The organism is Chryseobacillus diguaensis, from assembly GCF_049220665.1.
GTDB lineage: Bacteria > Bacillota > Bacilli > Bacillales > Bacillaceae > Metabacillus_B.
This window is the reverse complement of sequence record NZ_JBMKNV010000011.1, coordinates 57,672-115,342: the sequence shown is the minus strand read 5'-3', so window position 1 is coordinate 115,342 and position 57,671 is coordinate 57,672. Positions and strand designations below refer to the sequence as shown.

The 57,671-nt window shown below is 39.4% G+C and carries 50 protein-coding genes and 2 pseudogenes (1 of these 52 only partly in view); 38 read left to right on the top strand and 14 right to left on the bottom strand.

What is annotated here, in order from left to right:
• Positions 1 to 425 precede the first annotated feature (425 nt).
• Genes ACOT8F_RS16190 through ACOT8F_RS16180 form a run of 3 tightly spaced genes read left to right on the top strand, consistent with a single transcriptional unit; the run spans position 426 to position 4,078 of the window.
• Positions 426 to 1,556 (top strand): aromatic ring-hydroxylating oxygenase subunit alpha, encoded by a 1,131-nt coding sequence (locus tag ACOT8F_RS16190; RefSeq protein ID WP_421652962.1) that lies wholly within the window; start codon positions 426 to 428, stop codon positions 1,554 to 1,556.
• The gene (locus ACOT8F_RS16185) at positions 1,531 to 2,955 is read left to right on the top strand and encodes an aldehyde dehydrogenase family protein (protein WP_421652961.1); all 1,425 of its coding nucleotides are present in this window, start codon (positions 1,531 to 1,533) and stop codon (positions 2,953 to 2,955) included. The genes ACOT8F_RS16190 and ACOT8F_RS16185 overlap by 26 nt, the downstream gene beginning before the upstream one ends.
• A 25-nt stretch (positions 2,956 to 2,980) precedes the next feature.
• Positions 2,981 to 4,078, top strand: coding sequence for a tartrate dehydrogenase (locus ACOT8F_RS16180; RefSeq protein ID WP_421652960.1), 1,098 nt, complete (start codon positions 2,981 to 2,983; stop codon positions 4,076 to 4,078).
• A gap of 102 nt (positions 4,079 to 4,180) precedes the next feature.
• Here the strand turns inward: ACOT8F_RS16180 and ACOT8F_RS16175 are convergent, their stop codons facing one another.
• Positions 4,181 to 5,560 (bottom strand): sigma-54 interaction domain-containing protein, encoded by a 1,380-nt coding sequence (locus ACOT8F_RS16175; protein WP_421652959.1) that lies wholly within the window; start codon positions 5,558 to 5,560, stop codon positions 4,181 to 4,183.
• Between the two features lie 129 nt (positions 5,561 to 5,689).
• Here ACOT8F_RS16175 and ACOT8F_RS16170 point away from each other — a divergent pair, with 129 nt between their 5' ends.
• From ACOT8F_RS16170 to ACOT8F_RS16145, 6 genes are all read left to right on the top strand, one after another.
• Positions 5,690 to 5,878, top strand: coding sequence for a DUF3311 domain-containing protein (locus ACOT8F_RS16170; RefSeq protein ID WP_421652958.1), 189 nt, complete (start codon positions 5,690 to 5,692; stop codon positions 5,876 to 5,878).
• Complete coding sequence (locus ACOT8F_RS16165; RefSeq protein ID WP_421652957.1) at positions 5,875 to 7,344, top strand: sodium:solute symporter family protein; 1,470 nt, start codon at positions 5,875 to 5,877, stop codon at positions 7,342 to 7,344. The genes ACOT8F_RS16170 and ACOT8F_RS16165 overlap by 4 nt, the downstream gene beginning before the upstream one ends.
• Before the next feature lie 10 nt (positions 7,345 to 7,354).
• The gene (locus ACOT8F_RS16160) at positions 7,355 to 7,945 is read left to right on the top strand and encodes a GDSL-type esterase/lipase family protein (RefSeq protein ID WP_421652956.1); all 591 of its coding nucleotides are present in this window, start codon (positions 7,355 to 7,357) and stop codon (positions 7,943 to 7,945) included.
• Positions 7,946 to 8,835: 890 nt separating this feature from the next.
• Entirely contained in the window at positions 8,836 to 9,819 is a 984-nt protein-coding gene (locus ACOT8F_RS16155; protein WP_421652955.1) for a tRNA dihydrouridine synthase, read from the top strand.
• A 659-nt stretch (positions 9,820 to 10,478) separates the two neighbouring features.
• A complete protein-coding gene (locus ACOT8F_RS16150) occupies positions 10,479 to 11,549 on the top strand; it encodes a polysaccharide deacetylase family protein (protein WP_421652954.1) in 1,071 nt (356 codons plus the stop codon).
• Between the two features lie 1,048 nt (positions 11,550 to 12,597).
• On the top strand, positions 12,598 to 14,439 hold the full coding sequence (locus ACOT8F_RS16145; RefSeq protein WP_421652953.1) for a PDDEXK-like family protein: 1,842 nt from the start codon (positions 12,598 to 12,600) through the stop codon (positions 14,437 to 14,439).
• A 1,095-nt stretch (positions 14,440 to 15,534) separates the two neighbouring features.
• Here ACOT8F_RS16145 and ACOT8F_RS16140 read toward each other — a convergent pair.
• Positions 15,535 to 16,773 carry a glycosyltransferase gene (locus ACOT8F_RS16140; protein ID WP_421652979.1) on the bottom strand — a complete coding sequence of 413 codons (1,239 nt, stop codon included), beginning with the start codon at positions 16,771 to 16,773 and terminating at the stop codon, positions 15,535 to 15,537.
• 523 nt (positions 16,774 to 17,296) lie between these two features.
• Here ACOT8F_RS16140 and ACOT8F_RS16135 point away from each other — a divergent pair.
• The 3 genes from ACOT8F_RS16135 (at position 17,297) to ACOT8F_RS16125 (ending at position 18,777) form a co-directional block, all read left to right on the top strand.
• Positions 17,297 to 17,743, top strand: coding sequence for an SRPBCC family protein (locus ACOT8F_RS16135; protein ID WP_421652952.1), 447 nt, complete (start codon positions 17,297 to 17,299; stop codon positions 17,741 to 17,743).
• A 6-nt stretch (positions 17,744 to 17,749) separates the two neighbouring features.
• Positions 17,750 to 18,073 carry an ArsR/SmtB family transcription factor gene (locus ACOT8F_RS16130; RefSeq protein ID WP_421652951.1) on the top strand — a complete coding sequence of 108 codons (324 nt, stop codon included), beginning with the start codon at positions 17,750 to 17,752 and terminating at the stop codon, positions 18,071 to 18,073.
• Between the two features lie 332 nt (positions 18,074 to 18,405).
• Positions 18,406 to 18,777, top strand: a complete 372-nt coding sequence (locus ACOT8F_RS16125; RefSeq protein WP_421652950.1) for an iron chaperone — start codon at positions 18,406 to 18,408, stop codon at positions 18,775 to 18,777.
• Between the two features lie 170 nt (positions 18,778 to 18,947).
• Here ACOT8F_RS16125 and ACOT8F_RS16120 read toward each other — a convergent pair whose 3' ends face one another.
• On the bottom strand, positions 18,948 to 19,382 hold the full coding sequence (locus ACOT8F_RS16120; RefSeq protein WP_421652949.1) for a MurR/RpiR family transcriptional regulator: 435 nt from the start codon (positions 19,380 to 19,382) through the stop codon (positions 18,948 to 18,950).
• Between the two features lie 402 nt (positions 19,383 to 19,784).
• Here ACOT8F_RS16120 and ACOT8F_RS16115 point away from each other — a divergent pair, with 402 nt between their 5' ends.
• From ACOT8F_RS16115 to ACOT8F_RS16100, 4 genes are all read left to right on the top strand, one after another.
• The gene (locus tag ACOT8F_RS16115; RefSeq protein WP_421652948.1) at positions 19,785 to 20,636 is read left to right on the top strand and encodes a phosphate ABC transporter substrate-binding protein; all 852 of its coding nucleotides are present in this window, start codon (positions 19,785 to 19,787) and stop codon (positions 20,634 to 20,636) included.
• A 327-nt stretch (positions 20,637 to 20,963) separates the two neighbouring features.
• Complete coding sequence (locus tag ACOT8F_RS16110) at positions 20,964 to 22,898, top strand: esterase-like activity of phytase family protein (protein ID WP_421652947.1); 1,935 nt, start codon at positions 20,964 to 20,966, stop codon at positions 22,896 to 22,898.
• Positions 22,899 to 23,889: 991 nt separating this feature from the next.
• The gene (locus ACOT8F_RS16105) at positions 23,890 to 24,159 is read left to right on the top strand and encodes a hypothetical protein (protein WP_421652946.1); all 270 of its coding nucleotides are present in this window, start codon (positions 23,890 to 23,892) and stop codon (positions 24,157 to 24,159) included.
• Between the two features lie 637 nt (positions 24,160 to 24,796).
• Positions 24,797 to 25,084, top strand: a complete 288-nt coding sequence (locus ACOT8F_RS16100; protein ID WP_421652945.1) for a hypothetical protein — start codon at positions 24,797 to 24,799, stop codon at positions 25,082 to 25,084.
• A gap of 237 nt (positions 25,085 to 25,321) precedes the next feature.
• Here the strand turns inward: ACOT8F_RS16100 and ACOT8F_RS16095 are convergent, their stop codons facing one another.
• Positions 25,322 to 25,498, bottom strand: coding sequence for a hypothetical protein (locus tag ACOT8F_RS16095; RefSeq protein WP_421652978.1), 177 nt, complete (start codon positions 25,496 to 25,498; stop codon positions 25,322 to 25,324).
• A 541-nt stretch (positions 25,499 to 26,039) separates the two neighbouring features.
• Complete coding sequence (locus tag ACOT8F_RS16090; protein ID WP_421652944.1) at positions 26,040 to 26,489, bottom strand: Rrf2 family transcriptional regulator; 450 nt, start codon at positions 26,487 to 26,489, stop codon at positions 26,040 to 26,042.
• A 134-nt stretch (positions 26,490 to 26,623) separates the two neighbouring features.
• On the opposite strand from ACOT8F_RS16090, the gene ACOT8F_RS16085 reads away from it, so the two are divergent.
• Entirely contained in the window at positions 26,624 to 27,484 is an 861-nt protein-coding gene (locus ACOT8F_RS16085; RefSeq protein WP_421652943.1) for an SDR family oxidoreductase, read from the top strand.
• Between the two features lie 209 nt (positions 27,485 to 27,693).
• On the top strand, positions 27,694 to 28,086 hold the full coding sequence (locus tag ACOT8F_RS16080) for a C40 family peptidase (RefSeq protein WP_421652942.1): 393 nt from the start codon (positions 27,694 to 27,696) through the stop codon (positions 28,084 to 28,086).
• Here the strand turns inward: ACOT8F_RS16080 and ACOT8F_RS16075 are convergent.
• The gene (locus ACOT8F_RS16075; RefSeq protein ID WP_421652941.1) at positions 28,083 to 28,637 is read right to left on the bottom strand and encodes an ImmA/IrrE family metallo-endopeptidase; all 555 of its coding nucleotides are present in this window, start codon (positions 28,635 to 28,637) and stop codon (positions 28,083 to 28,085) included. The two genes, ACOT8F_RS16080 and ACOT8F_RS16075, sit on opposite strands and share 4 nt — an antisense overlap.
• Before the next feature lie 220 nt (positions 28,638 to 28,857).
• On the opposite strand from ACOT8F_RS16075, the gene ACOT8F_RS16070 reads away from it, so the two are divergent.
• The gene (locus ACOT8F_RS16070) at positions 28,858 to 29,376 is read left to right on the top strand and encodes a GNAT family N-acetyltransferase (protein WP_421652940.1); all 519 of its coding nucleotides are present in this window, start codon (positions 28,858 to 28,860) and stop codon (positions 29,374 to 29,376) included.
• A 27-nt stretch (positions 29,377 to 29,403) separates the two neighbouring features.
• Here the strand turns inward: ACOT8F_RS16070 and ACOT8F_RS16065 are convergent, their stop codons facing one another.
• Positions 29,404 to 30,348: a S8 family peptidase gene (locus tag ACOT8F_RS16065; protein WP_421652939.1), complete on the bottom strand. Its 945-nt coding sequence runs from the start codon at positions 30,346 to 30,348 to the stop codon at positions 29,404 to 29,406.
• Positions 30,349 to 30,583: 235 nt separating this feature from the next.
• Here ACOT8F_RS16065 and ACOT8F_RS16060 point away from each other — a divergent pair, with 235 nt between their 5' ends.
• Together ACOT8F_RS16060 and ACOT8F_RS16055 are read left to right on the top strand one after the other, a co-directional pair.
• On the top strand, positions 30,584 to 31,405 hold the full coding sequence (locus ACOT8F_RS16060) for a Cof-type HAD-IIB family hydrolase (RefSeq protein ID WP_421652938.1): 822 nt from the start codon (positions 30,584 to 30,586) through the stop codon (positions 31,403 to 31,405).
• A gap of 200 nt (positions 31,406 to 31,605) precedes the next feature.
• Positions 31,606 to 32,936 (top strand): IS3 family transposase gene (locus ACOT8F_RS16055; protein WP_421652937.1). Its coding sequence is split into 2 segments (ribosomal slippage): positions 31,606 to 32,017 and positions 32,017 to 32,936, totalling 1,332 coding nucleotides; the frame shifts between segments, so codons are not numbered across the junction.
• 59 nt (positions 32,937 to 32,995) lie between these two features.
• Here the strand turns inward: ACOT8F_RS16055 and ACOT8F_RS16050 are convergent.
• Positions 32,996 to 33,457: pseudogene (locus ACOT8F_RS16050) on the bottom strand (DUF3916 domain-containing protein).
• Positions 33,458 to 33,656: 199 nt separating this feature from the next.
• On the opposite strand from ACOT8F_RS16050, the gene ACOT8F_RS16045 reads away from it, so the two are divergent.
• Positions 33,657 to 33,947, top strand: a complete 291-nt coding sequence (locus ACOT8F_RS16045) for a glycine zipper domain-containing protein (protein WP_421652936.1) — start codon at positions 33,657 to 33,659, stop codon at positions 33,945 to 33,947.
• A gap of 76 nt (positions 33,948 to 34,023) precedes the next feature.
• On the opposite strand, the gene ACOT8F_RS16040 is transcribed toward ACOT8F_RS16045, so the two are convergent.
• The gene (locus ACOT8F_RS16040) at positions 34,024 to 34,461 is read right to left on the bottom strand and encodes a hypothetical protein (RefSeq protein ID WP_421652935.1); all 438 of its coding nucleotides are present in this window, start codon (positions 34,459 to 34,461) and stop codon (positions 34,024 to 34,026) included.
• 177 nt (positions 34,462 to 34,638) lie between these two features.
• Between ACOT8F_RS16040 and ACOT8F_RS16035 the strand changes: the two genes are divergently transcribed.
• The 5 genes from ACOT8F_RS16035 to ACOT8F_RS16015 all read left to right on the top strand — a co-directional run bounded on the left by ACOT8F_RS16035 (position 34,639) and on the right by ACOT8F_RS16015 (position 40,547).
• Entirely contained in the window at positions 34,639 to 38,820 is a 4,182-nt protein-coding gene (locus tag ACOT8F_RS16035) for a cation-translocating P-type ATPase (protein WP_421652934.1), read from the top strand.
• 39 nt (positions 38,821 to 38,859) lie between these two features.
• On the top strand, positions 38,860 to 39,117 hold the full coding sequence (locus ACOT8F_RS16030) for a hypothetical protein (protein ID WP_421652933.1): 258 nt from the start codon (positions 38,860 to 38,862) through the stop codon (positions 39,115 to 39,117).
• Positions 39,118 to 39,145: 28 nt separating this feature from the next.
• On the top strand, positions 39,146 to 39,385 hold the full coding sequence (locus ACOT8F_RS16025) for a hypothetical protein (protein WP_421652932.1): 240 nt from the start codon (positions 39,146 to 39,148) through the stop codon (positions 39,383 to 39,385).
• A 299-nt stretch (positions 39,386 to 39,684) separates the two neighbouring features.
• Positions 39,685 to 40,011 (top strand): hypothetical protein, encoded by a 327-nt coding sequence (locus ACOT8F_RS16020; protein ID WP_421652931.1) that lies wholly within the window; start codon positions 39,685 to 39,687, stop codon positions 40,009 to 40,011.
• Positions 40,012 to 40,022: 11 nt separating this feature from the next.
• Positions 40,023 to 40,547 carry a YehS family protein gene (locus tag ACOT8F_RS16015; protein ID WP_421652930.1) on the top strand — a complete coding sequence of 175 codons (525 nt, stop codon included), beginning with the start codon at positions 40,023 to 40,025 and terminating at the stop codon, positions 40,545 to 40,547.
• 523 nt (positions 40,548 to 41,070) lie between these two features.
• On the opposite strand, the gene bglA is transcribed toward ACOT8F_RS16015, so the two are convergent.
• The gene (gene bglA, locus ACOT8F_RS16010; RefSeq protein ID WP_421652929.1) at positions 41,071 to 42,510 is read right to left on the bottom strand and encodes a 6-phospho-beta-glucosidase BglA; all 1,440 of its coding nucleotides are present in this window, start codon (positions 42,508 to 42,510) and stop codon (positions 41,071 to 41,073) included.
• A 149-nt stretch (positions 42,511 to 42,659) separates the two neighbouring features.
• Here bglA and ACOT8F_RS16005 point away from each other — a divergent pair, with 149 nt between their 5' ends.
• Positions 42,660 to 43,364, top strand: a complete 705-nt coding sequence (locus tag ACOT8F_RS16005; protein ID WP_421652928.1) for a GntR family transcriptional regulator — start codon at positions 42,660 to 42,662, stop codon at positions 43,362 to 43,364.
• 364 nt (positions 43,365 to 43,728) lie between these two features.
• Here ACOT8F_RS16005 and ACOT8F_RS16000 read toward each other — a convergent pair whose 3' ends face one another.
• Positions 43,729 to 44,085, bottom strand: coding sequence for a L,D-transpeptidase (locus ACOT8F_RS16000; protein WP_421652927.1), 357 nt, complete (start codon positions 44,083 to 44,085; stop codon positions 43,729 to 43,731).
• A gap of 215 nt (positions 44,086 to 44,300) precedes the next feature.
• Between ACOT8F_RS16000 and ACOT8F_RS15995 the strand changes: the two are divergent.
• The 6 genes and pseudogenes from ACOT8F_RS15995 to ACOT8F_RS15970 form a co-directional block, all read left to right on the top strand.
• Positions 44,301 to 44,500, top strand: a pseudogene (locus ACOT8F_RS15995) (hypothetical protein); the annotation flags it as partial.
• A gap of 367 nt (positions 44,501 to 44,867) precedes the next feature.
• Complete coding sequence (locus ACOT8F_RS15990) at positions 44,868 to 45,659, top strand: DeoR/GlpR family DNA-binding transcription regulator (RefSeq protein ID WP_421652977.1); 792 nt, start codon at positions 44,868 to 44,870, stop codon at positions 45,657 to 45,659.
• On the top strand, positions 45,634 to 46,959 hold the full coding sequence (locus ACOT8F_RS15985; protein ID WP_421652926.1) for a four-carbon acid sugar kinase family protein: 1,326 nt from the start codon (positions 45,634 to 45,636) through the stop codon (positions 46,957 to 46,959). The genes ACOT8F_RS15990 and ACOT8F_RS15985 overlap by 26 nt, the downstream gene beginning before the upstream one ends.
• Complete coding sequence (pdxA, locus tag ACOT8F_RS15980) at positions 46,943 to 47,965, top strand: 4-hydroxythreonine-4-phosphate dehydrogenase PdxA (RefSeq protein ID WP_421652925.1); 1,023 nt, start codon at positions 46,943 to 46,945, stop codon at positions 47,963 to 47,965. The genes ACOT8F_RS15985 and pdxA overlap by 17 nt, the downstream gene beginning before the upstream one ends.
• Positions 47,966 to 48,139: 174 nt before the next feature.
• The gene (locus ACOT8F_RS15975; protein WP_421652924.1) at positions 48,140 to 49,399 is read left to right on the top strand and encodes an MFS transporter; all 1,260 of its coding nucleotides are present in this window, start codon (positions 48,140 to 48,142) and stop codon (positions 49,397 to 49,399) included.
• Between the two features lie 144 nt (positions 49,400 to 49,543).
• Complete coding sequence (locus ACOT8F_RS15970; protein ID WP_421652976.1) at positions 49,544 to 50,686, top strand: glycerate kinase family protein; 1,143 nt, start codon at positions 49,544 to 49,546, stop codon at positions 50,684 to 50,686.
• A gap of 671 nt (positions 50,687 to 51,357) precedes the next feature.
• Here the strand turns inward: ACOT8F_RS15970 and ACOT8F_RS15965 are convergent.
• Complete coding sequence (locus tag ACOT8F_RS15965; RefSeq protein ID WP_421652923.1) at positions 51,358 to 52,032, bottom strand: SGNH/GDSL hydrolase family protein; 675 nt, start codon at positions 52,030 to 52,032, stop codon at positions 51,358 to 51,360.
• A 561-nt stretch (positions 52,033 to 52,593) separates the two neighbouring features.
• On the opposite strand from ACOT8F_RS15965, the gene ACOT8F_RS15960 reads away from it, so the two are divergent.
• On the top strand, positions 52,594 to 53,598 hold the full coding sequence (locus ACOT8F_RS15960; RefSeq protein ID WP_421652922.1) for a ketoacyl-ACP synthase III: 1,005 nt from the start codon (positions 52,594 to 52,596) through the stop codon (positions 53,596 to 53,598).
• Between the two features lie 100 nt (positions 53,599 to 53,698).
• Here the strand turns inward: ACOT8F_RS15960 and ACOT8F_RS15955 are convergent, their stop codons facing one another.
• Complete coding sequence (locus tag ACOT8F_RS15955; protein WP_421652921.1) at positions 53,699 to 54,376, bottom strand: zinc-binding dehydrogenase; 678 nt, start codon at positions 54,374 to 54,376, stop codon at positions 53,699 to 53,701.
• Between the two features lies 1 nt (position 54,377).
• Entirely contained in the window at positions 54,378 to 54,713 is a 336-nt protein-coding gene (locus tag ACOT8F_RS15950) for an alcohol dehydrogenase catalytic domain-containing protein (protein WP_421652920.1), read from the bottom strand.
• A 215-nt stretch (positions 54,714 to 54,928) separates the two neighbouring features.
• On the opposite strand from ACOT8F_RS15950, the gene ACOT8F_RS15945 reads away from it, so the two are divergent.
• The 3 genes in view from ACOT8F_RS15945 to ACOT8F_RS15935 are tightly spaced (at most 4 nt apart) and all read left to right on the top strand, a layout consistent with a single transcriptional unit that may run on beyond the window.
• Positions 54,929 to 56,164 carry an FG-GAP repeat domain-containing protein gene (locus ACOT8F_RS15945; protein WP_421652919.1) on the top strand — a complete coding sequence of 412 codons (1,236 nt, stop codon included), beginning with the start codon at positions 54,929 to 54,931 and terminating at the stop codon, positions 56,162 to 56,164.
• A gap of 4 nt (positions 56,165 to 56,168) precedes the next feature.
• Complete coding sequence (locus tag ACOT8F_RS15940; protein ID WP_421652918.1) at positions 56,169 to 56,873, top strand: response regulator transcription factor; 705 nt, start codon at positions 56,169 to 56,171, stop codon at positions 56,871 to 56,873.
• A protein-coding gene (locus ACOT8F_RS15935) for a sensor histidine kinase (protein ID WP_421652917.1) crosses the window boundary here: on the top strand, positions 56,863 to 57,671 show its 5' portion. Its footprint extends 580 nt past the window's final position; 809 of the gene's 1,389 nt are visible here — the first part of the coding sequence; its start codon is at positions 56,863 to 56,865; the stop codon falls past the right edge of the window. Before ACOT8F_RS15940 ends, ACOT8F_RS15935 begins: the two co-directional genes overlap by 11 nt.

Sequence of the window (57,671 nt, the reverse complement as noted above, 5' to 3'; positions counted from 1 at the left end):
TATAAAAACAGAACGCTTAGATATTAAAATCCAAGCGTTTTATTTTGCTATTTGTACTGTTATTTATGGTGCTACTGTGATTTAGTATGTTATTTCACATGTTTTTTTACATTTTCTCTACGGTATCTGAACTACTTATTTGCACAGGAATCGGCTTTTTTGATGTATGTTTAATAAAATCCCCTTCATTCTCAGGCTTCTTCTTCTCATGCCTAATAAACCAAACTACTGTTTGGTAATCCTTTTTCTATTTTTGGACCTCCTGAGTTCATTACAATTCTATTTGAGTCAGAAGTAACTCACTTTCACTAAGGCAATGCAGTCGTAATGCAATGATTACCGTCTAATGCAGCCCTTATAAGTTGGCACGAATTTTGCATTAATAAGAGTAGGCAAGAATGATAATAAGAAAGGGGCTACAAAACGTGTCTACTTATAATAAAGTACAAAACACAACGAATCAAATTTTTGAAAGAACGCTTACCTATGATTTATACACAGATCCCAATGTTTTAAAGCAGGAACAGGAGGAAATATTTTCAAATACTTGGCAATTAGTGGGGCATGTTAGCCAATTAGAGAAAATAGGGGATTTTTTCACAGTGGATGTAGCTGGTGAACCGATTCTTGTTACACGTGATAAAAATGGTATTATTCAAGCATTTTATAATGTCTGTCCTCACCGTGCGACAAAATTAGAGAAAAATGAAAGCGGTAATAAAAAAATCTTGCAATGCGGGTACCATGGGTGGACATTCCATTTGGATGGAAAATTAAATAAAGCTCCCAATTTTAAAGGTGAAGACTTTGCATGCGTTTCAAATGCCTGCTTGCGTGCAGTCAGAATGGAAATTGCCGAATCATTTATATTTGTGAATTTAGATGATGATGCAGCACCTCTCATTGAAACCTATGGAGATTTTTTTGAAAAACTAAGTAAATTCCCTTTTTTAAAAGAGTTAAAAAGAACTCACAGCAAAACAAGAGTAATTAAAGCGAATTGGAAAGCGTTTATTGATAATTACTTAGAGTGTGATCATTGTCACGTCGCACATCCGAGCTTTGTTGCGACACTTGATATGAACGATTACCAAATTATTACTTGCCAAAATTATTCTGTTCAAGGGTCTATAGTAAAAGCCGACAAAAAAATGGGTTCATTGGATTTTAATGAAGTAGAAATGCAAGGCGGCACTTTTTATTGGTTATGGCCAAATCTAATGATGACGATTTATCCAGGTCCTGGAAACATAGCTACCATCCAAATGATTCCAATCGACCAAGATACTACACTTGGTATTTATACGTATTACTTCCGAGATGAGAATTTAACACAAGAAGAAAAAGATTTAGTTGCATTTGCAGAAGTAGTCCGTAATGAAGATGTTGAACTAGTTGAATTGGAACAAATTGGATTCCGTTCTCGTGCTTTCAATAAAGGTTTTTACTCATCTTCTGAACTAGCAATTGTCCAATTTCATGAATCCGTGCTGAAGGTACTGCAAAAGAATGACGGTGTACGAGGTGAGTATGGTGAAAAAGCATTTATGGATTAACGGGAAAGAAGTTCAAACAGAAGACTATTCACCCTTATATTCTCCTTATACAAGAGAAGCAATCGCTGAAATTGCAGTTGCAAGTAAAGAACAAACACAGCAAGCGATTAAAGCTTCTTTTGATTCAAAAGATGGATTTGCGAAAATGCCGGCTTTTGAGAGAGCCCAAATTCTCGAAAATGCAGTGACGCTGTTAAGAAAACATTTTGACGAAGCAGCGGAGATCATTACCAATGAAACGTCTAAACCAATTACCTTTTCAAAAGGTGAAGTGAGTCGTACGATTGAAACCTATAAATTTGCAGCCGAAGAAGCAAAAAGAATTCATGGGGAAACCATTCCGTTCGATGCAGCTTCAGGTGGAGTCGGGCGTGTTGGTTATACGGTACGAAACCCAATCGGTGTCATTGGGGCAATTACACCATTTAATTTCCCTATGAATCTAGTTGCCCATAAAGTTGGGCCTGCTCTTGCCTCAGGGAATGCTGCAGTTCTAAAACCGGCATCTCAAACACCGCTTTCTGCATTATTTATTGCAAAACTATTCCAGCAGGCTGGTTTACCAGATGGTGTTTTAAATGTCGTAACAGGACCTGGCCGAACAGTAGGTGATGCGCTTGTTGAAGATGAACGCGTCAATATGATTACGTTTACTGGAAGTACTAGCGTTGGAATCAATATTCGGAATAAAGCGAAGTTGAAGAAAACTACACTAGAGCTTGGTTCAAATGCAGCGCTCATTATCGATCAAAATGTAAATATTGAAAAAATCATAGACCGCTGTGTAATGGGTGCTTTTTCAAATCAAGGCCAAGTTTGTATATCGCTGCAGCGAATCTATGTCCATGAAGCCATTCATGAGGAATTCACTGAAAAGTTCGTAGAAGCAACGAAAAAATTGAAATTAGGTGATCCTTTTGACCCTGAAACGTACATCTCAGCATTAATATCGCCTGATGATTTAGATCGTTCATTAAATTGGATTGAAGAAGCAAAACAAAATAATGCTCGTATATTAACTGGCGGAAAAGCGAGCCGAAATATCCTTGAGCCAACAATTATTCAAGATGCTGCAGCAGAACTGAAAGTATCATGCCAAGAAGTATTCTCTCCCATTGTAACGATTAACAAAGTGTTTTCTATTGAGGAAGCCATTTCTCATGTAAATCATTCGCGCTTCGGATTACAGGCAGGAATTTATACGGAGAGTGTAACGAATGCTTTACTCGCTTCCAATAAGCTGCATGTAGGGGCCGTCATTATTAACGATATCCCCACTTTCAGAGTAGATCATATGCCATATGGTGGTGTGAAAGAAAGCGGTACTGGAAGAGAAGGGATTAGATTTGCAGTAGAAGAAATGACCGAATTGAAACTGATTGTCTGGAATCAAAACTGAGGCTACTTAAGGGAAGAGGTTGCATATGAAAACACACAAAATCGCAGTCATAGCTGGAGATGGTATTGGCCCTGAAGTTATAAATGAAGGCATAAAAGTCTTAAATGTCATCGCAACCCTCGACCAAACGTTCCATTTTGACTTCACTTTTTTTCCTTGGGGTTGTGAGTATTATATTCAAAAAGGAAGAATGATTGATGAGGATGGTATTGAGCGTTTGAAAGAATTTGCTGCCATTTATTTAGGTGCAGTAGGATTTCCTGGAGTACCTGATCATATCTCGCTTTGGGAACTGCTTTTAACCATTCGTAAAAGCTTTGATCAATACGTGAACATCCGACCGGTTACTCTTTTAAAGGGCGCGCCTTGTCCACTTGCCGGCGTAAGACAAGAAGAGATTGATATGTTGTTTATTCGAGAGAATACAGAAGGTGAATATGCCGGAGCGGGTGATTGGCTATATAAAGGAAAAAAAGAGGAAGTCGTATTGCAAAATAGTGTTTTTTCTCGTAAAGGAACAGAACGTATCATACGCTATGCGTTTGAAACTGCTTTAAAGCAAGGGAAAACATTAACAAGTATTAGCAAAGGAAATGCCTTAAATTATTCAATGGTATTTTGGGATCAAGTTTTTCAAGAAGTCAGTAAAGAATACCCAACTGTAAAAACGTATTCCTACTTGGTGGATGCAGCAGCTATGCTCATGATCAAAGACCCAAAGCGATTTGAAGTTGTGGTCACGTCCAATTTATTTGGAGATATCTTAACTGATTTAGGAGCGGCGATCGCAGGTGGATTAGGACTTGCAGCAGGAGCCAATTTAAATCCGGAGAGAAAATTCCCTTCCATGTTCGAACCTATACATGGTTCTGCACCAGACATTGCAGGTAGACAGATAGCCAATCCGCTTGCAGCCATTTGGTCTGCAAGTCAATTGCTTGATTACGTTGGTTACGAAAGGTACGGTAAATTGCTGCTAGATGTAATGGAACAATTATTAATCGAAAAACAAGTTTTAACACCTGATTTGGGAGGCTCATCCACAACATCCGAAGTAGGAAACCGAATCGTTGAGCTCCTAACGATTCGGTTAAAATCAGAACATCTCGAAAGAATCAATTAAACAGGCGAAAAGAATGGATAAATGCCCTTAAAACGAACAGGGAAATACAGAACAAAATGATCATTTATTCTGTATTTCCTGCTCAATTTATAAACTCCTGCCTTATTCATTCGATAGAACGTTTACACAGTATTTACGGATCAATTTAACGGCTTTCGTCTGACTGATGGAAAGATCTTTCGCTACCTTTCGAGAACTTTTATGTTTACTGTAAGAATCAATAATTAGTTTCCTCTCAGTCTCTTCTAATATAGTGGGCAATGAATCATCTGCTTGCCTTGAATGAATCGTCTTTTTTACAGGTAATAATTGGGGCGGCAAATCATCTAATTGAATCATCGATTCACTTGTAATCACAAGCCGTTCCATTATATTTTCAAGTTGTCTGATATTGCCAGGCCAATGATAGGTTGTAAAGACATCTAGGACACTTGGAGAGATCGAACGATTGACTTGATATTTATGATTAAATTTCGTTAAAAAATAATCAGTTAATAACGGGATATCATTTTTGCGATTTCGAAGCGGGGGTATTTGAATATCAATTACATTGAGACGGTAATAAAGATCTTCTCGAAATTGTTTCGTATTTACCATTTCAAGCAAATTACGATTCGATGCCGCAATAATTCGCACATCTACTTTTTTCTGTTCACGGCCGCCTACTGGAAAAAAGCTGTGATCTTGTAATACTTGCAGTAATTTGGTTTGAAATTTTAAGGAGATTTCCCCAATCTCATCTAGAAAAATGGTTCCTTTATTTGCTGTTTCAAGCAGCCCGATTTTTCCGTTTTTCAATGCACCGGTAAAGGCACCATTTGAATAGCCGAATAATTCTGATTCCAATAAGTCTTCAGGGATTGCCGCACAATTAATGGCGAGAAACGGGCCATTTTTCCGGTTGCTTAAATCATGGATGTACTTTGCGAGAACGCCCTTTCCAGTCCCAGATTCACCTTGAATCAAGATATTTGTGTCTACGGGTGCAACTTTTTTACAAAATTCAATAATGGCAGACATTTGATCATCGATGGTTAAAAAACTTTTCGGCAGGATCTGTGCATTATGCGAAATCTTTTTCTCTTGAGTGCTCTGCTGGAAGATAGAAATATAATTTTTCTCACGTGCTGTAATAAAAATAAAATCCATTTGTCCATTTACCGGATTAAAAATAGGTATGGCAGTAGTAATTAATTCTTTCCCAGTATGTGTCGTTTGACTAAGGGTAACGGTGTTTTTTTTCTCTAGAACCAGTGGTATAACAGAAGGAGTCCAGTATCCTTTCTCTAGAAAATAATCATTGTGCTTTCCGATTACCTCTTTCTGCCGTAAACCATAATGTTGTTCACACATTTTATTCACGTAAATGATTTCTAAATCCATATTTAAAATATAAATTTCATCAGAAGAATAATTAAGGATATTTAAAAGTACTTCCTTATCAAATTCTAATATTTCCGCATGTTTAGAATTACTTTTCATTTTTTATTCCCCTTTTTTAAAAGCGCTTACAATTGCGTCTCTAATTCTAAAACGATTTTACCAAAATGCGTGCTTTAATTACAGAATATTAAAAATAAATTGCTTACTCAAGCAATGGGAGGATGTTGGATGAAATTTTTCGCGATTTTTTTAACCATTTTTGCGTTCATTGGTTCATTAACTGTTGTGAATCGTGTTGAACCCTATGTATTAGGCCTGCCATTTGTTGTGTTTTGGTCAGCAAGCTGGCTTGTGATTACTTCTATTTGCTTATTTACTAGTAATATCATTTTGGAAAAAAAGGAGGGGAAAAAATGAGCATTATTATTATTGCCGTAACCTTTTTCTTAGCGTTATTTTTAGGAATTCGTGCACGCAAAGGCCGCAACGTACAATTGGAATCATGGGTTGTTGGGAATCGTAATTTTGGAAATATCGTTATGTTTGTGTTAATGGCTGGTGAAATGTTTACAACGTTTATTTTTCTTGGTGCAAGTGGTGCTTCTTACTCCATGGGCGGCCCGGTAATTTATATCTTTTGTGCCGTTACTTATATCATCCCGTTTTGGATTCTGCCTCATATTTGGCGTTATTCCAAAGAACACAAGTTATTAACTCAGCCAGATTTTTTTATTAAAAAATACGATAGTAAACTGTTAGGTCTCTTTGTAGCCATTGTTGGGGTTGTTTCGATTATACCTTACATGGTTCTTCAATTAAATGGTATCAAAATTATTGTTTCGGAAGCTTCATATGGTGCCATTTCACCAAATTTAGCTGTCTGGATTGGAGTCATAGTTGTAACAATCTTCGTTTATATCTCAGGGATTCATGGTTCCGCATTCACAGCGATCTTAAAAGATATTTTAATGCTGGTTACTATTTTATTCTTGGGGATCTATTTGCCATTTCATTACTTTGGCGGAATTGAGCCAATGTTTAAAACACTCGATGCAGCAAAGCCTGGCTTTTTATTGCTGCCGAAATCCGGTTATAGTATTTCATGGTATGTATCTGTTTGTTTAATTGTTGCTCTTGGCCAATATATGTGGCCGCATGTTTTCGGCGCAAGCTTATCTTCTAAAGATGCAAGAACATTACGTCAAAACGCAGCTTTGATTCCACTGTATCAAATTCTCATGGTTTTCATCTTATTCATTGGGTTTACAGCAGTTTTACAAATGCCAAAAATTGAGGGTGGACGTACCGATTTAGTATTGTTTGAAATTGCGAAGGAATCACTTCCACCGTGGTTTATTGGGGTAATTGGTTCGGCTGGATTACTTGCTGCCCTTGTCCCAAGTTCACTATTATTATTAACCGCTTCAACACTGCTTTCAAAAAATATTTACAAAGTGTTCAAACCGGCTACAAGCGAAGCAAAGCTCACTGGACTTACTCGCATATTTGTTCCAGTGATTGCCTTAATCGCATTACTTTTTACATTCTACGGTGGAAAAACAATGTTATCGCTTCTTTTAATGTCCTATAGTTTTGTTTTACAATTGTTCCCAGCTTTAATCGTTACGTTCTTCAGACGAAATCCAGTAACAAAAATTGGAGCAGGAGCAGGTATTCTTTCGGGAATAGTAACCGTTGCTTACGTTACCATTAAAAATACAACTTTCGGTTCATTATTCCCGTATGCACCACAAGTTTTGAAAGATCTTGATCCAGGATTTCTTGCGTTCACCATCAATTTTATCTTTATGTTTACCGTAAGCGGCATTTCTCATATTCTATCCAGCAAACCAAGTATAGGGCAGAAAGTAGTCAAGCAATGATGGTAATGATATGAAAATTGTATGTATTGGTGATAGTTTAACAGATGGCTTCGGTGTACCGAAAGTGAACGCGTGGCCAAATGTCCTTCAAAATGAATTGGCTGTCGAAATCAATAACAAAGGAATATCTGGTGATACTAGTTCTGGTATGCTAGCCCGTTTTTATCATGATGTACTAACCAATATTCCAACACACGTCATTATCTGTGCTGGTGGAAATGATTTGTGGTGGAATGTCGAAGTGAATAGTATTCTTGCCAATCTGTATTCAATGGTTAAACAAGCTTACCATCATAAAATCGTACCGATTTTAGCAATTCAGCCGACCATACATGCTGAATTTGTCGATAGAGAAACGGTTTGGGAACCGATTGCTGGATATCAACACCTGCAAGAAAATTCGAATGAATTAGCTAATAAAATAATGAGTATGGCAAAAAACAATCATTTTCATCTGGTTGATTTTCGCGTTCCATTTCTAAATCAACAGAATGAACCGATAGGTAAGTATTATGAAGGAACAGATGGCATTCATCCAAATGAATTAGGGCATATAGCTTTGGCAAAGCAGGCATCTCAAACGATTATTCAGATTAACTAATGATACAAAAGATTGTGGTAAAAATGTAGTGACCAAAGAACTGCAGGATTAGTTCCCTCGGACTTATGTTCGAGGGAACGTTTTGTTAAGGTTGTTGTACTCTTTATGCATAAATAAATACACGAAAATAGAAGGCATATTTATCATAAAGGTGTTAGTTCTTCTAATGAAAGAACATCTTTTAATTTTTTGAATGATGGAAAGTGCATAGTTTTCATCTTCACATTCGTTATTTTATCATTGAGTTGAGTTTTCTTAGTTTGTAGTTATTTGATTTTATTATCTGTTAGTTTGAGGTACTCGACTAATTCTTCTTTTAATATCATCGGTGAACAAATTGACATCGTTTAATTTCTTTTGCTTTAAAGCATCAATTTCTGATTGGATTTTTTCCAGTTCTTTCTGAAATGGATGCTTTTTATTATTGAGTTTTTTAAGAAAATGGTGTGCCGACTTTCGCATATGAGCTTTCAAAAGCAGTAGAAGATGGTTACTTAGTTGATTAACGTACTCGTGAGACGTCATTAAAAATTTTAGATAATGGTATTCATTACGATGAATCTCAACCAATCAGCTTACATAAACCCATCAGCATCTCTTGTGCTACCATATACACTCCGCATTGTGAGTCGATCGCTTGGTTGGAGTTGTTATAATAGAAAAGCAGTTGATATAGAAAAAATCTATACCATCTGCTTTTTTGTTTATAAAAATACCATTCAGGACCGATTTTCGTTAAAATAAACATTGCCCATTTTCACAATAGTTTTTCACAAATTATAAATGTCTAAATGTGCTTGGGTTTGATAATAAGTTATTAAGCATGATATAAGTGTAAAAGAAACATTTTGCTTTTTATTTTTGACAAAAAGTTTAAAGATTTACCCACAGTGAGAGGATTTGAGTTTGAAATGATAGATAATTTTTGGCGTGATTTACCACGGCCATTTTTTGTACTTGCACCAATGGAAGATGTGACAGATGTTGTTTTTCGTCATGTAGTAAGTGAAGCTGGTCGACCGGATGTTTTTTTCACTGAGTTTACAAACTCGGATAGCTATTGTCATCCAGAGGGCATGAAAAGTGTGCGTGGCCGTTTGATGTTCACAGAAGATGAACAGCCAATGGTGGCACATATTTGGGGGGATCATCCCGAATATTTCCGTCAAATGAGTATTGGCATGGCAGAGCTGGGATTTAAAGGCATTGATATTAATATGGGCTGTCCTGTCCCGAACGTGGCATCGAGAGGGAAAGGAAGTGGACTTATTCTGCGTCCAGACGTTGCGGCAGAACTTATTCAAGCAGCAAAAGCGGGCGGACTGCCTGTCAGCGTGAAAACACGGCTTGGCTATGAGGATGTAAATGAGTGGGAGGAGTGGCTAACGCATATTTTAAAACAGGATATTGCGAACCTTTCTATTCATTTACGTACAAGAAAGGAAATGAGCCAAGTAGATGCGCATTGGGAGCTAATTCCGGAAATCAAAAAATTGCGTGACCTTATCGCGCCGAATACGCTGCTAACAATCAATGGAGACATTCCTGACCGTCAAACTGGGCTGCAGCTTGCTGAACAATATGGTATTGATGGCGTTATGATCGGGCGGGGTATTTTTAAAAATCCTTTTGCTTTTGAAAAAGAGCCAAAAGATCATAGCAGTAAAGAATACCTTGATCTTTTAAGACTGCAGCTTGATCTTCAAGATCAATATGCGGAAGCAGTGCCGCGTTCAATCACAGGGCTTCATCGCTTTTTCAAAATTTATGTCAAAGGATTCCCTGGAGCTGCTGAATTAAGAAATCAATTGATGAACACGAAATCAACAGATGAAGTGCGTGCATTGCTTGATAACTTTGGAAAAGAATGTTGATGGGACGGGGACAGTGAAAAGATGTAAATGTTAGAGAAAAAATGAATCACATCACAATTTTTGTTTTGATAAAGTCTGTTTTCTAGAATGTAATAAACCCACAAGCACCTTGTGTTGCCACATACACTCTGCGCATGTGGAGTTTGTAGCATTGCTAAATTAACTTTTATCTAACATGTAATTATAAAGAGAGGAGTGCAAATAGAAAATGGCTTTCTATTCCGAAAGAATCTAGAAGTCGTTTATTAAGTAATGTTTGGTGCGGCAAGTGTTCGAATGTAATCACTATTGCAGGTTTTATAGTAGAAGATGGTGAACATGGTATAGTCTTAAGAGGGAAATGTAAAAATTGCGGTCATGAAGTTGCAAGGGTTGTTGATGGATAATCCTAAACCGGAGTCGAGTGAACAGGCGACTCCGGTTTTTATTGGACTTTTTTATAAGGGGACTTAAAGAGATCCTAAAGGGTAGGTTAGTTCATTAATTTAAAGTTGTTCGTTTCTTCTGAAAAAGATACACAAATAGATCATATCTAAGATGAAAAGCAAATCTTTTGTGGGTAAAAAAACCAAGCCACCCGGACTAAATTGCTCTCATCACCAATACAATAATTGAGCAGGGAAATCCCCCTGAAGAACCATAATCCCGGGAGGAATAAAATGAAATTCATCCGGCTCTCCATATTGGTTATTATCTGCACCTTGCTTATCTCCACATCCCTCAGCAATGTCATTGCAGCTGAGCAAGCTCGAACGATACAGTTGTTCCAGAAATCTTCGCTATACAAATCTAATTCTATAAAATCAGCAAATCTCGGCACTTTGCCGCCTCAGACACTCAAAATCCTCGAAAAAAACAAAGAATACTATAAGGTAAAAACCTCTAAAGGAAACTACTGGGTTCACCCAACAGACTTCAGGGATGAATTCGGAAAACATCGTCTTTATGTAACTAAAATGCTGTCTCTATTCAATGGCAGGTCTTATAAAAATCAGAGAACGGACGTAATTAATCCCCAGTTTGTTACTGTTTTAGAATCAAACAAAGGCTGGCTCAAAGTTAGTTCAGTAAAGGGTACAGGCTGGATCAACCTGGCTGAAAAGCTTAAAGTCGCGTACATTACTTTTGATGATGGACCGAGCAAATATACTTCTCAGATACTGGACATCTTAAAAAGTAAGAAGGCCAAGGCGACGTTTTTTGCAATAGAGCCCAACATTAGAACATACAAGACTAGTATGATAAGAGTGAACAAGGAAGGGCATTATATAGGACTGCATAGTGTTTCTCATAGTGTGAAAAAGTTATATAAAGGCAGCTACAGTAATGTAGCGAAGGAAATGGAAACGACGAGGAAAACATTGAAGTCGGTGGCGGGGGTTAATCATTATTTGGTCCGGGTGCCTTATGGCAGCAAGCCGTATATGACAAAGCCCTTTAGAGATTGGCTGGTGAAGTATCATTTTAAAATGTGGGATTGGACGATTGACAGCAATGACTGGAGATATAGTACCAGCCAATACACTACGATCATTAAGAATGTAAAATCCGCCGTGCCTGCAGTGGAAAGACAAAAAAAGTCCATCATCGTTTTGATGCATGAGCGGCCGCAATCGGTTAGAGCTTTGCCTCAGATAATTGATTATTTGAAGTCGAAGGGGTATGTTTTGGTGCCTTATGATCCGCGTCATCATGTTGTGAGCAACTTTTGGAATGATAGCAGGTTATAGATGAAATTAAAACAGAGAAGAATGAAGAATAAATAAATTTATAGATTCACAACTTGAATTTCAGTTGTGACTTTTTTTTTGGCCATTTTTAAACTGTTAATAATGCTATAGTTTTAATTGCAAGCTGCTATATAAAATACCTGAAATGACTATTTATGGAATAGGAGGATGCTAATGAGTTCTTCTAAGGTTTCTTTTTCTCTGCGGAAAAAGGGATAGAAAAAAATCGCAGGTCATTAATCGTCCAATACTCAAACGCAGATTTAATCAAGCATGGAGACCTTTTCAGCGTATGAAATATGCTATCGCGCAAAAAGATGATGATTTAGCTCGTTCCCATTTTGTCAGCTTTACTTGTATTGCAGACAGTAATACTTATATTGAGTTGCTTGAAGAGGTTATAAAATAATTCCAACACTATCAAATGGTAAAAAAGCTGATAGACGAAAGATCGCTTACAGATATATCTTGTACAAGATTTGAAAAACTGTTGAAGTGTGCATATTGAGGAAAAAAAGGTTAGATACTGGTATCAAATTAAAACTGAATTCTCGGGAAAAGTTGACAGACTGTCAAAGATCATTAGGATTCTTAAAAGCAACTTCCATAACTTTAACGAATTCCAAGTTATGGAAGGAAATAAAAATGTACAGAAAACCATAATCAAAGCTCAGAAAGGCTTTTTTACTCAATATAATGCACGGGAAAGATTACTGGATCTGTATATAGGCTATTGCATGGGGAAAAAATTACTCCTCAAAGTACTGTGGGAGAGTATGGGGTACATAATGAAACAATAAAAAAAGATATCTATACCATCAATAACATCTTAAGCAAATATGATAACGCTGTGACATGGGATGGCTACTATAGGATTAAAACAAGCAGATTCACAAAGAAATAAACGGAGAGATCAGTACCATTTTTGACGCTATTTCTAGCAATAGATACATCTTGCAATTTAGTTCCTTTTTCCAATTCAAAAATTCATGTGAGCGGAAAAAGTTTTGATATATAAATAATTCTAATAGGGGAGATAGAATCTAATATGTTTACGATTGAAAGCATTGCGCAAATTGATCATTCAAAGGAATTTGAAATTTTGAATCAAACATTCCACAAATTTAACCCATTAAAGATATTGAGAGTGGACCAATATGAAATTCGCCATTCAAACGTTCTTGCGTGGCTTATAAATCCTCATGAAAGTCATTTTTTAGGGAATTTTTTTGTGAAAAAACTATTCTCCAAATTGATAACAAAAGTCGAAAATGAAGATAAACTTCAGCGAATTGATTATCTGCCTTTGCTGCATGCTTCATTTTCCGAAGTCAGGGTATTTCGAGAAGTTAAAACGGATAGCAATCGCTATATTGACATATTAGTAGAAATTCCTTCAGAAAAGCTGGTTTTATTAATTGAAAATAAATTCAATGCGGTTGAATCAGAAGGGCAGCTTGAAGATTACTTAAACTTTGCCAGCAATAAATATAATGAAAATGACTATCAAATTGTTCCAATCTTCTTAACGTTAAAGAAAGATATGCCATCTTTTGAAGAGTATTGGGTTTTGGACTACAATGATATATTGGAAATTATTGAAACCTACATTAATTTTAATGGAATTGCCATATCCAGTGGAGTTTATGAATTTCTAAATTACTATATTGAGATTCTTCAAGAAGAGCTTGTGCAGGATGAGGAATTAATTGAACTAGCTTTAGAAGCTTATAAAGCAAACAAGACGTCTATAGAGCTTCTCTATTTTGTTGAGCACGAAGAGCTGCTGCTTAAGCAGCAATATCGTTTTAAAAATGAGAGAGAGCTTCTGGCTGGCTTAAGCGAGGAACAGAAAGAAAGCCTTAAGAAGATTTATTATCAAAAGAAAAAAGCCATCGACTATGTTTTTGAAATTGGGAGCAATGTTTTACGCCAAGCATTTCTCTCTTTTATTAAAAAACAGGAATTTCCTGAAGAAGTATACAAAGCCGACGTACAGTTTCCAAATTTTATATTGCCTGAATGGAAAGAGTTTAGTGAAGTATTGGGGCAGCCGGAACAGGGGTACTGGCTGCAGAATGGTTTAATTATTTGGTTTGAACGGACGTGGGATGAAAAGTTAAAGCTTAATCTCGAAGTGGGACCTATTCCTTTTGAAAATCGGTTTACATTTTTATCCAGTATTGAAGAACAAGAAGTATTTTTCCGCAGATCAGGGAAATTAGAAGGCAAAAAATATACAAAAATTTATACCTGTACTGCTGAAATTAATGATTGGTCCGATAAAGAAAGCATCTTAATGGGCATGGAAAGGCTTTTTAATGACACTGATTTAGAGAAATTATTTAAAAAGATTGCTATAGCTATTGAAGGCATGAAAGAGGAATTCTCAGAAGATAATATCCAGGAAGATACACTGCTTCATGTAAAGAGGAAAGATTATCCTATTCAAGCATTTGAATTATTTGCTCTAGGACAAAATATTAGCTCTGAAGATTATTTTATAAACAGAAGCCGTGCTTCATTTTTACTCCCGATTTTTCGCGAACTGGAAAAAACATACGGAAGTACAGTTCAAAAATGGTGGTGGCATAGCAGTACATTCAACTTTTGGTTTGAACGATTAAAAGACGATAGGCTTAAGCTTACACTTGAATTAGGGCCTCTGAAAGATTATAAGCGATTAGAATTAATCAAAGAAATGGAAGGGGCCGGAGCAGAATTCTCTGAAAAATCAAAGCAACCTAGCTCTAAATTTACACGCCTCTTCTCTAAATCAAAGGTAGTCTCAACATGGGATGACCCAATGGCAGTTTGTGAAGAAATGAAAAAGTTATATAACGATGCTGATAACCAGACTATTCTAGGCATCATTGAGAGTATCAGTTAAGGGAAGAGAATCTTGGTGACAATGAAAAAATTTAGTTATTGAACTTTTAGAATATTTTCATTAGAGAGTGAAGCTTTGCGCTCACTCTTTTTTGTATAAGGCTTCATTGATTTTTGAATTGAATAATAATCATACCAATGGAGAAATTTTGTCATTTATTAAATAAAGAGATATAAAATTAGTTGGTCTCCATAGCAGCAAAAACCAGACTGGATCTCACCAATACAATAATTGAGCAGGGAATATTCCCCCTGAAGAATCATAATGATTATCAGACTGATTGCAGTTTCGAGTACTCTCATAATGATAATAGGCTATATAGTATCTTGTCTTAACCAAACGGCGTAAATAAGGTGAACACCACTACATCACGGCTTATTTTCTTTATCTGCGCTTAGCAGTCTAGTCATGTGGAGTGTATCTCGCAACTCATTTTAAAGAAAGGCAACTAACCCTCCGGGGCGTTGCCTTTTCATGTTTCTTGTAACGGATTAACAAAGCTGTATTGAATATGGACAGCGCCATTGTGATTACAAGTAATCTTCTCAACTAGGGAATGCAGCACCTGTTTTCGGTTTTAAGGGGATGGCTAATATATTCTCTTCTTTTATTTCATTATCCTCAAGTGAGGAAATGGCTAACTCTAAATGAAAAGAGTGCTCGAAGGAGGCAATCACATGCATAGATATTCACTTTCCCTTTCTATCTGGGTAAGTTAAAGCCTTTTCTTTGGTATTTACGGGTTAAAAAATCAGTTTGTTCCGCTTTGAATAATTTGCCGAAAGGGATTATCATCTTAGGAAGAGGCTCTGTATATAAAATAAAATAGATGGAATATCCCACTAACGGCTGCGTTAGTGGAATATGACATTATTAAAAAAAGACGATAACCTAATCAGTTTTTACTAATTCCTACTGCATATAGATTATATAGAAAAAGCAATGGAAACCAATTCCATTGCTTTTTCTATTGCTAATTTAATCTAAAAAGTGTGCGATTTATAAATGCGAATTAGGTTGCGAATTGAGGTTTTGCACCTCTCAACCGAACCCGTTAGTTTTCAAAACCGGCTTTTTAATTGTTGATGAGCTAGACTAGAGCTTAAACAGCTCCTCAAAGGTATTGGATAGGGCGTACCATTGATTTTCTCTTACAGCCTTTAGTTGTTGTATAATGATTTTCGCTGTATGAATATCAGTGTCATGAAGATTTTCTACTGGTTGGCTGTTCTTTAATTTTTCCACTACGTTTAACAACATATCGCAAAGTGTTTGTTTGAACTCTTTATATTCATCTGGGTAAAGGGTAGAAAGTTCATTATATTCGCTAACAACGTAATGGATTTGAGTAAAAGTAAGGGCTGGCTTATGTTCAAGGGCAAGGGCAAATACATCAATATACGGATGTTTTTTCATTAATTTGTATAAGTTACCCATTGCTTCCGGAAAATTGTTTGGGGATGTGGGATGTTCCTGATGATAAGAAAAACATTGCGGATCCAAGATAAAGCGTGCCCCTTCTTTATACAATCGGTAACCCAACTCCCAGTCCTCTGCACCGTATCCTTTGAAGGACTGATCAAAGTATCCTGTTTTTTCTAATTGACTTCGGTGAACCGAAACATTTCCTGTTAAAAATGCAATATAGGGAAGGGTATAATTACTCAGATCGAAACCAAAATCACTTAACCCGGTGTTAAGCATTTGAGTAAAATACCAGTTAGGAAACGAAAGCCTTTTAAAGCTTTTATTGTCAATATTTTTCTTTGTAATTAGGGGATATAGTCTCTTAGAGTTGGAATGATTTTGTTTGAAATTATTATACGAAAACATAAAAAATGAATCGTTTGCTACAAAGTCATTTATATGCGCCCATTGATTGTGATTAAATTCTGAAGTAAGAAAGGTATATATTCCTCGATAGTGCATGGCTCCACAGACAACTGTATTTTTGTCGTTCAGATGATGTTTAAAATGATTCTCCACGAAGTCGGGTTCTATAAGCATTTCAGCATCCAGAAAAATAATGATGTCTCCTTTTGCATGTTTTATACCAAGGTTACGAGCTTTAGACCTTCCGATATTTTCTTTTGGGCGTATATACTTAAACCTAAATAAAGGATTCAATTCCTCTGGTATTAAATGTGTCTTGTCCATCGAGCAATCATCTACTAAAATTACTTCAAATTCAGCAGGGGAAAAGGTTTGTTTTTCCAAACAATACAGCGAAAGAGAAACGTAATCGTATTTATTGTACGAAGGCATAATAATACTTACCTTTATGTCATTTAATAATTGCCTGGGTGTGTCCCTATTGAAATCATAGTTGTTCATTTTGTCCAATTTTTTCCTCCCTGTAATTTTTTACTTTATAAGCTATGTAAAAGTTGATAGGGTGATTGGACAACTTAACCTAGTGGTGTTGCATTTTTATATTTTTTGTTATTTAAGTATCAATTAAAATTCTGGAAGTTAAATCGAATGCAAAAAAAGGAGTCCTATTAGCAAAGTTTTGCTTATAGGACTCCTTTTGAAGATGCATAGATATATTTTTTTATCATCACATCCATTAATCAGTCAAGAAAACAGAATTTCGATCCTAAAAACTTATTAAGAAACAGATTCTATTTTTTCTGATAGACTATTTCTAACTTTTATGTTGTGAATTTTTGGTAAGTCAATGTTCAACCATTGGTTTAATAATTTGTTAAAACAACTAAAATTCTCTCCATCGTTTAAAATAGGAAAATGAGCTCTTCATGAAAACATAATATTCCATAAAATTGACAGGAAACCAAAAGGTTACGTATAATAAATACGAAATCTTTTGGCTACATAAAAGTGAGGGATGGTTAGAATGAACCAAACTGCGCAGCAACAAAATAATATTCCAGATATTCATCAAACCATTATCATTAACGCTCCTATTCAGGAAGTTTGGAAAGTAATCTCCACCTCGGAGGGGATAGCTCAATGGCAAATGCCCAATACCTTAACATCGGAATTAGGAGCCCAGTTTACTTTTACTTCACCGCCTATTCAAGAATGGGATGGGATTATTTATTCTACTCTTGTAGAATATAACCCACCAATCAAACTCAGTTACACTTGGAAAACTAACGTTATTAAAGAAGAATTAATGGTAACGTTTGAGTTGGAAGCAAAAAGTGATCAAACGGTATTGCGTTTATCACATACGGGCTGGTCAAAATGTTCTTCCGATAAGTTATTTGTTCGTAATATGCTTGATAAGGGTTGGGCAGAAAATGGTTTGGAAAATATGAAAAAAATAGTGGAAGGATAAGTAAGTTTGACCAGAACTTCTACTCAAAATGACATCTTTCAAGCAATTGCAGATCCAACCCGTAGGAGAATACTTCAATTGTTAGCTAGACGTGAAATGCCAATTACCTTATTGAGTCAGCATTTTTCAATTAGCCGTCCTGCTGTCACCAAACATCTCAATGTTCTATCGAAAGCTGGGTTAGTGAGTGATTGTAAGATTGGGCGGGAAAGACGATATAAAGTAGAGGCTGAACCTTTACGTGAAATACAACAATGGATAAATCATTTCGAATCCTTATGGATGGACAGTCTAAGTGAATTGAAAGATTATATTGAAAAAAACAATTAAAAATGACGGTGCGATAATCCAGAAAGGACTATCCTACTTTTTTATTTAAATCTTTATTAGGCTTTTATAGATCCAACTGCATCTACAAAAAGCTTTTCTCATTGAACGAAAAGGCAGGTTTGTTCAAAAAGACTAATTTAAAAGCATTTTTTTAAATTGATAAATCCAACGATTCTACGGAATTACAAATGAAGCTGTTAAAGATGCTCCCAGCTGGGGTGAAGTTTGGCCCTTATCGGCTTTGGAAGGGGGATATCAGAATTTAATATCAAGGAATAAGGCTGAGAATTCGAATTTTTGGCGGCAATAGCATAATATCGAAGGAGGAAGACATGGAAGTTTTTGCAAAATATTTAGCAGGTATTGATAACCCCGGCCACCGCGACCGAACAGAGGAAATTTTGGCGTGGGTTGCTAATAAATTCCCAAATTTGGAACCGCAAATCAAGTGGAATACCCCAATGTTTTCCGATCACGGCACATTTATCATCGGCTTTTCCACAGCGAAGCATCATTTGAGCGTTTCACCCGAAGAAGTAGGCATTGCGCACTTTACCGATGACATTGCACAAGCTGGCTACAGCGCTACCAAAGGCTTGTTTCGAATTCCGTGGAATGAGTTGGTAAATTACGAATTGCTTGAGAAAATGATTGAATTTAATATTCAGGATAAAGCAGAATATACGAATTTTTGGCGGAAATAATAGATGTCGCCTTAACAAAAAACGCATGACACGAAAAAATGTCATGCGTTTTCTCAATTAAGTCGCCAACAGCTCAATAGTAGCAATATGCGAACGCCCGTCAAAATACTTCCCCAGCACCAGTCATAATGTTCCGTTAAATTCAATATTAAATCTGATAATGTTTGCTCTCAGTCACTAATTGATTGGAATGAGTTATCTAAATTGATTTTTGATAATAATAGAAAAAGTGTATCATTCACTGAGATGGAAGGAAATCTTGTAAAGCTAAATTCTTTAAAAAACAGTTTCTCATTTGTAATACACGTTAACTGGATACTCGCTAGTTGAGAAAGAGGAGATTTAATATGATTTGTGATTGAGATGGTAGTAGCCTTTCTTTTTTTTGCAATTTCAAAAATATCAAGCAATATCTTCGAGTCGCCGGAGTTTGAAATGCCAATGACGACATCTTCTTCTGTCAATGAATGAGCAAATGAAACTTGCATTTCTGGAATTGTATTACCTGCTGCCACAAATTGAACAAGACTGCACCGACTAATAATATCGAGATACTTTTGAACCTCTTTGGAATGGGAGAAAGGACGCCGTTTGTTTGAGTTCATCGATCTTATCCTAGAAATCTAGGAGCCTCAGCTGGTAGACAAAGTCTCATGTCTACAAGCTTTTTTTATTGTAGAATTAAATTAGATACTGTTTGAGGGGAGAAATTTTAACATGTTGTCAAAGCACGTTCTCCCACAAGGAGAGCGTTTTTTTGTGTAGGAACGAATTTAATGAAAATTCAGTCATAAATTACAAAATATTAATAAGTCTGGTATATTTACTTAATATTTTCTATTTATAGTAAGAATTGCGAATGATATCTTCAATTGAGAGGGAGTTGAAGTGTAGTAGCAAAGAAGAAGTAGATTGTGATTAATTGTAAGGAAACGGAAATCTTGTGAAGAAAGTAGCTATGATTGTTTCCAAAACCAAAAAATCAGAAAAAAACGGAGGAAGAAAAAATGAAATTTTTCAAAAATCTACCGATCGTTATGGCATCTGCTATCCTTCTTGGAACTGCACTTACACAAACTCCAGCTGAAGTAAATGCCGCCCCTTTAACAGGAACAGTTACAGTTTCGGGTTCTAGCGCAATACATCCCCTGACTGTAGAAGCAGGCAAGCAATTTAAGGCAAAAAATCCTGGGGTGACAGTTACTTCAACAGCTACAAACTCTTTGAAAGGTGCTCAGGCAGTTTCTAACGGGACTGTAAAAATCGGGGCATCGGACTGGGACAATAGTAAGTCCGTTCCTGGTTTTACTGCAATCAAAGGATTGGTACCTCATCCGATTGCTGTGATTCCATTTGCAACTATTGCAAATAATAATGTAAAAGTAAGTAATCTGACTACGAAACAACTGCAGGACATCTTCGCAGGAAGAGTGAAAAACTGGAACCAAGTAGGCGGTCAAAATGCGCCAATCGTTGTAATCAATCGTGCTTCAGGTTCAGGTACGCGAGTAAACTTCCAGTCAAAGCTATTAAAAGGTGCTTCCATTGCAAAAATCGGCAAAGAAGTAGCATCAGGTGGCGATATGGCTACAGCGGTAAGCAAAACACCAAATGCGATCGGTTACATTGATCTTGCAAAAGTAACGAGTGCAATGAAAACCGAGAAATATAATGGTGTAGCTCCAACTACCGCAAATGTAATCAACAAAACATATCCTGGTTGGGCTTATGGTTTCTACCTAACAAAAGGGACAGCAACAGGAGCAACAAAGTCATTTATTGATTATGTAAGAAGCTCGCAGTTCCAGACTACTACAGTAAAGAAAATGGGATTCATCCCGCTAACAAGCATGAAGTAATCCCAGTTTAATAATCCTCTACAAATGCGCCGTCTAAGGGCTCATTTGTAGGGGGTTTTTTGTCTATATTCGGTCTTTTTTTGTTATCGCAATCCAAAACTAAAAGCTTATTAAAAGCGCGAAGAAGTAGAACCTTTTATTGGTAAATCTTATAATTGCAAGTCACCAAACTGTTACAGTAGAACATGAAAACTTAGATTATTAGCAGAAAATAAAATTTGAATATTTACATTATTTTAACATTTGACTACAGAAATTAACACACATTAAACAATCAAATTCTATATTTAATATAGTACTAAGTAAATATCATGGAGGTTAAAGAAAATGTTGAAGAAATGGAAGAAAATGAAATCGAAGAAACCCATTCTTGGACTTGCTGTTGGTGTCGTTGCATTGAGCGGTCTACTTGCAACACCGAGTTTTGCAGAAACACCAAAATCTACTTCTTATAAGATTATCAAAAGTACTAAGGTTTCTAATGCAGTGCCAAGCACTGATAAAGAGGCAGAAATGGTAAAGCTATATGAACAGAATGCCTGGAATGCCCGTATGTTCCAGTTATACGATAAGATTCCAATTGGAAAATCAGTCGATGATGAGATAAAATCCGTCCCTCCTATACATACAGGCGATGAATTATATTTAGGCGGATTTTCAGGACTGGTTCATTTGCCAAAAGATCCAGAGAATGTTTTTTATGCCATCACTGACCGAGGACCTAACGGAGATTCTAAATTCGGCAAGTTTTTTTCGGTCCCAACATTTTCTCCTCAGATCGTTAAAATTGAATTGGGCAACGGCGCTGTCCATGTACTGAAGCAGATTCCGCTAAAATTGCCTCAGGGATATACAGATCCGATTACCAAATCCAGAAACATTTCTGGTATTTCTAATTTCCCTGGTGACAATACTAGTAAGCTTGCAGGCTTTGGAACGATGGATGAAATTTCTTACGGTGCTGCCGGCCAGGTCCTTCCCGCTGATCCTTATGGTCTTGATACAGAAGCCATCAGCTATAATCCCAATGATGATACTTTTTGGGTGAGTGAAGAATACAGACCGAGTCTTGTTCAGGTAAAAAGAGACGGTACAATCATTCAGCGGCTTGTTCCAAAAGGGGAAAAAGATTTATTTGCCTCTTCTCCAGCTGTTCCGGTCCATGACACTCTTCCTGCTGTTTTTGCTATGCGCAATCCAAACAAGGGACTGGAAGGAACGACTGTTACACCTAGCGGTAGATATCTGTATACCGCACTACAAGGACCCATCATTAATCCTTACGGTGACGGTTCTGCCCCGCCAAAAGGATCAACGGCCATCCGTGTCCTTCGCTATGATCTAAAACACATGGACAAAGATCCAAAGGAATTTTTATATGTATTGGACGGTAAACACTTGATCTCCGATATTGCTGCTTTAGATGATGATCATGTTCTTTTTGATGAAAGAGACAGCGACTACAGCTATAAAAGTATTTTCAAAGTTGATTTTTCAACAGCGGCCAATCCTACCAATATTTTTGGTCTCCTGGACGGCGAAGGCTTAGACAAAACAGATGTGACGCTTGAAAACACCGTCATGGCTCCCTACGCTCCAGATAAAACCTATACTGTTACGCCAACAGGGGGTAGTACTACGGTAACTGTAAAACCTTTACAAAAAACGCTATTTGTAGATGCCAAAGAGCGCGGATACAATAACTCCAAGCTTGAAGGGATTGCGATGCCAAATGACCATACCCTGGCACTCACAAACGATAATGACTTTGGTGTTCAGGACCCGGACCCAGAACAAGTGTGGCTGTATAATCTGACGGGAACCGCTCAAGAGCATAAGCTGTTTTCCAAGCCAAGTAAAGCCGGCAAGGTTTATGTTACGAGCTCTGAAAACAACCAAGATATCACCATCACAGATGTACTAGGTGAAAACAGTCTGCTTGGCACTATGACATTCCTACTTCCTGAAGGAGTTAAGGCTGCACCCGGAGATGCTGTTATCTACGGAAATGGAGATCCTATTCCATTAACGGCTTCACAGCTTTCCGATACAGCAGGTGGCGGTCAATTCATTACAGTGGATGGGGTCTGCCTTCACAAGGGAGAATCAGTAAAATTGCTGTTGAAAGGTAAAAGTGTTTCGCCACAGACGTTTTCACCAAAGGTTTATGTCGACTCTGACGGTCCTGAGAATGAAAATGGACTGAGCGCAGGCTTTACAGTCCACTCTCACCAGCCTAAGGGTTCAAAGATGAATGATTGAAGAAAGCATATCAATTTGCAAATAAACTTGAAATAATAATTATATAGTTAGTCTGGCACAAAAACTCACAGTTCTTAAATAAAAGATCATACGCCCTGACTCCGTTACTTTTATCTGAGTTCAGGGCGCTGTTTATTATGAAAAGGAACAGTGTAGATATCATTATAGATAAACTTTCCTTCTTTAACTCCCTCGGTTTAATTAGATTATCTCCCGAATACTCGCTTATTCGCAGGATTTCATATCCCTTTAATTAGGTTTTACGTTTAAATGAACGTTATTTAGTGTAGCTTCATACACATAACTGTTTCTTGCAATTTTTTTAATCCTGTCATCATATTTAAGTAAACCTTGAACAAATTATCCTAAATATGAAATTCCTTGTCCTTCCCGTTCTAGTGCTTCTCTTATAGTTCTAAGGGGAACAGCTGCAGACTGTTTTTTTAGGTAGTCTATCGCATTTCGTATTTTTTTGTGGAGTTTTTTATTTCATTAGTTTTTCTATTTCCTGGTCGTGATAACCGGCCGGGGGAGAGATCCTGGCTCTTTTTTATTTTAAGCGAAAATGACACTTATTTGTTATTACCGTGTAATACCATTACTTCTCTTCCCTTCCCTTCTGTTACCGGCAATTACAAATGCCATTGCGATTGTAACTAAAATGCAGGCTATGTCGTACATTTACATGCTCCCTCCAGTTATGATGATTCATGCTCCTTTTGTTGCGTTTTTTTCTCGAACTGTGTATTAGTTTAATCCTTCTGTATAAACTTTAGGCTTTAAGAGAATCCAATATAAACACATTAGGAGGAAGGATTTTTAATGTTCGAGATGACTATAAGCAATAGCGGCATGAGCACTTCGAACAAAATTAAACATTACAGGTATTTTGTTATAGGAGCTATTGTCTTTACTATTTATTTTGTATATTTAGATGGACATATGTTAAAAATACTTTTGTAATTTACTACATAACAAAGGAGTGAAGAAAATGCCACAACGAATTCAGCAAGCTGCCCAACAAGCTCAAGCAGCACTTCAACAAATTCAACAAGTTGCACAGCAATTACAACAAACCGAGCAACAAAACGCTCAACAGTTTCAACAGGCTCAAGCACAAAATGGTACTCAAATGGGAACGCAGGTACAGGACTTTGCTCAAAGAGAACAAAATGCGGCTCAACAGTTGCAACAAATTCAGCAACTTGCTCAACAGTGTGCACAACAATTACAGCAACAACAGCAGCAACAGTCTTACTAAAAACAAGACTTCAAATAATCTAAAAATAAAAACTTCCATTAGATCGATTAATGGAAGTTTTTATTTTATTACACAAACTGCTTGCTGCGATTTTTCTTTATCTGTTTATGAAAAAGGAAGATGAGATAATATTCTTTATTAATGTTAAATCATATGGCGCCTCAGAAATGGCAAACATGAGATACCAAGGCAATTCAAGCGGCTTTAAATAACAGTGCCGGAGCTAAGGTATTTTTTCTTAAGGCAGCTACAAAGTGACTAGCGAACTGAATATGAAAGAACATACAGCGGATTATGGCAAAGGCGCCGGCATCCAAGCTGACGCTGACCTGGAAAGTGTTCTCCATCTGAAAAGCATGACATTGAGATAAGGAATATGCTCGTTGATCACCGGAATACAGCCTTAAAGGGATTCTATTGTCAAAGGGTCAAACTTTGTCACCATCTCAGACAGCAAGCTGCAAAACTTCAAACAGCCAAAAAAGCCATCTCTCTCCCGGCTAATTGTCAGCGCAGTTCGGATTGAAGGCGGAGTCAGAAATGTTAAGATTGATGGCTGCATGTAAAATTGCTTATGCCGAATAAACTGTTACATTTAGAGCAGAATATCTGTAACTAAAATTAGAGGTGTTTTTCTATGGATGGAATGAGAGTACGATTTGAAATAAAGAACCTTAATATTAGAGTTGGGAATGTAACACGGGACAGTCAGAGTTATGTTCTACTCACAGCTTACGATGACAGCAACAATGAGATTGTCTTAGAACTAACGCATGAACAAGCAGGATTTTTAGAGGATCAATTTTATGAAGCAAATTTAAGGTACGAACAGCGTATAGTGCCAGAACAACAGCCTGAACCGAATACATTTTTTAAACAATCATTCACTAATCCTCACGACCAAGGAAATGACCAAATTCGTTAAATTATTGTAAATGATACACCTGGACGGTATCTCTTAGTAGGTTAGCCCCACAATTGGTGGTTTAATCGTTGTTGGATTAGTTGTTACATAGTCGGCAATACCGAGGCTATGCTATATAGAACTTCTTTGATGTTCATATCAATCATCTGATCCCACTCTTGAATTTTTAGTTGATTTAAAGGAGAGTTCGGCATATACCAGCACAATTTACGAGTACGTCAATACGACCGTATTCTTCTATTGTAAACTTTGACAACTTTTGCATATCTTCTGCTGAAATATTAAATTAGTGGCAGCATCGCCGTTATCCGTTTTAATTTCATCTATTATTGTTTTGAGAAGCTCCTCTCTTCTTGCAGCGAATACCACTTCGGTACCATTTTCAGCCAATAGCTTAGCTGTTGATTTACCTATTCCGACAGATGCCCAATGAAATTCATCCGGCTCTCTTTCTTCGTTTTAATCTTTGCATTACTGCTCTCCACCACCCTCACAATGTAAACGCAGCTAATCCAGCTCGAACAATCCAGCTATTCCAAAAAACCACCCTATATAAATCCAATACTACAAACTCAACAAACCTCGGAACATTGCAACCCCAAACGCTCACCATCCTCGGTAAATACAAAGAATACTACAAGGTAAAGACCTCTCACGGAAACTGCTGGATTCACCCAACAGATTTTAAAGATGAATTCGGAAAACATCGCTTGTATGTGAATAAGATGCTGTCTCTGTATACTGGCAAGTCCTTCAAAGATCAAAGATTGATGCATGAGAGGTCAAACGGTTAGAGCTTTACCTCAGATTATTGATTATTTAAAATCGAAGGGGTATGTTTTGGTGCCTTATGATCCAAGTCATCATGTGGTGAGCAATTTTTGGAATGATGGCAGTTATAGATAAATAAAATAATATCCACAAAAAAGACATTCCCCAAAAAGAATGTCTTTTTTCAATCCAGCGTATTTAAATCAAACTTCTCTTTATCACTAATATCCTCAATAACATCCTGCAAAGTCATATTCTCTAAACTCTTCTCCAACGCAAGCTGCGCTGAAGTAAACAGCGGGTTTATCGTATCCTGAATGTTCCTCCCAACAACACAAGCGGGATTTGGATTTTCATGAATACTGAATAATTCTTTTTCCTGGACGACATTGACTGCTTTGTATACGTCAAGAAAGGTTATTTCCGATGGATCCTTGGCGAGATTGGCTCCTGCGATGCCGGGATGGACTTCGACTAGTCCTGCTTTTTTCAGCATTCCCATAATTTTTCTGATGAGGGTTGGGTTGGTGTTGACGCTGCTGGCTAAATACTCAGAGGAATTGATTCCTTCTTTATTGACTTCGATTAACGCTAATATGTGAATGCCGACTGAAAAACGGCTGCTGATGGACATTTCTTTCACCTGCCTGTAAACGCATTATACCTTAAATTCCTATGGGTTGACAAAATCCTAACATGTATTTAAAATGAATACAAGTATCAGAAGTGAATACAGGTTCTAAATCAAATATATGGGGGAATACACAAATGAAAATACTAGTTACGGGTGCAACAGGCAAATTAGGAAGCAAAGTGGTTGAGACGTTGATGAAGACTGTACCAGCAGACCAGCTGGCTGTGAGTGTGCGCAATCCGGAGAAAGCAGAGGGGCTGCGTGCACGCGGAGTTGACGTGCGCAAAGGGGATTTTGACCGTCCTGAAACATTAGATGCAGCGTTTACTGGGATTGATCGCTTATTGATTATTTCCTCAGATGGAGACAATGAAACAAGAAACCGCCAGCATGGCAATGCGGTGGCTGCGGCAGAGCGGACTGGCGTAAAATTCATTGCGTATACAAGCATCACGGATGCACAGGAAAGCCAAAACTTCCTTGCTCCTACCCATAAAGTAACAGAAGATGCCATCATCAAAACAGGCATTCCTTATTCCTTCCTTCGCAACAATTGGTACTTAGAGAATGAAATCTCAAGCATTCAAGGTGTACTGGCAGGTGCCCCGTGGGTGACTTCTGCTGGAGCTGGAAAAGTTGGCTGGGCATTGCAGCAAGACTATGCTGATGCTGCGGCGGCAGTTCTTTCTGGCAGCGGCCATGACAACACCATCTATGAGCTATCAGGCAAACCACTGACACAGGAAGAGATTGCGGCAGCACTTGGTACAGTACTTGGGAAAGAAGTACCTGTCCAACATGTGGATGATGGAGCATACACAGAAATTATGAAAGGTGCGGGGGTACCAGAGTTCCTTCTTCCATTCCTTGTTGAGATCCAAAAAGGAGTCCGTGAAGGCACCCTGGAAATCGAAAGCCATGATTTAGAAAAACTCATTGGCCGTCCAGCAGCGCCAATTACTGAAGCATTATCTCAAGTTGTAAAAACTCTATAATCCTATCAAAACCGGTCTTCTGGGCCGGTTTTTTGCGTGGGAAATCCTTGCTGCTTCATTCGCCCAATCGTTTCATAAGCAGCCCAGTTAACAGAACAGTCAATGAAGTGAATGCTAGTTTCAAAAATACATTTCAGATGCTGAACCTGTCCAATCAAACAGAGTGGTTTTTTCATGAAATATAGGAAAAGCTGAAAAAGAGGGGTAACATGTTAGCCAATCAAATTATTTTGACAGGCCTAAAGTATTTAGGCACTCCTTATGTTTTCGATGCCCCGCCCCATCAAACAAAAGTATTCGACTGCAGCTCCTTCACCCAGTACATCTTTGGAGTCTACGGCATCTCCCTCCCGCGAAATTCCCGCCAGCAATACACAATGGGAATCCCCATTCCTTTTAACAAAATCAGAAAAGGAGATTTGCTCTTTTTCACCACCAAGACCCGAAAAGACCGCCAGCTGCCTTCAAAAATTGGACATGTTGGGGTCTTTCTTGGCAGCGGACATATGCTTCACACGTATCGTGAGGGGAAGAAGGTGATGGTTTCGGAGTTGAATTCGTATTGGAAGTTAGCTTTTGCAGGTGCGAAGCGGGTGATTTAGATGCCTTTCTGCCGCCGGGTGATTTTGCTTTGCCTGGCGGTTTGGCATTGCTTTCTGGTGATGCGGGGGTGAGCAGATGGTGAGACAGGATACATGAGGTTGTTTTGGTCATTGTTATGGGCGGGGGATCGCTTTCCGGTCGAGTGAATGTAGGGGCCGGATGGGTCATCGTGGGTGAGGGCAGCTCGTCCGGGTTCATAGCGTGAGAACAGGACATGTCCTAATTCGTGTGCCAGTGTATAGCGTCCTGCGGCTTTTTCGGTGAGGAGAATCCGTCCGGACAGCTCGTAGTCGGCTGCACTTTGAAAAGAGACAAGCTCTGTTCCGCCAACACCGACGACTTTTTTGCCTTTGCCTGGAGCTAAATAATCTCCGCTTAAGTAAAGAACATAAATTCCCGTTTTATGGCCAGCCATCTTTTTAGCCGTTTGAAACAAAACATCGATTGTAGGATTAATGAAGACATAATCAGAGGAAATCGAGCGGGCATCGATCCGCCTCTTCTCGCTGGTAAAGATCCCTTTCAAATCAAATGTTACGCAGCCCTTCACACGTCATTTGCTTTTTGAATCTCCTGTTTGACCCGCAAGGTATTTCCAGCGTGATCTGCACCATTGACAAAAAAGGCATAGACATCCACTGTATAAGCAGCCAATACGGACAACTCCTTTGCCTGATTTTTCTGCTTGTACAGTTTATGGATGAGGAAAACATTCGGTGTGGGTGGTGTTTCCCTGTGGTACTATTTTCTAAAAGGGGAGGCTGTTGAAAATGGTGACCATTCGAGAGGCATTGGATCACGAAGTTGAGGGAATACGGGAACAGCGGGTGAAGGCGTATGAGGAGCATGCCCCAAGCATTCCGGACGGTCATTGGGATGCGCTGAAGAAAGCGATCTCGTCTGCTTCCGACACAGGACCTGGTGTTGAGCTTTTAGCTGCAGAGCTTGATGGGGAAGTGGTCGGCAGCGTCGCTTTGTATCCAGCAAAGCTGGATGCTTATGATGGGCTCGTGGATTTGATGGATTATCCTGAAATCCGGATGCTGGCCGTTTCAGAACGGGCGCGCCGCAAAGGCGTGGCAGAAGCATTGATCAAGGAATGCGTCCGCCGGACAAAAGCAAAGGGATCCCCTTATATCGGGCTGCATACAGCTGATTTTATGAAAGCTGCTATGAGGCTTTATGAGCGAATGGGCTTTACCCGGTTGCCACAGTTTGACTTTGAGCCTGCTGGGGACGGCATCATTGTAAAAGCCTATAGACTAACGATCGAACAAAGCGAGGAGTGAGATCCCATCTCACTCCCCTTCACGCTTCTAAATAGAAAATCCGCCATTCCCGCCTTTGAGCTTCAGCATGCCATTTCCTTCATCAGTCCGCGGATATCCTAAAGAAACCGTATTCTGAATCAGCAGCCTGTAAATCTCCGGCTCTGACAGCGTCCGCTTCAACTTTTTCTCATATTTACTAATAATCAGGGCAAGTGCACCTGATACATGAGGTGTAGCCATGGAGGTTCCTGACAGGACAGCGTATTTGCTTGGAGGATAAGTGGACAGTATTTTTTCGCCAGGTGCGACTAAATCAATTTCGCTGTTGGAGTCGCTGAATGGAGAGATGCGCTGCTGAAAGCTGACAGAGCCGACTTCGACGACCTCAGGGTATGCCCCTGGATAGCTGTATTCGCTTGTTCGGGCATTGCCGTCCCCATCATTTCCGGCAGCACATACGACAATGATGTTGTTTTGTACGGCGGACTTGATGGCGGCGTGCAATGAAGGATTGGTGTCCGGCCCGCCTAGTGACATGGAAATGACCCGCACTTTTTCTCCTTTTGGTCCGCGCCATCTTGTCGCATATTTGACGGCAGCTGTGATGTTCTCCGTTTTTCCTTCTCCTGAGCCGCTTAATACTTTTAGCACAAGCAATTTAGCTTTTGGGGCAGCTCCTGCTGCGCCCCCGTTATCTCCCGTGCCTGCAATTGTCCCGCAGACATGGGTGCCATGGCCGTGGTTATCCTGGAAATTAGAAGGAATGCCCAGGTAGTCATTCGTGAAATTGCGTCCGCCGATGATTTGGCCTCTTAAATCTGGATGGCTCGTCTGACAGCCGGTGTCAAGGACAGCGACGACCGTACCCTCTCCCTTGAAGCCTTGTTGCCAGTACGACGGTGCCCCGATCATTCTGATTCCCTGCGGAATCCCTGAAATGCTTTCTTTCGTTGCTCCTACACGAAAAGGTGTTAGTTTGACAATGGACAAATCGATGATCTCCCTTCGTCTTTCAACAGCAATACCCCGGTAAACGGGGACTTGGACTTGCTTGCTGTATCCTATGAAGGGAGAGAGGGTTTTGCTATCGTTATCCTGACTATTTGTGCTCAAAGAATAATAGTAAAATAGTTAATTTCTGCAAAATTAAGCACACCCAAGGCGAATCTTGCTCAAATATAGTAAAATGCAGAGGGAAAGTTATTGACGAAAGGAACTAACAAACATGACATACAAAATGATTGTTCTAGATTTAGATGATACGCTGCTGCGTGATGATTTGACGATTTCTCCGGGGACGAAGGAAGCCTTGATGGCGGCTCAGGAAGCAGGAACGAAGGTGGTGCTCGCTTCCGGACGGCCGACAACTGCGATGCTTCCGATTGCTGAGGAGCTGCAATTGAAAGAATACGGCAGCTTTATTCTTTCTTTTAACGGTGGAAAAATTAACAATTGCCAAACAGGCGAAACCTTGTTCAGCTCTACTTTGCCAGCTGAGACGATTCATCACTTATACGATGTCAGCCGCCGGGAAGATGTGTGGATTCATACGTATATCAAAGATACCATTGTGACGGAGGATGCAAATCCGTACACGGATATGGAAGGGAAACTGACTGGCCTGCCAATAGAAGTGGTAAGCAGTTTTAAAGATACTGTCACAGTACCAGTTGTGAAAGCCTTAATGCTTGGAGAACCTGCATATCTTAAAACAGTGGAGGAAAAGCTGCAGAAGGAATTTGCAGGAAGCTTAGCCGTTATGCGTTCAAAACCATACTTCCTGGAGTTTACTGAAGCGGGGGTCACAAAAGGGACAAGCTTAAACTCTCTTATTCAGCAGCTTGGCATCAGCCGTGAGGAAGTCATCGCGGTTGGGGACGGTCATAACGACTTATCCATGATTGAATTTGCAGGCCTTGGAGTTGCGATGGGAAATGCGGCGGATGAAGTCAAGGAGAAAGCGGATTATATTACAGATACGAACATGAACGATGGAGTGGCTAAGGTTGTTGAAGAGTTTATCTTAAAAACAGTAACAGTACAGTAGTGAAAACTTTCACATCAATATCATTTGATCCTTAACAAATTTTTTATATTTAGACCCTGTTAAACAATATTGTAGTTTTTTTAATTAAGAAAAGGGACATACGTATTTAATCTGTACCCTATAGGATAGACACTTTGAAAAAAGGTCTGCCTATAGGGTATTTTTGTATAATAAAGAAAAAAGAAAAACGGGAGAAACCAATGAGTAACAGAGACTTTACAGAAAAAGAGATCAAACTGCTTGAGAAGAACCGTTACACGAACTCCGTAACCCCAAAAGGGATTACATATACAGAGGAGTTTAAATTAAAGTTTGTCTTGGAATATGAGAAGGGGAAACTGGCAAGACACATTTTTGAAGAATGCGGCTTTGACATCTCCATCATCGGAATAAAACGGGTGAAATCCTCTTCTGAACGGTGGAGAAAAGCTTACTATGAACACGGGGAAAGCGGACTGCGAGACTCCAGGACAGACTCTTCGGGCAGACCGCGAATCAAGGAACTGTCCCTTGAAGAGAAGTATGCAAGACTGGAAGCGCAGCATCGTTTGCTTCAGGCGGAAAATGAACTTCTTAAAAAGATTCGATCCGCCGAAAGGGGGCTAAACAGAAAGAACTGAGTCCCGCCCAGAAATTCTGTCTGATTCGGGAAGTGATTGAGAAGTACGGGCTGAAGCAGATGGTCCGGCATTTATGCGAAGTAACTGGAGTGTCCCGCAGCGGTTATTACCGCTACTTTTCTGCACCTGCAGAGGGAAAACGAAACGAACAGGAAGCCAAAGATGAAATATCGAGAGGCATGATCCTAAAAGCCTTTCTCTTTAAGTCCCGCAAGAAAGGGGCCCGCCAGATTAAAATGACGCTTGAGGGACATTTCAAGGTGACCTACAACCTAAAGCGCATCCGCCGGATTATGAAGAAATACGGCATCATCTGCCCGATCCGGAGAGCGAATCCCTATAAACAAATCATGAAAGCGACACAGGAACATCAGGTTGTCCCTAATAAGGTCAATCGGGACTTCAAGCAAGACATCCCGTACAAAGTACTGTTGACTGACATTACCTATTTATACTTCGGAAAAGGCTTAAGGGCTTACCTATCCACGATCATGGATGGGTCTACCAACGAGATTGTAGCTTACCATGTCTCGGACCGAATCACGATGGAACTTGCGACAGATACACTTAAGAAGCTGAAGAAGAAACGGAATTTCCGTCTGGCAAAAGATGCGCTCATTCATTCGGATCAGGGAACCCATTATACGCATCCTGATTTTCAGAAGCTTGTGAAGAAAATGAAGCTGGGCCAGTCAATGTCACGCAGAGGAAACTGTTGGGATAATGCCTTGCAGGAATCTTTCTTTGGCCATCTCAAGGATGAAGCATTGATTAAGTCCTGTACCACCCTCCAAGAACTAAAGAAGGAAATCAAGAAATATATGACCTATTACAATTACCACCGCTACCAGTGGAATCTAAAAAAGATGACCCCTGTTCAATACAGAGATCATCTTCTTAAAACTGCCTAGCCTTTTTTTATCCGTGTCCTTGACAAAGGGTACAGATTAATTTAGATGTCCCTTTAAGTTTATTTTAACTCCCCTATAAACCAAATTTCACCTTCTAATGGTATCCGTCTTCATCAGTAATTACTTCTTTAAAACCTGATTTTCGTGAAGCGTTAGGAACAGATAATCCCCATTCAGTTTGAATGTTACTATCAGCAGATAGATGATGCCACTTTTGATATTCGTCATTCCTGTTAAAGAAATTTTTAAAAGGTCACCTTTAAATACAATAATTTGCGAACCCCACAAATCAGGTAAATCAACTGCAACCACTACTCGATATTTTTCTTTGTCATTTGGCTTCTATCCAATTAGATGTTCAGCTCTATCCAATAGTGTCTGAATGCAGAGGCGTTTTATTTTTTTGGTGTTTTGTCGGAATTTATAAAGTCTTGGGTGCATCTGGTAGATGCAGATGCCAATATCCATTGTAAAATTTCTGTTGGAAACTCCAAAGTGTTTTCTTCAATTCCTTTAATCATATGATAGTCAGTGTTCTTATTGCGAGAGACCGTCAAAAATCTGCATTTTCAAAGGTGTTTGGTCAAGTACGGATTGTAAAAGCACAAAAACTGTTGCAAAGCTGCTTAAATCGTCTCGTAAAAATGAATAAAATATTTTAAAAATGTTTCATATATTATTTATTTTGGTACACAATATCCAAAAAGGAAGGTGTAAATTATGGTAATGGCCAATACAATGTCTGGTGTTTTATCAGGGGGTTTAGCTCAAATACAAGATACATTTTCGTTAGCTAAAGGAGAGCTTTCATGGAAGCAATACAATTTGGCTACAACAAGAAATATTACAGGTGGTTTTGGTTTTGCATTTGGTTTATCTTTTGGGGCAGCTCTAGGTTCAAGTATTCTTCCGGGAGTGGGGACATTTATCGGTTCACTGGTAGGTGGTCTCTTAGGCTGGCAAATTGGGTGCCAAATAGGTTCTCAAATTGGAAGAGTTATTATAAGGTAAAAAATTAAATCAAAATTAATTGAAACTGACTATGGTCAGTTTTTTAAATGCAAAAAAACCCCCCTTGATAGGGGGATTAGTGAAGTTTATTTTCTATTTCACTCATTTTTTGTTTCAGGGAATCGTCATTTATAACATTAAATGGAGAAGAAGAGTCCGTTGAAGCAGATTCTTTTGTATCAGAAAATATGTTACTAAATGCCTCTTTTGCTTGGTTATAAGTTTCTTTGGATTTTTCCATCCCTTGTTCCTTCATTGAAGACATTGCTTCTTTCATATTTGGCAATGCCATTGAGTCTTTTTCATTCTTAGCTTCTTCCATTAAAGTGGTTAGTTTTAAGCGGGCACCAGTTGTTAATTGTTTCATTTGGTCACCAAGTGCTAATGCAGAGCCTACCCCTTTTACCAATAATTTTTTTGTACCCCTTCTTGCTTCCGGAGAGACGGCAAAGATTAATGTTGCAGCCGTAAATAGGATTCCTAAAGGGTTAGAAAGTGAAAAGAATTTTTTCATTTGTTTTTTTACCTCCAAGGTCTTTACAATTACTTAACATTATAACCACAGATAATCAATCTATTCGAAAATCAAAAAGGATTTTTATTGTATAAATCCCTTATAGTTGACCACAATATATTTTATGCAAAATTAAATTTACAATAAATTTACAATAAGGGAGGTACTAGTGCAAATATGGGAATTGAAATGAAAAACAGATATTACCATATACTTCCTGGTCGCCTTCGTATGGAGCTTTATGGTATTTATGATAATCGTGATCGAGCTGAAAAATTTGAGGGAATTTTTTCCACAATAGAAGGAGTTACCTCGGTTAAAACATCTGTTTCAAGAGGATGTATTCTTATCCATTTTATAGAAGGAATCATCTCTATCCATCAACTTCTTCCACTCCTAAAGAAGTTTGAGGAAGTAGCGTGGAAGCTTGATAATGAGAATAAAGCACACAAATGTGACGAGATTGACAATGATGTGAATGAGCAAGTTGCAGTCACCGCAGAAGTAACAAAAGTTTTACCGTTTACATCAGAAATGCCCAAACACCAAAAGCACAATGAGAAAGTACCTTTGTCTTTAACATTGTCAGTAGCTGGTTTGGGTGCATTAGGGCTGAAGCAGCTTTTTTGGGGACGTTCATTATTAGCCCGCCATCCTATCCCTTTTTATTTGAGCAGTGCGTTTGCAGTGGCAACTGGGTTTCCTTTCTTTCGTCGTGGAATTCAGCAGATGCAAAAAAGGCGAGGTGCTTTGGTAGATTTTGTATTAGGTGCTAGTTCACTTGCATTAGCTCTTGTTCGTGAAAATCTTGTTGTTTTAGCCGGACTTTCACTTCTCCAATATTTAAACTGGAAAAGAAGAGATGAGGTCCGTAATAACTGGCTGGATGAGCCCACTGTCTCACCTGACGTTGAAAAGTACACAAAAAGGGCTGGAATGATAGGAATCATAGCTTCTGCAGCAGCATTAGCCATCACTCGAAACCCGCTTGTCGCATTGGGGGTTTTATTAACAGCCAATCCAAGACCTGCTGCCGTTTCATCAGAATATACGTGGAGTCAGGCAGAACTAACGGCACAGAAAGGGGGATGGGTGAGACCTCAAAATGGATCCATGTATCAATTATCCCAAGTTAATACAGTTCTATTTGAGGAAGAATCCATGCTTTATGAAAATAATGGCACTTTGAACAAAAAAGTTGCTGGCTTTATTGAAGCGCTGCCTACGGACACTAACGTGGCTGTTCATCATGGGAAGCTTAATAAAAAAATAGAAGAAATATGCCCATCAGTAAAGGTTATATCTTTAGAAGAAATCAAACATAAGAGGCGGGAAGAAATTTTATTCGTTCATGATGATAAATCCCTCCACACACAAAAATTAATTTCCCTTTATCCAACAATTGAAGTTACCCAATTAAACGAGTTATCTGAAAGTTTGAGAATATCAAAGCAGATAAAGCAGACCATTAAGAAATATGTGAATACGACAAAGGCCTGGAATTTGATTGGAACCGCAATTGCGTTAACTTCTTTTGTATCTGCTCCTTTACTTGCACTTATAGGAGATACCCTAATATTAAGCTTTTTAGTTCACGCTAAGAATAAAAGTGAAAAGATGCTGCCGGCTAAGCAAATCCATGGAATTGCAGACTGGCAGCAACCTGAAATTTCTTGGCATGCATGTACTTCAGAAGAAGTTGTTGAACGATTTGGTTCAAGTCCATTGGCAGGGTTAGATGATAAATCAATAAAGAAATGGACAAAAACTTATGGAAAAAATAAACTTCAAGCAAAACAAGGGGAGCATTGGTTAAAATCCTATATCAGCCAATTTAAAGAATTTGCTATGGCCATATTAGGAATCACTGCGCTTATTAGCATTTTTACAGGCCATTTATTTGACGGTTTTGCAATGGGGACGATTTTATTATTAAATGCTGGGGTCGGAACCTATCAAGAACGAAAAGCAAAGCAGGCAGTTCAGACAATGACAAAATTTGTCCCGCCTATTTGCAGAGTCATCCGAAACGGGGAAACTTATGAAGTATCAGCAGAGGAGCTAGTGCCAGGAGACGTAGTTGAACTTGAAGCTGGAGAACGAGTATCCGCGGATTTACGGATTATTGAGGCCTGGAATTTGGAAGTTGATGAGTCAACATTAACTGGTGAATCACTGCCTGTTCAGAAAATGATTCAGCCAATAGATAAAAATGTTCCTATTACCGATCGTGCCAACATGCTGTATATGGGCACACATGTTACGAGAGGCAAAGGAAGAGCTGTGGTAGTCCAAACAGGAAATCAAACAGAAATTGGTCAACTGTTTATGAAGTTAACAGATCATGAAGAGGAAGTAACGCCTCTGCAAAAGCAAGTTACTCGAATCAGTAAGGCCTTTATGAAAGGTGCTCTTGTGATTGGAGGAATTGTTTTTTTAGCTGGTTTAATACGAGGTATTCCGTTAACAAATATGATGACAACGTCACTTGCTTTAACGGCATCAGCAATACCAGAAGGATTACCGGTTACCATTACAATAGCTCTCACTGCAGGAATTCTTCGAATGGCAAAGAAGGGTTCCTTAACACGAAAGTTATCAGCACTTGAAACACTTGGACGTGTCAATGTCATCTGCTCCGATAAAACTGGAACTTTGACAAAAAATGAAATGACAATTAAAAAAATGGCCACTTTAAGTCAGGAATTTGATGTAACTGGTGACGGATATTGCCCAGAGGGAGAAATAAAGATGGGCAATGGGGATAATAGGTCACATCAAGACTTAGAACAATTGTTGCGTATTGGATTTTTATGTAATAACTCGTCAATTATACAAGAAAATAATCGCTGGATTGTAAAAGGGGATCCTACAGAAGGGGCATTGCTTACTGTTGCAAGAAAATACCCTTCATTAGAAAAAGGACTATCAGAATGGACGAGGGAGTATGAAGTACCTTTTGATTCAGATCGAGGAATGATGACAGTAGCTTGCCGGGAAACAAATGAACATAAGAATTGCTATGTTCTGACTAAGGGTTCGGTTGAAAAGATTATTTCCTGTTGCAAAAATGTGCAAGTGAATGGCAAGAAAGTCCCGTTAACTAAGAAGATGAGAGAATCAATTTTACAGCAAGCCGAAAAATATGCTGACGATTCACTTAGGGTTTTAGGATTTGCCTTTCGTAAGCTGAAACAGGATGAAGAGTGCCAAAATGAGATGGAAAATGACCTCACTTATATTGGAATGGTCGGAATGATCGACCCTCCAAAAGAAGATGTTAAAAACTGCATTCAAGAAGCGAGAGAACTGGGTATTACTCCAATCATGATTACCGGAGACCATCCGATAACTGCTTTAGCCATTGCAAAGCAAATCGGTATTAGTTCTTCATTTGATCAGGTGCTTACAGGTGAACAGCTAAATAAACTAAACGATTCAGAATTTGAGGAAAAGGTGGATGATATCCGAATTTATGCCCGTGTAACTCCAAATCACAAGCTTCGAATCGTATCAATTCTTCAGAAAAAAGGCTATATCGTGGCGATGACAGGTGATGGAGTTAACGACTCGCTGGCCATTAAAAAAGCAGATGTTGGAATAGCAATGGGACGGTCTGGGACCGAATTAACAAAAGAAACATCGGATATTGTGTTAAAGGAAGATCATTTTGGTTCTATTGTTGATGGGGTAAAAGAAGGCAGAACAATAATCGGTAATATCAGAAAAGCACTTGGGTGTTTATTATGCGGTAACTTAGCAGAAATCATTGTCACAAGTACCGCAGTCATTGCAGGTCTCCCGCTTCCAATCGTTCCAATTCAGATTTTGCTTATGAATTTATTAACGGATGCGTTACCAGCAATGGTTCTTGCCGTGAATCCAGGCAACAAAACGAAAGAAAGAAAACGGCAAGAAATTGCGGATAAAGACCTTTATAAACAAGTGGTAATAAGGGGACTTTTATTAGGAGTGGGATCACTAGGATTATTTGTAACAAGCCTTTCATTGGGTGCTCCAATTGCTGTAGCACAGACCACCGCCTTTGCAGCTCTTGTCACAGGGCAGCTTATTCAAACATTTTCATGGAGGCAGGAAGGGCAAACTGAAACAGTAAAAGATTGGACTAAAGATCGTTTCTTAATTGGAGCTTTAGGGGTATCCGCATTAGCGCTACTCTCATCAATTTATATTCCTGGTTTAAGCACACTATTCAAAACAAGTGCTATACCAATGACTAATTGGCTTCCAATCCTTTTAATCGGAGGTACTTCCGCCTTCCTTGCAAAGTCTATTTTTAAAATTATCCAGCCTCAGGAAAAATTGGTGCATCAGGAACAACTTGCTATTACAGGATGAGTTTGAAAAAAAATTTAATTAACGATAAGGAGGCTTATAATGCTTCAAAATAATCTTCATCGAATCATAGTTGGATCTGTAATAGTAGCGGCTGCTTCAACGCTGCTGCCCGTTGCAAGGGATACCTTAAAACCTCTCGTTGGACAAGTGTCACGTCAAATGCGTTTTTTGATCGTTTCTGCAAAAGAAGGAATTGATGACATGATTGCGGAGGCAAAAGTTGAACGTATGAAAAGACATCTGGATCATCAATTTATTATTGACTACAAAGAAGTGGTTGAAGAAATTGCTGAATAATCCTGAATTGAAGAGAGGAGTGGAGCATATGACCGAAAAAGAGCAGCAAATCCTGCAACAATTGAAACAATCATTACTGCATTTAGATGAGGCGTTAAATTTATCTACTCAAATGCTTAAGGAGGATTCAAATAACAAACATGACTTATCCACAATATGGGAGGAATTTTTGAACACGTTCTTAGGGAGAGTCAAGGATAAGGGGAAAGAGAGTAATATAAATTTGATGAAATTGCTTCCATTCCCTAAACTGCCCCGATTTTTTTAACATAAAGCGGTCACTGAATTGTGCAGATTTTTAATAAAGGCTCTTTTCTTAAACTTTGTTGCTTTTTTACTATGAATAGGAGCAACCTTTGCAAAAACACCCTTAATAAAAAAGAAGCAGGAACCTTTAATAATCTGTACCCTATAGGAAAGACATTTTGAAAAAAAGGTCTTCCTATAGGGTATTTTTGTATAATAAAGAAAATCAAAGAAGCAAGCGGCAGCGGGGGAACCGCAAATCTGCCAGTTCCTGATACGACAGGATCTGTTAACTTAAATGCAAGCAGCGGAAAAGTCGCATTGGCTAAAGTCACTGGTTCGGTATCAGGTTCAACGGATTCAAATGTGGTAGATTTTGTTGGCTACGGTTCTGCAAATGATTCAGAAACGGCTCCAGCAGGTACGATTTCCGCTACAATAAGTGCAGAGCGCAAAGACAATAATGGCGGAACAGCTGAAGGGCAAGGGAATGGCTGGGACACAAACAATAACTCAGCCGACTTGGTTGTAACCAGCGGCTTAGATCCTCAGAATTCATCTTTCACATCAGGTTCCCAGCCGCCAGCGGGTACAGATAATGACAATATGGGATTAAGGAATCCAAGCGGTGTGACTTCTTATCAATAGGAGGTACCAAGATGAATATGGATAATAATGATATTTTAATTAGATTACGGTATGCGCTGGATATTAAAAATACAGATATGGTTGAGATCTTTAAACTTGGGGGCATTGAAACAACAAAAGAAGAAGTGTTGAAAATGCTGATTAAGTCAAAGGACCATTATGATGATGAAGCTGGAAATGATGAAGAATTAGAAGAAGAAAATATTAAAATTGATAATTATACGCTAGAGTCATTTTTAAATGGCTTAATTGTATTTGAAAGAGGAAAACAAGAAGTTAAACCAGGGGAGCCTGAAAGACCGGCCATGACCATAAAGAATAATGGCAGTGTTAATAATGTCTTGCTGAAAAAATTAAAAATAGCACTGTCATTAACAAGCGAAGATATGATTGATGTATTAAATGACGCAGGAGTCGTTATTTCAAAAGGAGAATTAGGTGCGTTATTAAGAAAAGAAGGACATAAGAATTATAAAGCGTGCGGTGACCGGTTCGCCAGGAACTTTTTAAAGGGATTGGCTTTGAGATATAGGTAATAAGGAGCCATCAAAGGAAAGATGCGCTGTAAACTCAGCTGCATCTCTTGTGTTTCCTCATACAATGTAGCATGTAGAATGCTGTGATAAGTTAGTTTACAAGTAAAAATATTTTGCGAGGTAGAGCGAAAATCTATAAAATATGCTCACTCTACCATCGCACTAATTTCAAATATTGAAGCTAGTGTGGATAATGGTCCAACAAATTAATGGCTAAAATAAACTCCAAGAGTGAATGAAATGATAAATAAGAACCGGGATGTGAAGTTCAAAACGCTTTGCACCTCGGTTTTCTTTATTTCATTCGAGTATTAGAGGAAAGCAATGAATCCCCAAAGGGCCATTTTTTTGGGGGAAGGATCAGGAAAGAGTTTATTAAATAGTGCCTGTAACTCTATTTTGGAAAATTCCGGGTGGCAGGCACTATTCTAGATCTATTTGGAAAACAATGAAAATTGTCTATTCTGCATAATGAAGCAGGAATCATCTTTTAAAGTTTCTGCTTAATAGTTTAAGTATGAATTCATACTTCCTCGCCATTCGTCTCAATCACTCTCTTATACCACTCAAAAGAATCCTTCTTATAACGCTTCATTGAACCATTGCCTTCATTATCCCGGTCAACATAAATCAATCCATAGCGTTTCTTCATTTCACCAGTCGTAAAGGAAACAATGTCAATAATGCCCCAAGGTGTATAGCCGATTAAATCGACTCCATCATAATTGACTGCTTTTTCAAGTGCTTCGATGTGAGATTTTAAGTATTCAATTCTTGAACTATCATGAATCGATCCGTCTTCCTCCAACGTATCAATAGCACCAAATCCATTTTCCACAATAAATAATGGAATTTGATACCTGTCATAGAAGCGATTCAATGTATACCGCAAGCCGGTTGGATCAATCGTCCAGCCCCAGTCGCTTGCTTTGATGTAGGGATTTTCTGCGCCGTTTGGCAGTCCGCCGTTTAAAATCGATCCGGTGTCTTCGTTCGAAGCATCGCTTTTCACCGTTGTAGACATATAGTAGCTGAATCCGAGATAGTCGACTTTCCCTCTTCGCAGGATTTCTTCGTCGCCTTTTTCAAAAGGGATGCTATAGCCTTCTCTTTCAAATTCTTTTAGTGCATACGATGGATAATAGCCGCGAACCTGTACGTCAGGGAAGAAGTAGCGCAGCCTCATCATTTCTTCAGCTAGCATAATGTCTTCCGGGTTGCAGGAATAAGGGTAGATCGGCACATGAGAAACCATGGCCCCGATCTGGAATTCCGGGTTAATTTCTTTTCCTTTTGCAACAGCGAGGGCACTCGCTAGCAGCTCGTGGTGGCCTGCCTGATACATGATTTCCTTCGCATTTTCGCCTTCCTTTACAGAAACACCAGAGTTCGTCCATAAGAAAATGGGATTGTGAACGTCCATTTTGTTGTTGATTTCGTTAAAGGTCATCCAGTATTTCACTTTGTCCTTGTACCGTTTAAAGCAGACCTCGGCAAACTTCACGAAGTATTCAGCTACTTTTCTGTTGCGGAAGCCGCCGTATTCTCTTGCCAGATGAAGCGGCATCTCAAAGTGGGATAGGGTAATGACGGGTTCAATGCCATGCTTCAGCAGTTCATCAAGCACATTATCATAAAATTTTAAGCCTTCCTCGTTCGGCTCTTCTTCGTTGCCTTTAGGGAAAATACGGCTCCAGCCAATAGAGGTCCGCAGGCATTTTAAGCCCATTTCGCTGAAGAGGGCAATGTCGCTTTTATACTGGTGGTAGAAGTCGATGGCTTCATGGTTCGGATAAAATTCGTTTTCTTCTACTTTATCGGTAATTTTTCTTGGAACACCATGTGCGCCAGCTGTCATAACGTCGACAACACTTGGCCCTTTGCCGCCTTCATTCCAGCCGCCTTCGAATTGGTGCGCTGCAAGGGCGCCGCCCCATAGAAAATCTTTTGGCAGTTTTGCCATTTGCCTTTCCTCCTTTTAATCGGTTTTTGCGTTTGTTTACTCTTACAGTTTAATTGTACTGGTATAATTTATCAATACATATACAATTATATATATAAGGGATATGTTATAATTTTCATAATGAATGAAACGAAGAATGAGGAATGAAGATGTTAAAGTACCAGCAGATTGCAGCTGAAATTGAAAAATATATTGAAGATCACGCGCTCCAGCAAAGGGATAAACTGCCTGTATTAGAAGCGCTAATGGCCCAGTTTGATGTAAGCAAAAGCACAATAACGAAATCTCTTGATTTACTGGAAAGAAAAGGCGTTGTCTATCAGGTGCGGGGAAGCGGCATTTTTGTGAGAAGGCATAAGCGGAAAGGCTATATCAGCCTGCTTTCCAATCAGGGATTTAAAAAGGACCTCGAGAATTCTGCTGTTACCTCCAAAGTGCTTGAACTCGATGTCAGAAAGCCAACGGAAGAAGCAGCGTACAATTTAAATATCGGGTTAGATACTGATGTGTATTATGTGAAAAGAATTCGGTACATAAACGGTAAGGCGCTTTGTGTGGAAGAATCCTATTTTACGAAATCGATCGTTCCTTATTTAAATCGAGAGATCGCAGAAGAATCGATTTTTACGTATATTAAAGAAGGCTTGGGCTTAAAAATCGGTTTTTCGGATCTCTATCTTAAAGTCGGCAAGCTGACAGAGGAAGAAGCGAAGCATTTAGGTTTGAATAGCGGAGATCCGAAGCTGTACGCAGAGAGCATTTTTCACTTAACAAACGGCGAGCCTTTTGACTATTCCCAGATTGCTTATAATTATGAGGATGCGCAATTTTTCCTTCAGTCGAATCATATTTAACGTAATCAAACGGCCTAATTCGCATTAGGCTGTTTGTTCATAAATCGGTAGGCAATGTCCAGCAGGATAAATCAGATCGGGGTTAAAAACAAGGCAATGCGTGTATCAGGTGCAAAGCCGGGAACGACAAGGACAAACACAAAGAAGGCTAGGACCACCCAGTTTAGGTAGGGTGAAAACGTACGGTGGTGTGAGAGGTCTGAGGTTAGTCATCCCCTCCTACTCGATTCCTTCGGCTATTTAGTTTGTACAATTTCACCTTTTACTTCTCAACAATTTTGTAACATGACAATTTGCTTTTTATTATTTATCGATATTCTTTTACCCTTCCAATGTTTTTTGGCAAATGAATGAAATATCGCTATTAAAATATTCTCCATTTGTGAATACGTACAACGGTTCCAATAGGAACCATAGAAGAAAGTTCTAAAACATCATCATTATTCATCCTAATACATCCATGAGACGTGTTCTTGCCGATTGAGGAAGGATCATTTGTTCCATGTATGCCATAAGTGGGTTTATCTAAGCCCATCCACATCGCTCCATATGCTCCACCGGGGTTGGGATCTTTGTTGATTATTTTAAAGGTTCCTTCTGGAGTCGGAGTCAGCATTTTTCCAACAGCAATGGGATAAACTTTTTGTACGAATAATCCAGTGAGGCCGTCAATAAGATATAATTCATGTCTTTTTGTAGATATTTCAATACGTTTCGCCATAAGACCAACTCCATAAATGCTGTTTATACCATTGTATGATGCTAACTAATGAGTTGAATCTTTTTTCACTAATGAATAGTTAATTGAAAAGACAAAAAGTCGATCCTTTGCACAGGAATCGGCTTTTTTGATGTATGTTTAATAAAATCCCTTTCATTCCCAGGCTTCTTCTTCTCATGCCTAATAAACCAAAAAACAAGAGAGAGTGCATCCTAAAAAGCAATCCTGCTATTATTCCCCGGAACCATAGTGTCGAAGAAGCGCTGGAAGCAGCTGTGCAAGGTGATATTAGTGTGATGGAGCGTCTTCTTAAGTTCTTGCCGATCCTTATGCTCATACACCCGAACAGAAAGAGTATGCTGAGCTGCCTGAACCATCTGCAGCATGTGCTTATCAGACTTATTGCGGTACTTGATAAAGTTAGCGAATTTAAAGAATGGGGGCAGATCCAAATGGCTTTGGATCGGCCTATTTATGTTAATCATTCGCGCAGCTTATTGGATTCTTATAGCTCTATATAAATTTAAAAAATCATCTAACCGCATTTAAAACGCCGCATTGGGTCTGAGCTTTCTGATCGATTTGTATGTTCAAAATTAACATTAATAAGGATTCTATTTTATTACTTAACAAAGAACAATCGCTTTTTTTGTTCTAAAAGTTATATTTAAATGAAATTTCAGAAAAAATGTTCATTTATCTTGACAATAATGAAAAAAAATAACATAATTACTCACGTAAGATGATAAAAATGAACAAATTACATTAAAGGATTGATTTAAATTTCACCGAACGAGCGCCGTAAATGGATTGAGGCACAAATCATAACTACTGGAAAGGTAGATATTGAAGACTTATCTGAAACGCTGAATGTGTCGAGTATGACCATTCGACGAGACCTGGTTGAACTTGAAAAGGAAGGAAAAGCCATCCGAACCCACGGTGGTGCAGTTTCTCCAACCTTTCTCATGCAGGAAGCACCCTACGCATCAAAAGAAGGCCGAAATATGGAGCAGAAGCAGGCCATAGCTCAAATGGCGATGACGGTGATTCCTGAGAACGCCACGATTATACTGGATTCCGGCACGACCACATTGGAAGTCGCCAAGTTGCTGAAGGATCGGAAAGACATTACAGTTATTACGAATGACATTAAAATAGCTGCCGAATTGCTGGAAAGTAAATTGAAGGTTATTGTAACTGGCGGCGAATTGCAGAACCATGTAGGTGCTCTGTATGGGGCCCTTACGCAGGAAGTGCTTAAAAATATCCATGTTGATATTTTTTTTCTCGGCACGAATGCCATACACCTTGAATCAGGCGTGACTTCTCCTACCTTTGAGAAATCAGTGATCAAAAAACTCATGATGGAAGCCTCTGAAGCAACCTGGTTACTTGCAGATTCTCAGAAATTCGATAAAAAGGCATTTTCGTCTGTTTGCCAGATTTCCAGTTTAAAAGGTTTAATCACAGATGAAGGTTTGGATAACTCAACCAGAAAAAAATATGAAGAACAGACAATGGTTTTAATTGGAGGCGCAGAGAAGCATGAGGATAGGCATTATCGCGGATGATTTAACTGGTGCGAATGCAACAGGCGTTGGCTTGGCAAAACAAGGTTTTTCAACTGCCACCATCGTACAAAATACATCGTTCCACTTATCTGAAAAATACAATGCGATCTGTATTGATACGGATAGCCGCTATGCACGAAAAGATATTGCAGAAAATCGAGTAAAAGAAGCGCTCCACCATTTAAAACAATGGGGAGCGGATGTGTTCTGCAAGAGGATTGACAGCACCATTAGGGGAAATATAGGTTTTGAACTTGATACAGTTTTAAATGGCCTTGGGGAAGATTCGATTGGAATCGTCGTACCGTCCTTCCCCGCATCAGGAAGAGTCACGGTTGGCGGGTATCTGCTTGTGGAAGGCATCGCTGTACAGGAAACGGATGCAGCACGCGATCCAATCACTCCGATTGAAAAGTCCTTTGTGCCGGCACTTATTGAGAAGCAGAGCCAATATCCTGTTGCGTCTATTAGCCTGGATATCGTCTTGTCAGGTAAAGAGGCCATTCTAAGAAGTGTTAAAAACAAAATTGCTGAAGGAAGTCGAATCATCGTCATCGATGCTGTAAATGATGAACACATTGAAGTGATTGCCAATGCGATGGTGCAAATTCAGGATCGCGTTATTGTTCCTGTTGATCCCGGCCCTTTAACAGCCAATTATGCGAAAGCGTGTATCCAAAAACTATCAAATGACCAGCGAATTATCGCTGCGGTTGGCAGCGCTACATCTTTAACAGGGCAGCAGCTCGATTATTTAATTGCAAAGACAAATTCGAACCCAGTGTATGTTGATCCTTACAAGCTCGCCAGCTACAGTGACTCTTGGCAGAATGAGGTCGACCGCGCAGTGGCAATGGGTCTTGATTTTATAAAAAAGGAAAAGATTTTGATTATTACGACTTATCTTCCGGACCATACCAGGTTGGATTTGAAGGCTCTATCAGAAAACGAGAATGTTATGGAAGATGCTCTAGCAAAGCGGATTACAGATGGTTTGGCAGCAATCACCAGAAAAATTATTCAACGGACTGGGTTTGTCGTCTCAGGCTGCTTTACAAGCGGCGGAGATGTAACCGCTTCCTTCTGCGCTGTAAGTTATGCAGCTGGAATCCAGCTTGAGGATGAGGTGTTCCCATTAGCTGCATACGGGCGTTTTATCGGCGGACACCTCCCCAATTTGCCCGTTGTGACCAAGGGGGGAATGATTGGGGATATAAAAGCGATTTATAGATGTGTGCGATTTTTACAAATGAAAAATACCAATCTTAAAAGGAGTGTTTTAGATGTCAGTGCAAACTAAAAATATTATCGTTATCCCTATGGGGGATCCAGCAGGTATCGGCCCGGAAATTACCGTAAAAGCATTGGATAAGGCGGAAATTTATGATGTTTGTTCGCCCCTTGTTATTGGACATTCAGAAGTATTGAGAAGGGCAATGGAAGTGACCAATACGTCATTGGAAATTCATGAAATTTCCGATCCTTCTGAGGGGAAATATGTTCATGGGAAGATTGATGTGATTTCCTTGGATAATTTAAACGTGGAAGAGCTGGAACTGGGGACAGTCCAAGCACAATGCGGAAAAGCAGCCTATGAATATATCGAAAAAGCCATCTCGCTGGCACTTGACGGTAAAGCAGCAGCTCTGGCAACGACTCCAATCAATAAAGAGTCCCTTAAGGCAGCAAAGGTTCCATTTATCGGGCATACAGAAATCCTTGAAGAGCTTACGAAATCGCATGATCCGCTTACGATGTTTGAAGTTAGGAATATGCGGATTTTCTTCTTAACAAGGCACTTATCATTGAAAGATGCAATCGCCGCGATGACAAAGGAGAGAGTATGCGATTATTTGATCCGCTGCGATGAAGCCCTCCAGCAGCTTGGTGTTAAAAACAGAAAGATTGCAGTTGCTGGGTTAAACCCGCATAGCGGAGAAGGAGGCTTGTTTGGCCGAGAGGAATTGGATGAAATCGGACCGGGAATCGAAATGGCGGTTGCAAAGGGAATTGATGCCCTTGGCCCGGTTCCAGCTGACTCTGTTTTCCATCATGCACTGAACGGCAGATATGCTGCTGTGCTATCTCTCTACCATGACCAGGGCCATATTGCTGCAAAGATGACGGATTTTGAAAGAACGATTTCTGTAACGAATGGCCTGCCGTTTTTACGGACCTCGGTTGATCATGGCACTGCCTTTGATATCGCCGGTAAAGGAATTGCAAGCAGTCTCAGCATGGAAGAATGCATCAAGCTTGCAGCTAAGTATTCCGAGCATTTTTTAACAACTCAAGCCACTAAGTGAATAGGTTCAATCAGGGGTGTGGAATCTGCATCCCTGATTGTAGATTTAAATTTTTGGCAAATGAGTATTCGGTTTAATTGAAAGCGATTTCAGTATATGGGGGATTATTGTAATCGGCAATACCGTTATTATTATTTTTATTTTACTTTTATCATTTAAAACGGAGGGATACTGATGGGAAGCTCTAAATGGCTGAAAATTATTCCGGTAGCATTTATTATGTATATGCTTGCGTATGTTGACCGAATTAATGTTGGAATCTTAATGCCTTATATTCAAAAAGATTTAAATATTAATGCCTCAGCGGCAGGAGATATAGCAGGGATCTTCTTTGTTGGATATATGATTTTTCAGATTCCTGGGGGAATCCTTGCGGCGAAGTGGTCTGCCCGGAAAACCATTTTTATCCTCATGATTCTTTGGGGATTATCTGCAACAGCAGCAGGTTTTGTTCAAACAGAAGGTCAATTGAAAGTTGCAAGGTTTGCACTGGGTGTTGCTGAAGGTGGGGTGTGGCCGGCTGTTCTTGTATTGTTGGCCAATTGGTTCACAATTAAAGAACGCGCACGTGCAAATGCTTTTTGGATGGCCTGTCTTCCTGTATCAGCCATGCTTATGGCTCCTTTATCAGGCTTTTTTCTTAACTACTTTGGCTGGAAAGAAGTGTTGATCATTCAGGGTATCCCTCCTCTTATCTGGGCGTTTGTCTGGTACGCAGTTGTCAAAGACAAGCCTTCGGATGCTAAATGGCTGCCACAGCAAGAACGTGAAGAATTATTAAAAGAGTTGGCTTCTGAACAAGGCAAGGGTATTAAATCCGAAGGGTATATGGCGGCGTTCAAGAACAAGACTGTTTGGGGACTTGTTGTCATGTATTTCCTATGGATGACTGGATTCTATGGCTATACGCTTTGGGTTCCAAGTGTAGTTGGAACGTTCTCTAAAGATCCTCTTACTATTGGCTGGCTGACGGCAATTCCATTTACATGTGCATTAGTGGGAATGACACTTAACTCATATTGGTCAGACAAGCGTTTGAACCGCACTCAGCACGTTGCTATTCCGCTTTTGATCGGTGCTGCCAGTATGATTGCCGGTCAATTTGTATCATCACCGACACTGCAAATGGTCTTGCTGTCCATTACGGCTATCGGGGTTTATGCACCATACGGTCCGCTTTGGGCCATTCCTACAGCCATTATCCCTGCCGGAGTCGTTGGAGCCGCACTTGGCTTGCAGAATGCCATTGGAAACCTGGGCGGCTATAATGGGCCGAAATTTTTCGGTATGCTAAAAGATTCTACAGGAAACTACCATGCAGGGTTTTACTTCCTTGCCACTGCGCTTGTATTAGCAGCGATCATGACCCTTATTTTAGGTAAATCCATTTCAAAATCCACCAACAAAAACACAGATGTAGATAAAGCTTCTTAAAAACGGCTCAGTAGAGATCAACCTGTTGAACGTAGGTTGATCTTTTTAATGTGTCAGCGATAATGGTTTTAGACACCAGAAACCATTTATGTATATTTTTCCGTTTATAATTAAAGATTTTACTAAGGCAAAGGGTGAAGAATGATGCAAAAGGACATGGTTATTGTATTAGCACCAGATTCATTTAAAGAAAGCATGACAGCAAAAGAAGCATGTGAGGCAATGGAAAGGGGGATAAAAAAAGTTAATCCTCAAATTACATGTCTTAAAATTCCAATGGCAGATGGCGGAGAAGGTACTATGCAATCGTTGGTTGACGCAACTGCAGGTGTGATACATAAAATAAAGGTTATAGGTCCACTAGGCAATAAAGTAGAAGCTCATTATGGCATCTTAGGAGACGGTGAAACTGGAATAATAGAAATGGCTAGTGCAAGTGGAATTCATTTAGTGCCAAAAGCAGTGAGGAATCCACTTATTACGACCACTTATGGTACTGGTCAATTAATAAAAGCCTGTTTGGATCATGGAGTAAAAAAATTATTGATCGGAATTGGCGGAAGTGCTACTAATGATGGCGGAGCTGGAATGGTTCAGGCATTAGGCGGCAAACTTCTTGATAAAAATGGAGAAGAATTGGGATTTGGTGGAGGGGAGTTGGATCGGCTAGCTAGCATCGATTTAACGTATTTTGATCCACGTATAAAAGATATTTCAGTAGAGGTAGCCTGTGATGTAAATAATCCGCTTTGTGGTGAGCGGGGTGCATCCAGCGTATTTGGACCACAAAAGGGAGCCACCCCAGAAGTTATAGAAATACTGGATAACAACCTAAGAAACTATGTTAATGTAATAAAAGCAGAAATGAATATAGATATCGGGGAGGTACCCGGGGCTGGTGCTGCTGGTGGATTAGGTGCTGGACTAATGGTTTTCTTAGATGGGAACTTAAAAAAAGGTATTGATATCGTAATTGAATATTCTGGGTTAGAAGAGAAAGTCAAACGTGCAGATATGGTCTGGACAGGTGAAGGCAGTATTGATTATCAAACCCAATTCGGAAAAACTCCATACGGAGTTGCTGCTATTGCTAAAAAATATGCTAAGCCAGTTGTTGCATTTGCGGGGAGAGTAGGTGAAGATATAGATGCCTTGTATGAAAAGATTGATTCTATCGTTTGTATAGTACAGGGTGTAGTTTCCTTAGAGGAAGCCTTGGCAAATGGTAAACAAAACCTTGAAATAGCATCTGAAAATGCGATTAGATTAATGAATCTTGGATCGTAGAAGGCATCTGCAGAATAAGTATAACGGGTAAAAAGGCTTGCTCCTTATCGAGACAGCCTTTTATCAGAAATTTTTAACTCCAAGCCACCCGAAGCGGCCTTCTTTCAGATTTCTGTAGTCAAATGGTATTGACCCTTCTTCATCTTTAAAATAGATTTTTCCAATAAATAGCAAATTAATCTGTTCAATAGCAGTATTCTATATTTTAGAAGATGAACAAAAAGGAATTAAAACAATTTCCGGGTGGTATACACCAAATGAATAAGACAAACCCATTTTGCATCTATAGAAATTTAAAAATCAACTTCAGCTTAATGAACTATTGATATCGAATCTTTCTTAAGAACATGAAACCTTCAAACATCATCTGGCTCATCATCCAAAGACAATGCGACTTCTAGATTTTTGGGTTGACCCTATGAACTGCATCCATAGAGCCATTAGGCAATCCAAATATCCACATCGGATGACTCTCAAGGAACAGAACTTTCTTCATAGAAGAAAACATTTTCGCTTCTAAAATCATTGCTAAGTATTACCTGAAAAGTTTATCTTCCGATATTCGATACCTTGGGGATGTTTTTCAATAAAATATAATGGTTAAACTTGGATTTTTCGTCATCCATATTAAGACCGCAACAATTTAAGGTGTTATAGAGTGCTGGAGTCGTTCATTTTTTAAAAAAGTTTGAGATTTCCTTGCCAAGTACCCTGTATCCTGCAGAAGTTAAGTGGATCCCATCATCACTAACGAGATCCTGAAGGCTGCCGGCTTGTTTTAATGCTGTCCTGACATCTATTTTCTCTACATTCAATTCATCAGCAAGTTTCGTTAAGCTGTCATTATATAGACCATGCCAATGTTCAATGCCGCCCGCCAAACATATCCAATGACTAATGGAGCTGCTGTATTGATTGGATAAAAATTTGTAGTATCGCACAGGATCCAGTGTAGGAAGTGTTGTTACAACAGGGGTAATACCTGATTCCCTCATACTTCCTATCATTGTCTTTACATTTTCAATGTAACGCTCGATCGGAACCATTGCCTCGTGTTCTAAATCAGGATTTTCAACAATTTCATTCCATTTGAAATTACAATCATTGCCACCAATTAAGATGATGACATAATCTGGATTTTCCTCAATAACATCCTTCTCTAGTCTTTTCAAAAGAAAATCAGAATTATCATTGAATACACCTTTATTAATCACGGTAATAGTTGATTTTTTATTCGAAAGAAATTCCTCCAGATAATAGGGGTAATTCTTTTTAATAATTCTTAATCTGCCTTTAACCAGTGATACTCCTCTGGTCAAACTGTCCCCAAAACAAATAATTTTCATCTCAGCTTACCCCCATGTTCAGTAGATTTTGTTATCACATAAGCCGAAAGATCAACACTTTACTGTATTCCTGGCGATAGAAGAGAGTATAGGTAGAAGCGATAAAAAATAGAAAAAAAAGGCGAGGAAGTTCTCGTTTCTATTTTCTAGCCAATATGCAGGCGGTAATAGATAAATGAAAACGATTAGAAATAGCTCCTAATAAGAAAGGCTCTTTTCTTAAAATTTGTTGCTCCTATCTCTAAATTTCTTTTAAACGACCCTTGATTTGGCAAAAAACTTTAAGAAAAGATGCCCCGAAGTAAGTCAAAATGCGTGATTAGAACTTTTACGAATAGCAACAATCTCTGCGAAAACAGCCATGAAAAAAAACAGCGCGAAAAAAACGTTCGAATCAATACGAACGTTTTCTTAATGAGGACCTTTCCTGCTGTCCAAATAAAAAAACTTACATACAATAACGCGAGCAGTTCCAATATTCTATCTATTCCATTAATGAATCACAGCACATTAATACCAAATAAAAACGTTGAAGCTGAAATATTTGAAAGGAGTCATTAAATGAATTCAAAAGCCCTTATTACGGCGATCGGCACTTATGTACCGGCTAATCGGCTTACAAACGATGATCTGGAAAAGATGATGGAAACAAGTGACGAATGGATTGTCCAAAGAACCGGGATGAGAGAAAGAAGAATATCGCATAATGACGAGTTCACCTCTGATTTATGCATCAAAGCAGTTGAAAATCTTATTAAAACGTATGAAAAAAACGTGGATGATGTGGATTTGATTATTGTGGCTACATCAACTTCGGATTATAGCTTTCCCAGTACAGCAAGCAGGGTACAGGAAGCTTTTCAGATAAAGAACACAGGGGCTTTTGACCTGAATGCCGCTTGTGCAGGCTTTGCCTATGCATTAACGGTTGCAAATGGGTTGGTTTCCTCAGGGGTTCACAAAAAAATCCTGGTGATCGGCGCAGAGACAATGTCCAAAGTTATCAATTATACGGATCGCACCACTTCCATTCTTTTTGGTGATGGAGCTGGAGCTGTTTTGGTTGAACGGAATGAAAAAGCACCTGGCTTTTATACGTCAATAATGGGGACGGACGGCAGCGGGGCACAGCATCTTTACCTGCCGGGGCTCTCCAATCAGCTGGACGCTGAAGAAATGAAAGGGAATAAGTTCATTGTCCAAAATGGACGGGAGGTTTACAAATGGGCTACCCGAACGGTATCAGAAGGGATTGAACAATTATTGGCCCAAGCGGGGATGGGAACAAATGATATTGACTGGTTTGTTCCGCACAGCGCAAACCTGAGAATCATTGAGTCCATTTGTGCAAGATCTGGAATCAGCATCAAAAAAACCCTGTACAGTGTAGAATACATGGGAAATACCTCGTCTGCGTCCATTCCTTTGGCATTGGATATTGGCATAAAGGAAAGGAAAGTAAAACAGGGAGATACCATTTTGATATATGGGTTTGGAGGAGGACTGACTCACGCTGGAATCATACTAAACTGGGGAGTTCCAAATCTATCAGAAACACATGAATAAGAGATAAGGGTGGATCTAGTAGCCAATAGGTCCACCTTAGTGTTGGATTCAGATTAAAAAAATGAGAATTCTCAACTTTCCATTGCCTTTATTTCTCTTATCAATCCATTTTCAAAACAGCACGGAACCGTGCCTTTCCGGTAATCATTCGCTCATAAGCCTCACCAGCCTGATCGAGGCTGAATGTTTCAATATTCGGGCGCACGCCTGTTAATGCCGTAAAGTTCAGTGTATCTTCAGAATCCTTCGCCGTTCCGCTGTACCAGCCTGTTACAGATCGTCCATATAGAAGGAGCTGCAGCGGTGATACTTCAATCGGATCCCCAGAAGCGGCTGGAATTAAAAGCTTGCCGTTTGGCGGCACGCCATCTACCAGTTCAGAGATCGCTTTGCTGTTTGGAGCGGTGGCGAGAATGATCTTTGCTTTGCCCAGTTTGTTGAGTTCTTCAGCGGCATTTGTATTTTCAGTATCAATATAGATGTGTGCTCCAAGCTCCTGTGCCAGCTGTTCTTTGTCTTTTCCGCGGGAGAGCGCAACCGTTTTGAAGCCTAGTTTATTGGCATATTGAACAGCAAGATGTCCGAGCCCGCCTAAGCCTAGAATGGCCACTACATCTCTGCCTCTTGCCCCGTTGTTGCGAAGAGCGTTAATCGTTGTGATCCCAGCGCAGAGGAGCGGGCCTGCTTCTGCAGCTTCCAGCTCATCTGGAATTTTGGCTAATGCTCCTGCGGGGCTACCATATATTCTGCATAGCCTCCATCGTAGGAAATGCCGCAAGTCAACCGGTTAACGCAGTTGCTGAAGTCCCCTTCATGTCAAGAATCACACGTGAAGCATGTCCTCCATGCCAGCCGACACCTACTCGCTGGCCTTCCTTCCAGGCTGTGACGCCCTCTCCTGCTTTATCAATATCTCCTGCAATCTCATGACCAGGGATGCGTGGGTATTCAAGTCCAGGAAATAATCCTTCCTTGACCATTTCATCACTGTGGCAGACGCCGCAGGCTTCTACTTTCACCCTTACTTGTCCGCGTGCCGGTTCTGGAATGTCTCGTTCTACAATTTCAAATTCCCCGCCTGGAGCAGAGATTTGAGCTGCTTTCATTTTCCCCATTTTTACACATCCTTTTCGACTAAGATTTTTACCTTACTGACTTTACCCTGATTGCTGTTCTTCTATTCAATTAAGAACAGACTAGCCGAAAGCTAATAAAAGGATGCTATAGTAGTTATTGTAACTTTTTTGTAACTACATATTTCGAAATGCTTTATATAATAAACTTGAGATCTCATCAAAGAAGCTTTACTGGAAAGACAGGAGTGTACAGTGTGAAGGGTAAACAGATTGCAGCCGTATGCTGTTCCATGGGAATTTTTCTTTCAGGATGCAGCGCCGTGAAATCCCCGCGCGATTTAATTGGATCGCCCCGGCTGGAAAATGTACAGCAAGAAGAAATCAATTATCTTTTGGATCAGAGGATTCTCTCCAATGCTGAACTGCTTGCTCCGAGGTACGGACTGATGAACAGGTCAATCTTTATAGAAGATGTAAACGGAGATGGCACGAAAGAAGGGTTTGTCTTTTATAGGGCTGGACAGAAAGGGTATGTTCTGCTGCTTGTATTAAAAGAGGATCCTGAAGGCTGGAAAGAAGTTTCCACACTGGATCTTGGGGACCGTACTCTTGATTACTTTGAACTCGCTGATTTAAATGGAGATGGAAAAAAAGAAGTGGCAGTTGGTTTAGAAACCCCTGATTATGCTAAGGAAAAAGAGCTGCTAATCTATCAGTATGTTTCATCTGGGTTAAAGGAACGTGTTGCTCAAAGGTACGAGGGGATGGATATCGCTGATTATGATGGTGATCAAAAACCTGATGTGCTATTGGTAACTGGGAAAAGAAGAGAGGGTTTTGAGGCAAACTTGTTTTCATTTGAAAAAAATCAGCTAAAGTCTCGTTCTTCAATAGAGCTGAACGGCTATGCCTTTCATCAAAAGATGGAGGGCGGGGAATTGAATGATGGTCACCGGGCATTTTTCGCAGACAGTAAAATCGGCATTACCTCTATGCTTACTGAAATCATTGCTTATCATAAAGGCAGGCTTGTTCTCGCAGGAAAAGAACAAAATAATTTTTCCCTTATCCCTTCTAGGGATATCAATCATGATGGTATAACCGAGGCGTGCAGGGTATACGTTCCTAAAGGATGGGAAGAGGCTGATTTGTCAGCTGTCCCCTATATCGAATCCTATCAATCTTTTTCAAGTAATGGAAAAACCAAAAAAGTAGAAGAACGATATAAAGACAAGGCCGGCCGCTTTTATATCATCATCCCGCCTGAATGGTACGGGAGAATAACGGTGGAAAAGATCAGCAGTGGCATTCAGCTCCGGTCTGCTTCTAACAGAGAACTGCTCTTTGAAATCAAATGGGCTAGCAAAAAATCACTGGATTCAGCTAAAAACGTAATAAAAGAAACAAAGGATACGATTTTTTATACGGAACAAAACATCAAGCCCAAAATTCCTGTTGGGAATTTTCGCTTAATGGAAAGTGAGTTTTGAAGAAGTGAAAAAAATACTAGTCGTTGAAGATGAATTATCAATCAGGAGTTTTGTCTGCTTAAATTTGAAAAAGAAGGGCTATGAAGTCCGTGAAGCAGAAACAGGAGAGATGGCATTAAACTTATTCCAGCTTGAAACATTTGATCTGGTCTTACTGGACCTGATGCTGCCTGAAATGGACGGTTTCGAGGTTTGCAAGGAAATCAGAAAGACAGATCAGAAGGTAGGCATTATTATGCTGACCGCAAAAACGCAGGAAAAAGATAAAATAGATGGCCTCGTAATGGGGGCAGATGATTATCTCTTTAAACCGTTTAGCCTTAAAGAGCTTGAAGCAAGGGTGTATTCCCTGCTGAGGAGGATGGACGCAAGCAGCACCGCGCTAAAGGCTGATAAAAGCCTGTCCTCTGGGCCTTTCTTGCTTGATTTACTCAATAAAAAGCTTTTTAAGACAGGAAGCGAAATTAAATTAACGCCCACAGAATATTCCTTGATTTACTTCTTGATGCGTCATGAAAATCAAGTGTACTCAAGAGATGAGCTATTAGATGAAATTTGGGGAGTCAGCTATGCAGGGGACTTTAAAGTAGTCGATGTGAATATCAGGAGGATCCGGCAAAAAATAGAGGAAAATCCTTCTTCACCGGAATATATATGCACCGACTGGGGACGCGGATATGTGTGGATGGGGTCTGTAAATGAAACGTAAGGTCATCCTCTATTTTATGGTGATTATTGTCCTGATGCTGAGCCTTGTCATGACCGTTTTTTGGGCGGCATTGACCCGCTATTATGAACAGGGGATCGCAAACACCTTTCGAAATCGCGCTGAAGCCGTATGGCCGATTTTGCAGGATGGAGAAAAATACTATTATGACAGCCTTGAAGACTACAGCAGCTTGATTATCAAAAACTATCGATTTGATGGGGCTGAGCTGCAGCTGCTGAATAATAAGGGGGAGCTTATTCGGTCATCTACTGGATTTTATAAAAAGAAGACGTACGTGATCGATCCTTCTCTTTTTAAATACAAAACGGTGTCTCAAAAGGAGAAATCGGAACGGACAAATGAAACAGTGCTCGCTGTATACACCCCGCTTTTGAGGGACGGGCAAGTGGCAGGGGTTCTGCGGTATACCTCCTCATTATCAGGAGTACAGAGCACAATCAACAGGCTGCTTCAATTTGGTTTTCTCATTTGTTTAGGCGTGGCAGCCATTGTTTTTATTGTCAGTCTCCGCCTTGCCCATTCGATTGTAAAACCTTTTAATGAAATCACCGGACATACCCGTGAGCTGGCCAAGGGACGCTTCGATAAAAGGATCAAAGAAACGTATTCTCATGAGCTCGGTGAAATGTCACAAACACTGAATTATATGGCGGAGGAAATTGTGAGAAAGGACCAGCTGAAAACAGATTTTATTTCTTCCATTTCTCATGAGCTCAGAACCCCTTTGACAGGAATAAAAGGGTGGGCAGAAATGTTGGATTCTCCGGAAGGATTAAC

Bases quoted from the DNA above. Each gene is read 5' to 3' on its own strand.
- ACOT8F_RS16185 (WP_421652961.1), top strand. From the start codon at position 1,531: ATGGTGAAAAAGCATTTATGGATTAACGGGAAAGAAGTTCAAACAGAA.
- ACOT8F_RS16180 (WP_421652960.1), top strand. From the start codon at position 2,981: ATGAAAACACACAAAATCGCAGTCATAGCTGGAGATGGTATTGGCCCT.
- ACOT8F_RS16175 (WP_421652959.1), bottom strand. From the start codon at position 5,560: ATGAAAAGTAATTCTAAACATGCGGAAATATTAGAATTTGATAAGGAA.
- ACOT8F_RS16170 (WP_421652958.1), top strand. From the start codon at position 5,690: ATGAAATTTTTCGCGATTTTTTTAACCATTTTTGCGTTCATTGGTTCA.
- ACOT8F_RS16165 (WP_421652957.1), top strand. From the start codon at position 5,875: ATGAGCATTATTATTATTGCCGTAACCTTTTTCTTAGCGTTATTTTTA.
- ACOT8F_RS16160 (WP_421652956.1), top strand. From the start codon at position 7,355: ATGAAAATTGTATGTATTGGTGATAGTTTAACAGATGGCTTCGGTGTA.
- ACOT8F_RS16150 (WP_421652954.1), top strand. From the start codon at position 10,479: ATGAAATTCATCCGGCTCTCCATATTGGTTATTATCTGCACCTTGCTT.
- ACOT8F_RS16145 (WP_421652953.1), top strand. From the start codon at position 12,598: ATGTTTACGATTGAAAGCATTGCGCAAATTGATCATTCAAAGGAATTT.
- ACOT8F_RS16140 (WP_421652979.1), bottom strand. From the start codon at position 16,773: ATGAACAACTATGATTTCAATAGGGACACACCCAGGCAATTATTAAAT.
- ACOT8F_RS16135 (WP_421652952.1), top strand. From the start codon at position 17,297: ATGAACCAAACTGCGCAGCAACAAAATAATATTCCAGATATTCATCAA.
- ACOT8F_RS16125 (WP_421652950.1), top strand. From the start codon at position 18,406: ATGGAAGTTTTTGCAAAATATTTAGCAGGTATTGATAACCCCGGCCAC.
- ACOT8F_RS16120 (WP_421652949.1), bottom strand. From the start codon at position 19,382: ATGAACTCAAACAAACGGCGTCCTTTCTCCCATTCCAAAGAGGTTCAA.
- ACOT8F_RS16115 (WP_421652948.1), top strand. From the start codon at position 19,785: ATGAAATTTTTCAAAAATCTACCGATCGTTATGGCATCTGCTATCCTT.
- ACOT8F_RS16110 (WP_421652947.1), top strand. From the start codon at position 20,964: ATGTTGAAGAAATGGAAGAAAATGAAATCGAAGAAACCCATTCTTGGA.
- ACOT8F_RS16105 (WP_421652946.1), top strand. From the start codon at position 23,890: ATGCCACAACGAATTCAGCAAGCTGCCCAACAAGCTCAAGCAGCACTT.
- ACOT8F_RS16100 (WP_421652945.1), top strand. From the start codon at position 24,797: ATGGATGGAATGAGAGTACGATTTGAAATAAAGAACCTTAATATTAGA.
- ACOT8F_RS16090 (WP_421652944.1), bottom strand. From the start codon at position 26,489: ATGTCCATCAGCAGCCGTTTTTCAGTCGGCATTCACATATTAGCGTTA.
- ACOT8F_RS16085 (WP_421652943.1), top strand. From the start codon at position 26,624: ATGAAAATACTAGTTACGGGTGCAACAGGCAAATTAGGAAGCAAAGTG.
- ACOT8F_RS16080 (WP_421652942.1), top strand. From the start codon at position 27,694: ATGTTAGCCAATCAAATTATTTTGACAGGCCTAAAGTATTTAGGCACT.
- ACOT8F_RS16070 (WP_421652940.1), top strand. From the start codon at position 28,858: ATGGTGACCATTCGAGAGGCATTGGATCACGAAGTTGAGGGAATACGG.
- ACOT8F_RS16060 (WP_421652938.1), top strand. From the start codon at position 30,584: ATGACATACAAAATGATTGTTCTAGATTTAGATGATACGCTGCTGCGT.
- ACOT8F_RS16045 (WP_421652936.1), top strand. From the start codon at position 33,657: ATGGTAATGGCCAATACAATGTCTGGTGTTTTATCAGGGGGTTTAGCT.
- ACOT8F_RS16040 (WP_421652935.1), bottom strand. From the start codon at position 34,461: ATGAAAAAATTCTTTTCACTTTCTAACCCTTTAGGAATCCTATTTACG.
- ACOT8F_RS16035 (WP_421652934.1), top strand. From the start codon at position 34,639: ATGGGAATTGAAATGAAAAACAGATATTACCATATACTTCCTGGTCGC.
- ACOT8F_RS16030 (WP_421652933.1), top strand. From the start codon at position 38,860: ATGCTTCAAAATAATCTTCATCGAATCATAGTTGGATCTGTAATAGTA.
- ACOT8F_RS16025 (WP_421652932.1), top strand. From the start codon at position 39,146: ATGACCGAAAAAGAGCAGCAAATCCTGCAACAATTGAAACAATCATTA.
- ACOT8F_RS16015 (WP_421652930.1), top strand. From the start codon at position 40,023: ATGAATATGGATAATAATGATATTTTAATTAGATTACGGTATGCGCTG.
- bglA (WP_421652929.1), bottom strand. From the start codon at position 42,510: ATGGCAAAACTGCCAAAAGATTTTCTATGGGGCGGCGCCCTTGCAGCG.
- ACOT8F_RS16005 (WP_421652928.1), top strand. From the start codon at position 42,660: ATGTTAAAGTACCAGCAGATTGCAGCTGAAATTGAAAAATATATTGAA.
- ACOT8F_RS16000 (WP_421652927.1), bottom strand. From the start codon at position 44,085: ATGGCGAAACGTATTGAAATATCTACAAAAAGACATGAATTATATCTT.
- ACOT8F_RS15985 (WP_421652926.1), top strand. From the start codon at position 45,634: ATGAGGATAGGCATTATCGCGGATGATTTAACTGGTGCGAATGCAACA.
- pdxA (WP_421652925.1), top strand. From the start codon at position 46,943: ATGTCAGTGCAAACTAAAAATATTATCGTTATCCCTATGGGGGATCCA.
- ACOT8F_RS15975 (WP_421652924.1), top strand. From the start codon at position 48,140: ATGGGAAGCTCTAAATGGCTGAAAATTATTCCGGTAGCATTTATTATG.
- ACOT8F_RS15970 (WP_421652976.1), top strand. From the start codon at position 49,544: ATGCAAAAGGACATGGTTATTGTATTAGCACCAGATTCATTTAAAGAA.
- ACOT8F_RS15965 (WP_421652923.1), bottom strand. From the start codon at position 52,032: ATGAAAATTATTTGTTTTGGGGACAGTTTGACCAGAGGAGTATCACTG.
- ACOT8F_RS15960 (WP_421652922.1), top strand. From the start codon at position 52,594: ATGAATTCAAAAGCCCTTATTACGGCGATCGGCACTTATGTACCGGCT.
- ACOT8F_RS15950 (WP_421652920.1), bottom strand. From the start codon at position 54,713: ATGGGGAAAATGAAAGCAGCTCAAATCTCTGCTCCAGGCGGGGAATTT.